Genomic DNA, 57,671 nt, shown 5'->3' on the forward strand with positions numbered 1-57,671 from the left:
ACCGGCGGGATCCTGAACTGGACACCGCACCATGCGTGGCTGTACGCCGACGCCGAGCCGGCATCCATCCTGCGATCGGCGCCACCGCCCGACGCGGTGGTCGTCTACCTCGACAACCTCTGACACAGCCGCGACCCTTGCGGTGCTCGCCAGCAGCGCACTACTCACGGCATTCGCTCATTGCCGCGATCAGGGCGCCGGCTCACCGGTCGCTGAACGACCGGATCTGCCGACGAGGGGATGCTTCGGGTTCATCCGGGCCATCGAGTACGAGACCATTGGGCGGTGCCTGGCAGCCACAACGGGGCTATCGATCGCTCGGGATCTTGTCGTACTAGTCTTCGCCGCATGGCCTTGCGACCGGACGAGTTCTATGACCACGCAGTCGCCGTCGCGGATGGCGAGCGCCGGCTCCCGTTGGCACGCATGACAGGATGGGAGATCAGTCCGTTCGAGCCGGACGGACTGCGCGTAGCGCCGTTGCGCCCGCCGGTACTCCCGGAGCCCGCGCGGCACGGCGAGGATCCGTCGGACTGCAACGCTTGCCGCGACCGGGACGAAGGGATCTGGTTCAACGATCACTGGCGGCTGGTCCGGATTCCGGGAGTGGGCGTCCCGTTGGTGCTCATGCTGTATCCGCGCGATCACTACGACATGGCGGATCTACCTGACGAACTGGCCGCCGAACTGGGGCTATTGAGCACTCGCATCGTCCGCCACATGCAGGCACTGCCGCACATCTCGCGGGCCCACGTCTACCGCATCGGAGATGGTGGCGCCCACCTGCACGTCTGGTTCTTCGCTCGGCCCGAAGGACAGGCCCAATTGTACGGGTCGTGGCTGGTCGTCTGGGACGACCTGCTACCGGAGTACCCAGCGGACGTCGCAGAAGCTGACGCTCAAATCGTGGCAGACGCGTTGGTCGCGTCCCACGGAGGCCACCGGTCGCCCACCAGCAAACCGGCCTCCTGACCGGCCTGATCCACGACCCGGATGTCACCGTCACGGCTGTTGCCACCGCCGCCGTGCGGATTTGTCAAGGTCAGGTATCCGGATCTCCCGTCGACCGGTCGCTACGGACCGTAACCGGGGTGCCCGGTGTCCCAAGGTGCTGTCGTGCCGATGAGCGGAAGTTGTCAGATGGGTTCTGAACCGCTTGCCGCGATCGATGCAGGCTCGCATCACGGCAGCTAGGGCAAGGCCCTTAGCATCGGCCCCATGATCGAGGACTTCGCGGATCGGCTCCTGCGCGACATGGCCCGCCTCGACCCCTGCGCAGCGGTCGTCGAGGCTGGCGAGCAGGATGTCGACGGGCTTACCGACTACGGCCCGGAGGGCCACCAGGCCCGCGCCGACCTCGCAGCCCGCGCCCTGCGCGAGCTCGAGATCTTGGGTGACGCACTGCCGGCCGCGACCCCGCTGCACGCCCACCTCGCCGAACGGCTGCATTCGCGTATCGCCTTTCACGACGCCGGGGAGGACCTGCGCGAACTGCACACGGCGGCCACCGGTCCGCTCCAGCTCATCCGCCAGGCCGTCGAGGCCGCGGTTCCCAGCCGCGGCGCCGAGGGCGCGGAATTCGAGGAGGGCTGGGCTCGTGTCGGCGCACGCCTGGCCGCGATCCCCGCGGCCCTGGACGGGTATGCCCGCAGCCTCTTACTCGCCGCGGAGCGCGGCAATTTGCCGGCGTGGCGTCAGGTGGAGCTCGTCACGCAGCGCTGCCGCAACTGGATCGACGACGATGTCGCCCTGGTGGATCGCTACGGCGAGGGGCGTCAGAGGGCGTCGTTGCAGGCCGCAGCGACGGGCTCGCGCGGGGCGTACCAGAAACTGGCCGAGATGCTGACCGCGGACCTGGCACCGCGGGCCGTTGAGGAGGAAGCGTTCGGCCAGCAGCGGTACGCACTCTGGGTGCGCACCTTCCTCGCGGCCCAGCCTGACCTGCGCGAGCTGTACGACTGGGGCTGGGACGAGTTCCGAGCGATAGAGGCAGAGCTGATCGCGGAAGCGAAGGCCCTGGGCGGGAGCGTGCCAGAGGTGCTTGCCTGGCTCGGCAGCCCCGACGCACCCGGCACGCTGCACAGCAGGGAGGCGTTCGCCGCGTGGCTGCAGGAGCTGTTGGAGGCCGCCACCGAGCGGCTGGACGGCGTGTACTTCGACATTCCCGCCCCGCTGCGGCGCATCGAGTCGCGGTTGACCACGTCGTCCGGCATTGCCTATATCGGGCCGTCGCCGGATCTGGCGCGGCCGGGTCGGGTCTGGTGGTCCCTCCCGGAGGACGGAGCGAGTTTCCCGACTTGGTACGCCTACAGCACCGCCTATCACGAGGGCGTCCCCGGCCACCACCTCCACCTCGGCTCCGAGGTCTGCCGGGGAGGCCTCGGGCAGCGGCTGAACCTGCTCGGCGGCCTCTCCGGCAGCCAGGAGGGCTGGGCACTGTACGCCGAGCGGTTCATAGACGAGCTCGGGCTCTATGAACAGCCGGGTGCTCGACTGGGACATCTATACATGCAGCTCCTGCGGGCGGCACGGGTTGTGCTCGACATCGGCCTGCACCTGCGACTGCCGATGCCCTCTGGCGACGGAGCAGTGTGGACGCCGGATGCTGCGCTGGAGCTGCTGCGGGACCGCTGTCACCAGGGGCCGTACGCCTCCGCCGAACTCGGGCGTTACCTGGGCCGGCCAGGGCAGGCGCTGGCCTACAAGGTGGGTGAGCGCGTGTGGCTGGCAGGCCGCTCGTCCTTCCCCGGCGACCGGCGTGCATTCCATCGTCACGCGCTGGAGCTGGGTTCGCTGGGCTTGGATCAGTTGACGGCCGCCCTCCAGGCTGACCGCGCACCACTCGTGCACCGCGGTGCAACAAGCCAGGGACCGCGTTTGTAGCTGCACGTCCTTGACGTCCGACCTGGCCTGGCTCAACCCGCCTCAACCGGCGACGTAGCTGCCCATTCCGACCCGACAGCCCGGGTGCCGCTCGTAGGATCGCAACCATGCTCGGGCAGCGGCCGTACCAGGCAGACAACCAACCCCGTACGCTGCGGTGACGCTGAGCCAAGCGGGCAGTCTGTGGGCGACTCTCGCGGTGACGCTGGTCCTGGGAGCCCTTCACCTGCTGGCGCCGTACATCCGGCGGACGCTGCCGGTGCCCACCCAGGCGGCGACCTCGCTCGGCGGCGGCATCGCCGCAGCGTACGTCTTCCTCTACCTCCTGCCACGCCTCGCCGAGGGCAACGAGGCGGTCGCCCACGTCCTGGAGGAAGAGGTCCGCGCCGGCCGGGTGCGCGGATTCATCCTGTTCCTCGTCGCGCTGATCGGTTTCTTCACGTTCTACGCCCTGGAACGCGCCACCCATCGGACGAAAGGGCACGAGCAGGAGCCCACCCGGCTGGTCTTCGCGTGTCAACTCGGCTTCTTCGCGCTCTACAGCGGCCTGATCACGTACACCTTGGCCACGAAGCTGGACGCGGGCCTCGCACCGGCGGCGCTGTTCGCCGTCGCCATGGGGCTGCACGTGCTGGCCACCGACGGCGTGCTGGCCGAGCACTTCCCGGTCAGCCTCACCACGCGGTGGCGCCTTGTTCTCGTCGCCGGCGCCGGTGCCGGCTGGTTGACCGCGGTCGTCGCCCAGCCCACCAGCGTGGTGATGAATCTGCTCACGGCGTTTCTCGGTGGCGGGATCCTGCTCAACGTCTTCGTCGACGAACTGGCACCCGAGCGGCACTCGAGCTTCGCCTGGTTCACCGTCGGGCTGGCCAGCTATTCAGCGCTCCTCGCGATCGCGACCCTCACCACGGAGCTGGGGGCCGCATGACGGCGAGGAGAACCCAGTTACCAGCACCGTTACGGGAAGTGGAGCCGGCCGCCGGCGTTCGAAGGAGGTGGCCGGCGGGCTCGTCTCGACCGCTGACGACTACCTCGCCTTCGCCTCGGCTCTGCTCGCCGGCGGCACCCACCACGGCGAGCGGGTGCTCTCGCGGCCATCGGTGGCGCTGATGACCAGCGACCACCTGACCCCGGCGCAGAAGGCAGTCTCCGGGTTCTGGCCGGAGTACGTCGACACCATGGGCTGGGGTTTCGGGATGTCGGTCCGCACCCGCCGCACGCACCTCGGCCCCTCGGTCGGGAGCTACGGATGGCCCGGCTTCTACGGCACCGCCTGGTACGACGATCCCGCCGAGGATATGACAACGATCTTCATCAGGCAGCGGCCGCACGCGGGCGACCAGAGGCTGCCGATGTCGCACGACTTCTGGACCGTTGTCTACCAGGCGATCGAGGATTGACCGCGGGGGCCGGAGACCGCCAAGTCAGGCGGCGGTGTCCGCACGCGCCGTCCGGAGACCGTGAAGGTCTTGCCGTCGCACTGTTGGCAGATCATCTCCTTGACCCGAGTCACCGGGTAGCCGCCGGGCTGGTACTCGCGGAAGTAGTCGACGAGGTCGGTGAAGTCGTCGCCGCGCCAGAATTTGCCGGTGGTGTCGATCGCCACCGGTGCAGCGTGCCGGATCTGGCTACTGGTGTCGAGACCGATTGTTGGCTATGCCGAGTTCGTGAGCTGTCGGTGAGCGTCTCTCCGATGTGGCGCTTCAGGCAGCGCATGATCTCGGTCTTGGTCTTACCCTCGCTAACCTGCGGGCGACGCAGTCCTGGTTGGTTGGTGGCAGCGCATGCGGACCAGGGTGATGCGCCACAGGGCGCTGTTGGCATCACGGTCGCCGTCGCGATGCAGCCGGCGGCGGTCGGTGCGTCCTGAGCTGGCGGGGATGGGGGCGACTCCGCAGAGTCGGGCAAAGGCGGCTTCAGACCGCAGCCGGTGAGGATTGTCGCCGGCGGTGACGAGCTGGCCGGCGGTGTCGACGCCGACGCCGGGCAGGGCGACCAGGTCCGGGGCTACGGCGGTGAACAGGCTGGTCAGGTGGCTGTCGAGGTCGTTGATCTCGGTCTGGAGCGCGAGCCAGCGGCGGCGAGGCTGCGCAGGGCGGTCTTGGTGGCGGTGGCAGAGCTGTGGTCTGTTCCAGCGGTGTGGCATGGTGCGCGGATGATCGACAGTCGTGGGGCGTTGGAGGCCGTGGTTCGGCATGCCGTACACCTGGAGGACGACTACGAGGAGGTGGCACCTGTCGTTACGGCGTTGGCGGCGTGCGGGGATACCAGTATGGTGCCGCAGCTGCAGGAGGCGCTGGACCGGTTCCTTGATGAGGAGAACTTCTACGGCCGCGACCTGGTCGCCGCCGTCCTGGCCGGTATTCACGGGGTGGCGGCACTGCCAGGGCTACTGCGCGCCTCGGCCCGTGACCTGGGCGACGACCAGGACAGCTTGCAGGCTGAGATTATCGAGCTGATGCACGCGGATCGGGCGGCCAGCCGGCGCGTGGTGCGTGAGTTCGCCGCCGGCGATACGCCCGAGCTTCGCCGCGTGGGGCTGTGGGCGCTTGGGTTCGTGGTCGAAGCGCAAGATGTGGAGCTGCTTGCTGCGGCCGCGTCCGACCCGGATCCGAGGGTCAGGTCCCTGGCGATCGGCTCAATCCCTGACCCTGTCGGCGACGATTGGGCATTCGCCGCGCTCACCGGCGCGTTGGGTGACCTGGATGAGCAGGTGCGGGTGTCGGCGGTGAGTAGGCTCGGGTATACCGGCCGGGCTGACGCGGTGGCGCCGCTGGTTGCTCTCGCCGCCGACCGATCCCCACGGGTACGGTCCATGGTCGCGTACGCACTCGGGCGACTCGGCAATGAAGAGGCGACGCCGGCTCTGCTGCAGCTGCTCGACGACCCGAACCGGCATGTCCGCGAGGACGCCGTGGAAGCCCTTGGCTCGGTGGGCGGGCCGGCCGCGGTCGACGCACTGCTGGCGTTGGCTGCCCGGCAGGACCCGCAGATGCGGGTCCAGGCCGCCAAAGCGCTCCCGAAGGCGGTCGACTCGGATTCCCGCGTGGCACCGCAGCTCGCGATGCTGGCGCGAGACGGCGAGGCCGCGGTACGAGCGGCTACCCTCAGCGGACTCGCCAGCACCAGCCCAGCCCACGGGAGCCAACTCCTGGTCGAGTTGACGGACGACCCGGACCCGATGGTCCGCCAGCGGGTCGCGGTCGTGGCACGACATCTCGCGCCCGAAGCTGCCCCGGGCATCCTCCGCCGGTATGCCAATGATTCCGACCAAGCTGTGCGTCGGCTCGCCGTCACCGAACTGAACCGGCTGGCCGAACCCCAGCGTGGTTGAGCGATCAGGCACCAGTCAGTGGCCCGACAGCGAAGTCCGCGTGGCAGGACAGCGGGCTGCTCTCGATGTATGCACAGCAGCTGCGACCCGGGCGATCCGCAGCACGCGAGCACGCTGCTCAGCGGCTGACCCGCCCCCGTCGTGCCCGCGGCCATGATCCCGTCACTCCGGGTGGTGGCCGCGGGCATGTCCCCACCACTCTTCGCGCTCAGCCATTCTTCAGTTGCCCGCGTGGTGTCCTTGGCTTCAGGCGCGGCGCTTGATGTGGGTCTGGGCGATGAGGCTGGTGAACGCGAGGAGGACGGTCAATGCCGTGTAGTAGACGACTGCTGGCACCTCGCCGAGAGGTCCGGCGATCTGGCCCTCGATGACGATGGGCACTCCGAAGGCGACGTAGGAGACGGCGTAGATTCCGCCGACGATGCCCGCGCGCTGATGCGCTGCCGCGAGCGGGAAGATGAGGCGCAGCGCTGCGGTGAAGGATGCACCGAAGCCGACACCGGCGATGGCCTGCCCGATAATCATGATTGTCAGGCTTCCGGCGAACACGCCACCGATGATGCCGATGGCCCCGACGATCGACGCGTAGATGCCGATGGTCATCGCGCGCCGGGGGTCGACGCGTGCGAACGACAGTCCGATGACGGCCGATACCGCCGGCGCGATGAACCCGGCCAGGCCGTTGAGCAGGCCGCTGTCCAGATGGAAGACGCTGCGAACCATGCTCGGGGCCAGTCCTCCGGAGAGGCCTGCGAGCATCCAGACTGCGGCGACCACGGGCGCCGCAGCGGCGAACTCCTTCCGGGCGGCGGGCGGGATCGCGACGCGCGGGACCATCGAGCGCAGCGCGCCGGGTGTGGGTGTGATGGTCTCCGGAGACAGGACGACGACGGCGGCCCCGAGAATCGTGAGGATGATCAGGACGGTGAAGATGATGGAATTCGCCGTGGGTGTGAGCTGGATCGCGAGGCCAGCCAGCAAGGAGCCGACGCCCAGGCCGCCTGTCAGGCCGACGCTGCCGAGGATCGTGCCCAGTCGCTTCTTGTTCTGCGGGGCGAGTTCGACGAGCGCCGCGGTGAAGGCAGCCGTCGCCGCGCCGCTGGCGACACCTTGCACGATGCGGCCGGCGATCACCCACCTGATATCGGCGGCGACGAGGAACAGGACGTTCGACGCGAGCTGGATGACCAGAGATCCGATCAGCACCGGGCGCCGGCCGACATGGTCAGACAGCGATCCCAGCGTGAGGACGGCGGCGAGGAAGCCGATCGCGTAGACAGCGAACGCCAGTGTGAGTAGCGACGGCGCAAACTCCCACTGCTGCTTGTAGAGCACCAGCAGCGGCGTCAGCGCGCCTGCCGCGAGATACAGACTTGTGAACGCGAGCGCCGCACCCGTCAACGCCAGTCCGGCGGGGAGAGTGCGCCGGCCGGAGGTCGCGGGTGCCTCGGTGATCACCTGAGATGAGGACAGGACGGCTCCTTGGAGAGACCACGCGCAAGGGTGCGGTGGTTGAAGAATCGGGTGGTGGCCGGCCGCCGGGCGCAGCTGGCAGCGCAGCTCGGCGGCCGGATGGCGGCTCTAGTCGGTGACGACGACGACGCCCGACGGCTCACCCAGCAGTTCCACTGTGAGCTCGGCAGCACGGTCGATCTGCACGCGCGGCTCCGCGGGGATCTGCTGTTCGTTGTAGGTGCCGGGCCCGTAGAACTGCCCGTAGCTCAGCACGACGCCGCCCTCGGCGAGAACGGAACGCTCCAGCTCGGCGACGGCCAGGGCATCGGGGCCGTCAGGCAACTGCCAGGCGACGGTCTGGGCCAGGATCTTCGGCGATCCGCTCTGCCGTGCCGCCTCGATCAGATTCTGGTTGCCCTCGGTCCGGATGCGAGCGTTCAGCTCCGCGTGATCACCGATCTTCTCCACCTCATCCGGCAGATCAGTCAGCTCGTTCAGGATGACGTCGGGGTTGAACTCGCGAACCGCCTGGATCAGTGCGTCCCGGTCGAAGACATCACACAGAATCGGCTCGGCACCGAGCTGGCCCAGCAACTCCGTCTTGCTGGGCGAGCGCGTCATGCCACCCACCACGTGCCCTGCCTGAACCAACCGGGGGATCAGCCGTTGCCCGATCACGCCGGACGCGCCGGCCAGAAATACCCTCATGATTTCTCCTGATTGATGGGATGTGCAGTAGTTGCTCGACGCCACAGATTTGCGGTCAGAGCCAGGTTTTTTGGAGTGCGCGGCAGGGGCTCAGGCGTTGTAGCCGCCGTGGGCGTCCAGCACCGCGCCCGTGACGTACGACGCGGCGGGGCTCGCGAGGAAGGCGATCGCCGCGGCGATCTCGCTGGGGTGGCCCATGCGCTGCAGGGACAGCGAGCTGAGCAGGGCCTTGAGGGTCTCGGGGTCCGGCGGTTCCATTCCGCTCTCCATCAGCCCGGCCTCCACGACGTTGGCCGTGATGCCCCGGGGCCCGAGGTCCCGCGCGACGCCCATGGTGTACCTCTCGATCCCCGACTTGGTCGCCGAGTAGTCGGCAAGGCCCGGGACGCCGACCCGGGAGCCCAGTCCGGAGCTCACCGTGATGATGCGGCCGTCCGCGCGCAGCACCCGCGAGGCGGCCCGGATGATGGCGATCACGCCGAGGTAGTTAGTGGCGTGCATGCGGTCCAGTGCGGCGGTGTCGACGTCCGGGTCGTCCACGGTCCGACCCTGCTCGGGCGAGATCGCGGCGTTGTTGACCAGGATGTCCAGACCGCCGAAATGCGCGACCACGTCGTCGATCAGCGCCGGCGCCAGGCTCGTGTCTGCCTGGTCGGACCTGAAGGCGACGGCCTTCGCGCCCTTGCCACGCACCTCCTCGACGACGGCCTGCGCCTGCTTCCCTGAGCTGACATAGGTGAACGCGACGTCGGCGCCCTGCTCGGCCAGCAGCCGTACGGTCGCGGCTCCCAGCCCACGGGAGCCGCCGGTGACCAGGGCGACCTTGCTCGTGAGCGGCTTGTTCATTCTTTCCACCTCGCTGATTGATCCGTCCAAGAGTCGTAACGCTAGTAGTTACGACAGGATGGTCGCAACATTTGTTGTTACAACGTGAGGGTCGTAACATGGAGCGTTACGGCCGAGGGGGAGGGTTCATGAGCGCCAACAGCAGATTGACCATCGCCGCTCACGCGCTGGCCTGGATCAGCCTCTACCAGCGCCAGGGCCATGCGGTCGCCACTTCCGAGCAGATCGCGACCAGCGCGAACACCAACCCCGTGGTGATCAGGCGGCTGCTCGGCGAGCTGCGCAGGGCGGGGCTCGTGGAGTCCCGGCGGGGCGTGGGCGCAGGCTGGTCGCTGGCGCGCGAGCTGGAGTCGATAACCCTGCTCGACGTGTACGAGGCAGTGGAACCCGGCCCGCTGTTCGCGATGCACCGCGCGACCCCGGACCAGGGGTGCGTGGTGGGTTACGGCATCCAGCCGGCGATGCAGGGCATCTACGAGGGCATCGAGGAGACCCTGAGGCGCGAGTTGGCCCGGGTCACGCTGGAGGACGTGCTCCGGGACATCCTCGCCGCACCTCGCTAGAGCCCTCTTCGAGCTTGAGGTGGGTGAGGCAGCGTTCGACGACGTTGCGGCGCCCACCCGCGCGGCATGCGGCCGCGGATCCGTGTTCGCCGACACTGCCGCATGGTACGAATGCCTCAATGCGGGCGCGAAGCCACAGGACGGGCGAGCCGATGACGACGAGCAGAGCAGCCCAACTGCTGCGGAAACCCGGGGATCCGCAACGGGCGACGTTCCTGGAACTGTTCTTCGACCTGGCGTTCGTCTACGTGCTCACCCAGCTCTCGCAGGTGCTCGGCCAGGAGGCCACGTGGCGCGGCGCCTTCCACACGCTCGTGTTGCTGCTGGCGGCCTGGTGGGTCTGGTGCAGCACGGCGACAATCCCCGACAGGTTCGACCCGCAGCGGCCGGCGATACAGCTGCTGGTCATCGCGACCCTGGTCGGCAGCCTGCTGATGGCTGTCGCGCTTCCGGCGGCGTTCGGCGCGCAGGGCCTGGTCTTCGCCGGCGCCTACGTCAGCATCCAGATCGGTCGTAGCCTCGTCCTTCTAATCGCCCTGTGGGGCCACGAACTGCAGCGCGGCGCGGCACGGGTGCTCATCTGGTTCTGCGTATCTGCCGTGCCGTGGATCGTGGGGGCGCTCGTGCAAGGCACCGTCCGTGAGGCACTCTGGGCACTGGCGGTCGCGCTGGACTACGCGGCCGGCAAACTCCGATACCGCACGCCGGGCCTGGGCCGTTCGCCGACCTCGGAGTTGCCGAGTGCGGCCGAGCACCTAGCCGAGCGCCACCGGCAGTTCTTCATCATCGCGCTCGGCGAGTTGATCCTGGTCTCCGCTTCCACCCTCGGGGGCAACGGTTTCGCACGCGAGCCGACGACGGCGTTCCTGGTGTCTCTCGCCACCACGGTGCTGCTCTGGCGCATCTACATCTACCGGGCCGGGGAGTTGTCGGCCGCAGCCATCTCGGCATCCCGAGACCCGGCCCGCCTTGGCCTGTCGGCGTTCTACGCCCACCTGGTCATGGTGGCCGGCGTCGTCGTCACCGCCGTCGGCGCCAAACTCGTCATCGCCCATCCATCCGGGCACACCCAACCGGCCTGGACAGCCGTCATCCTCGGCGGACCCGCGCTGTTCCTGGCCGGGCGAGCCCGCTTCGAGTACGCGGTCTTCACCCGGGTGTCCCGGGATCGACCGATCGGGCTGCTCGTGTTGGCCTGCCTGACGCCGGTGATGCTCCTGATGCCGCCACTCATGGCCGCCCTCTCCGCCACCGCGGTCCTGGCCGGGATCGCCTTCTCCGACGCGGCCCGCGCGAGAGGACGCCCACCCGAGCCGCCGTCACCACCCGGCTAGCGCCGGATGGATCAGACGTCCTGAAGGCAGGTCATGTAGGCGTAACCGAAGTCGATCAGGATCCACACCACTGGCCCTGACGCCACCGCCGGATTGGACGGTGACGTGGTGCCACAGCGAGCCGCCGTCGTCTTGGCATGGGGAAACGAACGCCTCGACCGGGTCGATCACCTGGCAGCGCGGACGGAATACGCCGCCGCTGTGAAGGCGCGCAGCGCGATCTCGGCGGACTGTTCCAGTTGGCCGCGATGGGCGCCCGCTGCGGCGTGGACAGCATGTCCCTCGGTGACGACGCTCAGGAAGCGGGCCAGCGCGGTCGGGTCGGCGTCCGGCGGCAAGTCTCGTTCGTCGACGGCGCGGGCGAAGCGAGCGGCGATGGCCTGCTCGCCGGCCTGCCGGCTGGCGGCGAGGAACTGCGAGATCGCCGCATTCGCGGTACTACAGGCAGTGCCGCCCTGGACAGAGAGGCATCCGGCCGGCCGGTCCGGGCGGGTCAGCGCCACCACGTTGTCCCGAAGCAACGCCGCCGCCACCTCGCGCGCCGTCGGCTGATCGAGCGCGCTGCGCGCGTAAGCCATCTCCACGTCCGCGTAGCGGGCCACGACCTTGCGGAACAGGCTCTCCTTGCTGCCGTAGGCGGCGTACAGGCTCGGCTTGTTGATGCCCATGGCCGCGGTGAGGTCGGCCAGCGAGGCTCCTTCGTAGCCGTGCCGCCAGAACACCTCCATCGCCCGATCCAGCGCCTGGTCGGTGTCGAATTCGCGCGGTCGTCCCATCTGGGTCATCCCGTTCACCCCCTCCTGACGCCAAGACTACCGCAGGTGAAACCGATCGGTACAAAAGTTTGGCGAATGCCGGCAGGGGCTGCTAGCTTGTTGTGTACCGCTCGGTACAGAACTGTGAAGGGGGCGAGATGGAGAACATGAAGCGGACGATCGGCGCGATCGGGATCTGGAGCATGGAGCTACGCGAAGCTGCCCGGCCCGAGGTCCGCGAGGCCGCTGCGGAGCTGGACCAGCTCGGCTTTCCCGCGCTCTGGGTCCCGGGGCTGGACGGCCAGGGGGCGGTCGACGACGTCGAGCACCTGCTGGCCGCCGCGCCCGGCGCCACCGTGGCGCTCGGCGTGCTGTCGATGTGGGGCCAGGACCCGGCCGCACTCGGAGACCGGTGGGCCGCGCTGGACGCGGCGTACGGGCCGCGGGCCGTGCTGGGCCTGGGGGTCAGCAACGCCCACTCCGCCGCCAATGCCGGGCAGGACTACGGCAAGCCGACGGTGTCGATGGCACGATTCCTCGACGGCCTCGACGCCGCACCCCGACCCATCCCTGCCGAGCGGCGTCTGTTGGGTGCGCTGGGCCCGAAAATGGTCGATCTGGCCGCCGCGCGGACCTCGGGATGGCACCCCTTTCTGGTGACTCCCGAGCACTCGGCCCGCCAGCGGGCGCGGGTGGGCGACGGACCGCTCATCACGCCGCACCTGGCGGTCGTCCTGGACCGCGACCCCGACCGGGCGCGGGCGGCCGCCCGCGCCGGCGTCGGAATGTTCATCGGTTTCCCCGCCTACCGGTCCAACCTGGCCCGCCTCGGCTTCGGCGAGGAGGACCTCGTCCCCGGCGGCAGCGACCGGCTCATCGACGCGCTGGTCGCCTGGGGCGACCTCGACGACGTCGCCGACCGCGTCCAGGCCCACCTGGATGCCGGGGCTGACCACATCACCCTCCACGTCCTGCGGCCCGACACCGACGGTGCCGGCCCGCCACGGGAGCAGTGGCGGGAACTCGCCGCGCTACTGCCCCGCTTCACCGCGAGGACCGCGCACCGACCAACCCTGGCCAGCCCGGGTGCCAACACCCGGATCGGCGATGCATGAAACCCATCCCACACCACCCAAGTTCCAAGGAGTACGACAGATGGCACAGCTCAACGGCAAGACCGCCCTGGTCACCGGTGGCACCACCGGCATCGGCCTGGCCGCGGCCCACCGCTTCGCCGCCGAGGGCGCGCACGTCTTCGTCACCGGACGCCGCCAGCAGCAGTTGGACGAGGCCGTCGCGGCCATCGGTCCGGCCGCCACGGGCATCCGCAGCGACGTGAGCAACCTCGACGATCTCGACCGCGTCATCGACGCGATCACCGCCCACGGCGCCGGCCTGGACGTGCTCTTCGCCAACGCCGGTGGGGGCGAGTTCGCGCCCCTGGGCAACATCACCGTCGAGCACTACACCGACATCTTCGACCGCAACGTCCGCGGCACCGTGTTCACCGTCCAGAAGGCCCTGCCAGTGCTCAACGACGGCGCGTCGGTCATCCTGTCCGGCTCGACCGCCGCTACCAGCGGCACCCCCGCCTTCGGCGTATACGCCGCGTCCAAGGCCGCCATCCGCTCCTTCGGCCGTACCTGGGCCGCCGAACTGACCGGCCGCCGGATCCGGGTCAACACCCTCATTCCGGGCCCGACCGAGACACCGGGCATCACCGGGCTGGCCAACAGCCCGGAGGAGGCCGCCGGCCTGATCCAGATGCTCGCCTCCACCGTGCCGATGGGCCGGATGGGCCAGCCGGAGGAGATCGCCAACGCCGCCCTGTTCCTCGCCTCCGACCAGAGCAGCTTCATCACCGGCGGCGAAATCTTCGTCGACGGCGGCGCGAACCAGGTCTGACCAGACCCGGCGTCAGGAGCCGCTACGGCGGCTCCTGACGCCGCCCCGCGAGTGCCGAGGAGCGTCAGCTTGCCGCCGACGGCGCGAGGCCGTCGCTTGAACAGTCCGCCGAGGGCGGCGGCTGACGGAAGGCCGCCGCCGGCCGGTGCAGGAACTGCCATCCCATCAAAAGAAGAGGACATCGACATGATGAACGCGCGTGAGCTGCTGCTGGCGTACACGGGGAACATTTCAAACCCGGACGCGGCGGCGGAGTTGTTCGCCGAGGACGGCGCGGTCGAACTGCCCTATCTGGAGTCGTTCGGGGGTAGCTGGCGCTTCGAGGGGCGCGAGGGCGTTCGGCAGTTGCTGGTCGGCCTGCTGCAGGCGGTGCCGACCTTCGGCTTCGACGAGGTGAAGATCTTCATGGAGACGCCGGACCAGGTCGTCGGCGAGTGGTCGGTGGAGCGGACCACCGCGACGGGACGCCCCTTCAGCCAGCTGTACATGGGACGCCTGGTCGCCGAGAACGGCAAGATCAAGCTGCTCCGTGAGTCGCTCGACCTGGTCCAGGCCGCCCGATCCATGTTCCCCAACGGCGTCGCCGACATCCCCGCCTGACGGCCGACCTCGACACCGAGCCGATTCCGGCGCAGCCCGCAGGAGTGCGTGGGCGCACGGCTTACTGCTTGGCGTCGACGAGGGCTGCGCGTCGCCTGAGCACCGCTCGACGTGACGGCCGGCTTCGCACCGCGAGCCCGGCCGGTTCTCGATTGACCAGTGACCGCGGATCCAGCAGGCGAGTTGCGCCGGTCTGGCCTGAATTACCGCGTGCGACTGCGCGGCTGACCGCGGCCCGCTGCCGGGCAGCCGTGTGCACGTCACCGGCCGCTGACGGGTCGAGCACCGTTTCGGTCCGCCGGGCCTCGGCGCTGATCGTGAATTCCAAGCGGCATGTCGTCGAGGTCGGTGACCACTCCGGCACATACACCGAGCCCGGTCCTTCCGGCACTGTTCGACAGTTCTAGCCAGCATCGCATGGGCGGTGGCCGCAGGATGCCGGTGCTGGCGGAGAGGCTGGCGCGCCGCCGGCCAGCGGTCACCGGAGGGCATGCCAGGAAACACGACGAATAACTCTCACCTCCTCTTCTGTGATTTGCGGTGTGCGAGGCGGGCGCAGGAGGAGCCGAATGCTCAATGTCCGACGGCAGCTCCTCACAGGCATGCCCTTCGATCGACATGATCGTCGGAGACGGTTGCCGTCTACCCCTGATGAGGGGCCCCCACCATGCCGAGTACGCCCGCCGCTGTCCGTTTCTCCCGACTCAGGCGTCGCGCTGCCGTGGTCGCGGTTGCCGCGCTCGAGGCGCACTGGCTCGCCGACCTGCTCAGCCGCCTGGGAGCCCGCTTCGAGGTCACCGCCGACGGGCTACTCACCCTGGCCGGCGACTGACCCGCGTAGCCCGCGCCACCCACCGATGCCGTGCGGCGTGTCCATGGGCGCACAACGTGTGCAGAAGCGCATCGGTCCGGCTGCTTGCGATCCAGAGCTGCGAGGTGGGCCCGGCACTGGTCAAGCTGGGCGGTATGTCGGGGAAGGTCCATATCATCGGGGTTGGCGCATGTTGGGCCGGGTGGAGTTGTCCAAGTCTGCGTGTCATGATCCGGCCGTCCTTGCCATCACGCCACCGCCCCGCCGAACATCTGGCAGACGCGACGCGGCCCTCGAAGACCCCGAACCGGTTCGCCAACGAGGCGGCCACCAGGGCGATACCCGACAGCGCCGAAACGACGCGGCTGTGCCGACCGAGCAACGCGCCCACCTGCCGGCCACGCCCTTACGCGGGTAGTGGCCAGCCGGGCGTGGCCAGTAGGGCGCCATCGTCGTCGACGAGCAGGGCCTCGTACCCGGGTAGCGTCGCGAGCCAGGTCACCGCCGCGGGCCCCTGCGCAGCCGCTGCGGTGGCGTACACGTCCACCCAGGTCAGAGACGGGCCGATGACGGTGACCGAGCGCAGGCCCCGGGCGGGGGCGCCGGTGTATGGATCTACGATGTGTGCTCCGCGGTGTGCGGTGCCCGAGGTGGCGAGGGCCTGGTCGACGATCTCGAGGGTGGTGAGGAGCTGATCTGGCTGTGCCGGATCCTCGACGCCCACGCGCCAGGATCCGCTTACCGTCATGTCCCCACCGGCGTTCAGGTAGAACTCGTACCCCTCCAGGTGCTCCGCGGCGCGTTCGACGGCCCAGCCCTTGACGAGGCCGGACGGGTCGAAGTGGGTGCCACCGCCGGGTTCGGGCAGGTACGCGTCGAAGTAGCCGTTCGTACGCTGGCGCGCCTGCTCGCACAGGTCGAGGACCGTGTCGACCAGCGGTTCGTGTATCGGCTCTCCCCGGTTCAGGGCGCTCAGCTGGCTGTCCGGGCGGTACAGACTGAAGACGGCGTCCATCGCGCGCAGTTCGGCGAAGGCCCCGGCGACGGCGTTCGCCGCCGCCGGGGAGTCGGCACCGGGACCGCGCACGTGCACGCTGACGGGCAGACCCATGATCTGCTCGACGAACGCCTGCCGGGTCACGGCTTGGCCTTGAAGTGCGCGCCGTCCAGCGCGGCCTGGAGCGACTTCGCGTAGCCGTCGCTGGTCAGCGTCGCACCGGACACCGCATCGATCTGCGCGCTCTGCGCGGCGAGCGCCTCTGTGCGCAGCTGCGGCACCGCGTGCTTGTTGATCTCGCGGGAGCGGCTGTTCGTGCTCGGCACCGTCACCGGCGTGATCTCGGTGATCCGGCCGCCGTTGATGCTGGCCCGCACCTGGACGTTCCCCCGCTTCGTCTGCACGACCGGGCCGTCGGCGACGGTGGTGGAACCGGACCGTGCGACGGTGCCCCGTGACGTCCCGGGCGTCGCCGCCGAGCCGAGGCCGGTCTCCGCGGCCGGCGCGTTTGCGCCACTAACAGTCTCGGCCAGAGGCGAGCTGTCGGATCCGGTCGACGTCTTGTAGCTGAAGAGAAGTACCACCACGGCGATCGTGGCGAGCAACCACAAAGTGATCTTACGCATGTCGTCCTCCTCAGGTCGGAGTGTGAGCCCATGAGGATGGGTGGCGATCTACCAGGTGAAGCGTTCAAGATGAATGCGCTTCTCGGGCACGCCTGCCTGTCGCGCCGCGCGTACCACCGTCTGCATCCACTCGTCCGGTCCGCACACGAACACGTCGTGCTGCGCGATGTCCGGAACAAGCTCACTCAAGGCTTTCGCATCATCGCCGAATCCGGCCGGCAACCATGAGTTCTTGCGCCCGCGGGACCCCAACAGGTACTCCACACGCAGGCCACGGACGGCCGAGAGGCGGTCCAGTTCCTGGCGGAACACCAGGTCTTCCGCCGAGCGCGCCCGGTATAGCAGCGTGGCTTCGCCCGGCGCGTACGGTAACTCTTCCAACAAGGTCCGCAGCGGGGTTATTCCAATCCCGGACGCGATCATGGTGACCCGCGCAGCCGTACGCCGGGCGGCGGTCAGCCGACCGTACGGCCCCTCAATCAACACATGAGTTCCCGGCCGTAACTCAGACACCTTCTCGCTGCCCTCGCCGCGGGATCGCACCGTGATCCGCAACGTGTCGTCATGCGGCACAGCGGACAACGAGTACGGGTGGCCGCGACTCCAACCCGGGCCGTTGAGGAAGCGCCACTGGAAGAACTGCCCCGCGTGTGCCGGCAACTGGTCCAGGTGGCGTCCCTGCATGTAGATCGAATGAACGCCCGGTGCCTCTGCGACGATTGCGGCCACTGTGAGACGGTGCCGCAGCGTCCGCCAGGCCGGTAGGCCGAGCCGGAAGGCGACAACCGCGCCGGCGCACGCGGCGTACGCGGTCCACCAGTACAGCGTCGCGGCCCGGGAGCTGGTGAAGTCGGCCCCGGTCCAGAGCTGATGTGGCAGCGCCAGGCCGACGCCGAGGTAGGCGTACAGGTGCAGCAGGTGCCACGCCTCGTAGCGCAGCCGCCGCCGCGCGGCCCGCAGGGAGGTGAGCACGACCATCGTCAGGGCCACCGCCCCGGCGACCGCCAGCAGCACTCCCGGGAACGTGGTGACGAGGCTCCACGCCTCCGCTGTCACGGAAACCCCACCCGTCTCGGCGTACCCGACCGTGATCAGCACGATGTGCGCGAGCAGGAGGTTGAAGGAGATGAACCCGACGACGCGGTGCCAACGGGCGAGTCTGTCCTGCCCGTAGGTGCGCTCGATCCACGGCACGCGCGCCATCAGCAGCACCTGGATGAGCAGCAGGTCCGCCGCGACGAGACCGGTCAACCGGCCCAGCGACGTCAGGCCCTCCGCCCAGCCACGAAGCTCCTGCACGCCGCCGCCCCGCACCCAGAGCGCGACGACGATCAGCAGGCTGACCGCGCCGACCGACGCGATCACATCGGCCCACCACGACCACGCGGCGGTTCGTACGGGCCTGACCGCCGCGTCGGCCGACTGCGCCCTCCCAGTCACAAGACCCCCTCCCGCACCGCCTATTCGCCCATTAGCGGTCGGTTTTCGCATCGCCATCTCCGGGACCCGCCGACCAGCGCGTGGTGCCATCGGAGATGATTGGGCCCGTTTGCGTCTATTCACTGGCGAGTCAGGACGAAGCCGTCCCCGTGTGCGTCGCCGTTCTGCGGCGGCGCAGGCCTACCGCATCCAGCCCGCGCCGTGCTCGACCAGCCGGGCTGCGACACAGACCAGCAGCACCGCCTCGACCGCCCACCAGTCCCGTACGGCGACGCCCAGGGGGGTCTCCGCCGTGGCGACCGCATGGCCACCGCACAAGGTTGCCAGTGATCACGCCGGCGAAGGAAGCACCGAGTCGGTTCAGGCAGAACACGTCGAGGCTCCCGGACGCGGCGGCCGGCCCCACCAGCAACCGGACCACCGCGCGCCTGGACAGGACAAAGTCGCCGCCCGGTCCTGTTACTCCCGGCCCCAGCCGTCGCTCGTACGAATGCCTCCTCGACCCAATCCGCTCACGACGGAGAACCGCTTCTTCCCGCATTCGCGCCGTTCATGTCAGCGGCGGAGCCAGCTCGCCCTGCTGAGCCGCACGCCGATGGCCCGTCGCTGCCGGCCCATGCCAAGCGGATGGCTCTGAGGCGACGACTACGCATTGACGTAGTCCCGATGGGGCCACGTCCGCCGCGCTGCGCTCCGGGTGGTCGGCCGCAGGCAGTCCGTGCAGGAGCAGTAGGCCTAGCCGTCCCCCGCATCGGCCACGCGCTCTGTTGGGCGCCGGTGTGCAGCATCCACTACGAGTCCGCCGTGTTCACCGGGCCACCATGACCATGATCACGGCGAAGCACGCAATCAGCGCGGTGATTCCACCGAACATCACGAGCGGCGACCAATCGCGGGCCTGCTTCCGTTGCTGGGCAGAGGACTGAGTTGGCAGGTTCCAACCGGGAGGTGCTGCCACACCATTGCGGCGGCCCGGGCAACGCGGCGGCGGGGTGCGGGGAGTCGAGTTAGCCATCATGGGATGCCCTCCGTGGACGTCATGGAGCACCAGCCGATCCCGGGCTTCGCCTATCCGACCGACTGGCTCGCGCTCTGGCCGCCGGCTTCGGCGCGTATCTGGTGCCAATCACTTGCCATCAACCCCACGGGTCGGCGCCTGGCGCACTCCGGAGGTGGACAAGATCTACGCCGCCACGCACGAGCTTGGATCGGAGTTTGCCACCGGGCTCATCCAGAACGGTTCGATGCAGGCCGCCTTGACGGAGGACAGCCGAACGAGCCAGACGTACGACGCGGGAGGCAACCGGGCGCTGATCGGCCGCTGGGACGATAACCACCGTGGAGCCGTCCGATGTCTCCGCCGATCAGGGTTTGACGGTGGCGCTCGACCTGGACCGGTGGCGAGCTTCTCGCAGCCGCGCGGATTGCTCGTCTTGTCCACCAAACCCGCACCGCCGCACGCGGCGTCGACCCGGCCGCGCAGTCCGAGCGGTCGGTGTAGAAGCGGGAGCACAGCCGGACCTTCGCGGCGGGCCGGAATCGGCCGGGATCAGAGCGAACGTCCTCGCCGGCACTCGCAGACCCGGGCGCCGGGCGGGGGCCTGGACGCGCTCAGCGGGCCTTCTTGGTCGCCCGCTTGCGGGGCGGCGTCAGCGAGTCGGCGATCGCGGCGATCGCGGACGGAACGAGGCGGTAGTACGCCCAGACGCCCCGCTTCTCGCGCTCGAGCAGACCCGCCTCGATAAGGATCCGAAGGTGATGACTGACGGTCGGCTGGGAAAGACCAAGCGGCGCGGTGAGGTCACTCACCGACGCCTCGCCCTCGGGAGCGGACTGGATCAGACTGAGCAGTCGCAGCCGGGCCGGGTCAGCGAATGCCTTAAGCACTCCTGCGAGCCGCTCGGCATCGGCACGCTTGATCGGCTCGCCAGAAAGCGGCGAGATGGCAGGGGTGGCAGTTTTCGCAATTCCCACGCCTTCATCGTCCCACCAACACCACGAACCGGCGGTGCAACCAGGATCCGGTTACCGCCAGTTCACGCTCGGGAGCCCTGTTAACCCGTTCCAGCGGTACCCGTGAGGCAGACGGGCAGGTGCCGCCAGGTCTGACCGGCCGTTGACACACCGGCGCGACCTCGGTTCGGCTTGCCGGAGTTGGGCGGCCTGCGGCCTAATGGCGGCATGCAGGCAGGCGACGACGCGGTGATGACGATCGGCGAGGTCGCCGACAAGTTCGGGCTGGCCACGCACGTGTTGCGGCACTGGGAGTCGGTCGGGTTGCTCGCGCCGGCGCGGGTGGTCGCCGGGCGCCGCCGCTACCGATCGACGGACCTCTATCGGGTTGCGACGATCCTGCGCGCGAAGGAGGCAGGACTGTCGCTGGAGCAGATCCGTGAACTCATGGCCGCCGCCGGGTCGGCACGGCGGGAGATCCTGCTGCGACACCGCGAGGACCTCGCCGCGCGTATCGACGCGCTGCGGGACTCCCTGCGGTTCATCGACGGGGGCCTGGAGTGCGAGCACGAGGACTTCACCGCGTGCCCGCACTACCAAGCGAGAGTGCGCGCGCGCATCGGGCGCCAGCCCGCGCCTCACGTGCCAGGATGACGCCCGACGCAAGCATCGCCGGACGGCGCAGCGGCGATGGTCAACCGATGATCAATCGCGGCTTGCCATCACCGCTCGTCCGCTGGCACGTCGAGGGAGGGTGACGTCGCCCTGGCCGCGGCCCTGGTTACGTCAGACCGCCAGCATCACGGTCGGCGGGCGGAGGCGACGAACAAAGGAAACGCCACGAAGAGACGTTCCTTGCTTGCCCGGGAACGCTGGTCCCGTACCCATTCGGCGCTCCGCTCACGGGTGATGCTGCCGGCGGTGACCGCCATTGCGGCGAATCCCTCGACGATCGGCAGGAAATTACGCTCGGTGAAGATGCCGGTGTATGCCTCGACGGTGACGTCCTGGAAACCGGCATCGAGGAGCAGATTCCGGTAGGCCCGCGCGGCCTGTGGGTTCGGGACCAAGTCAGCGGAAGCGCGCAGGATGGTTCTGGTGAGCTCGGGGTGAGACGAGTCGATCATCAGTGCGTCCCAGTCCTGTCCGACAAGCACGATCCGCCCACCCGGGGCCAAGACACGACGCGCCTCCGCCAGCGCCGCAGCAGGGTCCGGCACCTCGTGCAGGACCTTGTCGGCTCGGTAGCCCGTCACCGCCTGATCAGGAATCGGGAGGGATTGCGCGGTCCCGATCCGGAACTCGACACCCGGCCAGCGCTCGCGCGCCGTGTCGACCATCAGCTCATCCCGATCGACGCCGATCGCGGTGACGCCGCGCTCGTTGAGCTCGGCCACGGCGCGTCCCGCACCACAGCCCACGTCAACCATTGAGGCGCCGGGGGAGAGGTCCAGCAGGTCGTAGCTGCGCTGCCGTAGCCGCACCGCGCCGGGTTCGGTCTCCGCTGCGTCGAGTCGCGCGATGAGCCGTGCGGTGGCATCCGTGATGTCCAGGTTGGTCATGACGCGATCCTCTGACTTCAGGTTGGCCTGAAGTCAAGGCTGGCCACACCCGGTCCCACCGGCGGATGACGTCTCGTCGATATGCGCGCTGGAGCAGGGGGAGGGCCTCAGCGTGCGGGGGTGGACAGCCTGCTGATCTTCCGCCGGCCGCAAGCCCAGCCGACGCCGGAAGACCTCACGGACACCGGAGGTGGTCCGTCTCGATGACCACCCGTCGCCGCAGCCCGCTACCCCTCGTCCATCAACCACTCACCGGGCAACGCCCGCCGCACCCCGGCGATACCGTCCGCCGTCGCCGCGCGCACCCACAACCACGTCCCGCCGTCCGCACGCAGGACCGCCCCCAGCCCGTCGAACCACCTCATCGGCCTGCCAGCGGGTCCTGCCCAGAACGGGTAGTCAGGCATCGGCAGCCGGCGGAACTGCTGCTCCAGCAACGCGATGGCCTCATCGTCCAGCTCACGGTTGTCGGCGAACATTTCACCGCAGAAAATCCACTCCGACAGCACCATCTCCACGCACGCCACCGAGACCCGATCGAGGAACGGCTGCCAGTCCTGCTCGGCCTCGCTGGCGGACTCAACCCGGAACACTACCGGCGGGTCGGGCTCCGTCAGCGCCGACAGCGGAACGCCCCACTGCGCCACATTCTGGTTCTCCACCCGGAAGACCAGCACCTCACCTGTGTCGTCGACGCCGACCTGATTCGGAGCAAGCAGGCGATCCTGACTCCGGGTCAGGTCATAGCGCCTGCCGACCAGCGCGTATGCCTCACGCAGGGACGCCGGCAGGGCGAAACCCAGCCGGGCTTCCGCCGCCCGCAACTCGCCCTCATCGCGACCATCGCCGGCCACGATCGGACTCGCATACCGCGCTGCAAACAGTCGGATGAATCGCCACGCGCCAGGGGCGTCCCGAACGCCCTGAGCGAGTTCGTCGTGGAGATCAAAGCCGCCGCTCACGAGGCAGACCATAGCGGCCGCCGGAACGCCATCCCCGGAGCTCGGCACCGGGCTCCCCGACGGGACCTTGACCGGAACTCGGCCGCGCCTCGCCGCGCCAGCCGCGCGATCGATCAGGGTGGCGTCCGAGGCGGCGACTCGCCGCGGGTGGGCGCGCACCGGGCAGAAGTGCGCACATGAGCATGGCCGGCCGAGCAGCGCGGCTGGAACACCCGGGCAGTGGACGCTTCCTGGAGATCAGAACCGACCAGCCGTCACTGCAGATCTACGCCGGTAACCGCCTCGACGGCACGCTCATTGGACGTCACGGCAGGCTGCTCCGGCAGAGCGACGGAATAGCCCTGGAGACTCAACGGCACTCCGACGCCCCGAACCAGCCCGCGTTCCCCTCGCCGGTACTCAACCCCGGCGAGACGTACCGCTCGACCACCACTTGGCGGCTGGGCTCAGACGTGAAGCGGTAGCCCGCGCTGGTGCAGCCGGAACGAGTCGAGGTCGACGGGGTCGACCGCGAGCCGAAGCCCCGGAAGCTCCCGCGCGATCCGTTCGAACATGATCCGGCTCTCCATCCGGGCCAGGTGTGCCCCGAGGCAGAAGTGGATCCCGTAGCCGAAGGCGATGTGCCGGCGAACGTCGGACCGATGGATGTCGAAAGCGTGCGGCCGGTCGAACACCGCAGGGTCCCGGTTGGCTCCCCACAACGACAACCCCACCCGGTCGTACGCCGGGATCAGCCCGCCGCCTAGCTCGACGTCCTGGAACGTGAACCGGGGCGGCACGATCTCCACCGGTCCCCGGAACCGCAGTGTCTCCTCGACCACCGCAGCCGCCAGCGACGGATCCTCCCGCAACGCCTGCCACTGTTCGGGGTGCGTGAGCAGGAGGCGGATCCCGTTGACGATCAGGTCGACCGTCGTTTCCTGACCCGCGATGAGCAGCAGCTGCACCAGGGCCACCAACTCGTCGCGGTCGAGCTGGTCGCCCTGGTCCGCCCGTGTCACCAGGTCGGATATCAGGTCGTCTTCGGGCGCCACCCGGCGCCGGGCGGCCAGCTCGTCGAGGTACGCCCCGAATTCGAGAGTGGCCGACGGGCCGTCCGGGCTGGCCGACACGATCGCGGCGGACCAGGCCCGGAAGCGCGGCCGGTCCGGCTCCGGAATGCCGACCAGCTCCGCGATGACGTTGACCGGCACCGGGTCGGCGAGGTGCGTTATTCCGTCGATGCGCCCACGCCGGCGCGCGTCAGTGACCAACCGGTCGGCGAGGTCGCCGATCCACGGCTCGAGGCGCGCCACTGCTCGCGAGGTGAAGCCGCCGCTGACCAAACCCCGCAGTCGGGTGTGGTCGGGCGGATCGAGGTTGATGAGCTGGCGGGACTCGATTCTGGCCACGTCGGGCAGGTGGTGCGGAGCCGTCTCAGGCAGGCCAGGGCAGTGGCGGTGGATCTCGTGCCCGATTGCCGGATGGCGCAGTCCGGTCAGGACATCGCCATACCCGGCCACCACCCAGAACCGGTTACCCGCCGGATCGATCTGAAGGACGGGTTGCCCGCTGTCTCGTACCCGGTCGTAGAACGGGTGCGGATCGCGGCGCACCGCCGGATCCCACAACTCGGACATACCAAACGCGGCCACACCGCCTCCTTGCTCAGGAAATCCATGCGGTCATGCCCGCCGGACTGGTGCACCTCGGGCCTTCCGGCCCGGCCGAGCCCGCGTGGCGGCCATGGCAGGGCAGCCTCGAGCGCCGCTTCGCCTAGGAAGGTGAGCGTTAACATAGGCATGTTTCGGGGACGTGTCAATCCTCAGACCTACTCGCCCGTAGGGGATTGACGACGAGGTTTGTTAACGCTCACACTCCTGGCATCGGCCAATCCCGGAAGCCCGCCGCTAGTCGCTTGTCGACACTCCCGACGCCACTAGCGACCGTGGCGGCAGCCGACCGGCCGACCTGTACGTGGTGAGCCGCCCGCTCGTACCCCCACCCTCCAGACCGGACCAGCACGCCGCACGCAAACCCGCGTTGCACGCCTACTCATCCTGCCGATGCAGATGCCGCCATCAGCCGTCTGGACAGGCGATCTGGCCCAGACACCCACGTGGAAGGACTGATTCAAAAGTGGCCCAATCCGACAAGCTCTCCGTCAATCGGCGCCAGCTGCTGCAGGCGTCGGCGGCCGGTGCGGCTGCGGTCGCCTCCTCCGCCACCCTGCCGACGACGGCTGCGTACGCAGCGCCCGAAGCCGAAACAGCGACCGGACCGGCAGTGCTCAGCCTGACCTCACCCGACCCCGGTCCCGGCGGTACCGCCCCGGTCCGGCCGTTCCAGCTCGGCGACGTGCGGCTTGGCGACGGCCTGCTCCAGGAGAAGCGGGACCGGATGAAGAACTTCCTCCGGCAGTACGACCAGCGCCGCTTCCTCGTGCTGTTCAACAACGAGGCCGGCCGGTCGAACCCGTCCGGTGTCGCTGTTCCCGGCGGCTGGGAGGACGGTGGGCTGCTCAGCGGCCACTGGGCCGGCCACTTCATGACCGCACTGGCGCAGGCCTACGCCGACCAGCGCGAGCCGATCTTCAAGACCAAGCTCGACTGGATGGTTGACGAGCTTGCCGCCTGCCAGGACGCGATTACCGCCCGGATGGGCGACGGCTCGGGCGGGAACCCGCAGGAGCCGCCGCAGCCGCAGATCGGCCGGGTGTCGGGCAAGTTCGGCAACGGGCTCCGGCTGAACGGCTCCAGCGCGGCGCAGTACGTGACCCTGCCTCAGGAGGCGATCAGCCAGCTCAGCGACTTCACCTTCGCCACCTGGGTGAACCTCGCGTCCACCCAGAGCTGGAGCCGGCTGTTCGACTTCGGCCAGAACACCACGGTCAACATGTTCCTGGCCCCGCGCGCCGGCGTCACCGGCAACGTACCGCGGTTCGCCATCACGGTCAGCGGCTCGGGCGGGGAGCAGCAGATCAACGGCAACGCGGCGCTGCCGACGAACCAGTGGGTGCACCTGGCCGTCACGCTGTCGCACAACACCGGCACGCTGTACGTGAACGGCGAAGAGGCCGGCAAGAACTCGAACATGACCCTCAACCCATCCAATCTGGGAAATCCGGGCAACCGGTGGATCGGGCGGTCGCAGTACGGCGACCCGATGCTGGACGCGACCATCGACGAGTTCCACATCTTCGACCGGGCCCTGAGCCAGCAGGAGGTCCGGGCGCTGCTCGACTCGCCGGCCGGCAGCACGAGCGGCGGGACGATTGCGTGGTACCGGTTCGACGAGGACGGTGGCACCGTCCTCAAGGACGCGTCGCCCAACGGCCGCGACGCCGGCGTCGTGGTGAAGCAGGACAGCGGGAAGCTGTGGATCCCCACCCACCCCGGTTATCTGGGGGCTCTCCCGGAGGACACGGTGCTCCGCCTCGGCCCGCCCAGGTGGGCGGTCTACGGCGGCAACAAGGACACCAACACCTGGGCCCCCTGGTACACCCAGCACAAGATCATGCGCGGGCTGCTCGACGCCTACTACCACACCGGCAACCAGAAGGCGCTCGACGTGGTCGTCAAGATGGCCAACTGGGCCCATCTCGCGCTGACCGTCGGGGACAAGAACCACCCGAACTACACGGGTCCGATCACCCGGGACAACCTGAACTACATGTGGGATCTCTACATCGGCGGCGAGTCCGGCGGCGCGAACGAGGTGTTCCCGGAGATCTACCAGCTCACCGGCGACGCGAAGCACCTGGAGACCGCCAAGTGCTTCGACAACCGCGAGTCGCTGTTCCAGGCGTGCGTGGAGAACCGCGACATCCTGGTCACGACGCCGCAGACGCGTCCTGGCCGGCGCCGCCCGGATCGGCTGCACGTCAACCAGCACGTCCCGCAGTTCGTCGGATACATGCGGGTCTACGAGCACAGCGCGGACCCCGAGTACTTCCAGGCCGCCAAGAACTTTTTCAAGATGATCGTCCCGCACCGCATGTACGTGAGCGGCGGTACCGGCGGCAACTTCCCCGGCTCCAACAACAACATCGAGATGTTCCAGAACCGGGACAACATCGCGAACTCGATCGCCCAGGGCGGCGCGGAGACCTGCAGCGCGTACAACCTGGGCAAGCTGGCGCGTAACCTCTTCCTGCACGAGCACGACCCGGCGTACATGGACTACTACGAGCGGGGCCTGATCAACCAGATCGCCGGCTCGCGGGCCGACTCCGCCAGCGTCAGCAACCCGCAGGTCACCTACTTCCAGCCGTTGACCCCGGGTGCCAGCCGCAGCTACGGCAACACCGGTACCTGCTGTGGCGGGACCGGTCTGGAAAACCACACGAAGTACCAGGACACGATCTACTTCAAGTCCGCCGACGGCAGCGCCCTGTGGGTCAACCTGTTCGTGCCGTCGACGCTGACCTGGGCCGAGAAGGGCTTCACCGTCACCCAGGAGACGAGCTACCCCAGAAGCGACCGCACAAAGCTGGTCGTGAACGGCAGCGGCCCGCTCGACCTCAAGGTGCGCGTACCGGGATGGGTGGAGAAGGGCTTCTTCGTATCGGTCAACGGCGCTCCCGTCGAGGCCGACGCCAAGCCGGGCAGCTACCTGACGTTGAGCCGGACGTGGGCGCCCGGCGACACCGTCGAGATCCGGATGCCGTTCAGCATTCGGATCGAGCGGGCCCTGGACCGCCCTGACACGCAGGGGATCTTCTGGGGTCCCGTCGTGCTGCAGATCCTGGGCAACCCGGGGGGCGGCAGCTACCGCGAACTGTCCCTCTACCGTCACTTGAAGCGGGACGGCGACTACGCCCGCTCGGCGATCACGCACGCGAGCACCACCGCGGCTGGTGACATGCTGTTCACCACGCACGGTTTCACCCTGCGGCCCTACTACATCAGCGATTCGCAGGCCGTCTCGTCGTACTTCCGCCGAGTCGAGCCGACGATCGTGTTCGGGTCCATCGACACGGGCGTGCCGAACCGCAAGCGGAACGACGGGCTGCCGAACTACGACGTCCCCGTGGCGGGCATCACGTCGCCCGGTAACGACGGCCCGACCTTCCTCGACCTGGTGTGGGACCAAGCGCCCTTCGCCAGCCACGGCCAGTTCGTCTCGGCCGTCGCCGGCACCGCCGAGGCGTTCGTCGCGGCGGGGGTCTTCACCGACGCGGAGAAGGACCTCGTGGTCTCGACCGCGGCCCGGGCAAGCAAGGAACTCGCCCCGTAGGAGTGCCGCGGTCGTCAGGAATTCATCGGCGGCCTATGTACCTGGGCCTGACGGCGGCCTGACCGACGGAGTCGGTCAGGCCGCCGGGCAGGCTGTTGACGTGGCAGTCGTGGCGGGACTGTGCCTGGACGAGTTCACTGCTGCACCGCCCGAGCCTGTTGGTCTGCCGCTCCGCCCGCGACCTCCTGCCCGTGTCAAATCTGCACCCGTTAGGAGTGTGAGATGAGCAAGCAGTTCTCCCGAAGGACGGCCCTGCGTCTCGGTGCGATGGCCGCCTCGGCCCCAGCGGTGGCGTCGGTGCTTCCGGCCACGGCCGCTCAGGGGGCAGGCTCCACCCCAGACCCGGCCGCGACCGTCCCCCGACCCGGCTGGGTTGGCCCGAACTGGTCGGTCAAGCCGTTCGCCCTCAACCAGGTCGCGCTGCATGACGGCATCTTCCAGCAGAAGCGCGACCGAATGCTCAACTACGCCCGAAACTACCCTGGCACGGGAGGCGTCTTCGACGGGCCCGACCGGATGCTGAATCTGTTCCGCGCCAACGCGGGTCTCCCCGCTCCGGGCACCTACCCAGGCGGCTGGGACACACCGCGGCACCTGCTGCGCGGCCACTTCAGCGGTCACTACCTGACGCTGCTCGCCCAGGCCTACGCCGCCACCGGCGAGGAAATCTTCATCGACAAGCTCGACTACCTCGTGGAGGAACTCGGGAAGTGCCAGCGGGAACTGGACAAGCGGGAACTCGGCCGGGTTCCGGGCAGGTCCGGCAAGGCGGTCCGGCTCGGTGACCCACATCCGAACCAGTACGTTCTGCTGCCGCCGGGGACTCTCGAGGGCGTCAGCGAGTTGACCATCGCCGTATGGGTGAACCTGGCAGTGGCGCAGAACGGGGCCAGGATCTGCCACCTTGGCGCTGGTTCCAACTCCTACCTGTCCCTGACAGCGAACGACAGCGGCCCGCGGTTCGCCATCACCAACGCCGGCAGCGCCAACGAGCAGCAGATCACCAGCGGCACGGCACTGCCTGTCGGCGAGTGGACGCATCTGGCGGTATCGCTTTCCACAGCGGGTGTCGGTCGGCTCTACATCAACGGGGTCGAGGCCGCCACCAAGGTTCTCGCCCTGACCCCCGCCACACTGGGCCGGACGGTCAACAACTGGATCGGACGATCCCAGAACAACAACGATCCCTTCCTGAACGCCACCGTGGACGACTTCCAGATCTACCGCCGGGCGCTCGACCCGGCGGAGGTCCAGGCACTCGGCTCGGACGGCACGCCGTCGCCGGCCCCGTCCGACCTGGTGACGTGGTACCGCTTCGAGGACGAGGGCGATACGGCCGTCGACCACTCCGACAACCGTCGCGACGCGCGCATCATCGGCACGGGCTATCCCGGCTTCCTGGCGGCGTTCCCGGAGGGCCAGTTCGTCCGGCTCGAAGCGCCCACCTTCCAACCGAACAGCGGCCCGAACGCGGTCTGGGCCCCGTGGTACACCTGCCACAAGATCATGAGAGGCCTCCTGAACGCCTACGACCTGACCGGCAACGAGGAGGCGCTCGAGATCGCGTTCAGGATGGGTGACTGGGCCCACGAGCGACTGAGTCGCATCAGCCGGGACGACCTGAACCGCATGTGGGACACCTACAGTGCGGGCGAGGCCGGGTCGATGAATGAGGTGATGGCGGAGCTCTCGGCGCTCGCGCCCGACCAGGATCAGAAGGCCCGCTACCTCGCCACGGCAAAGGCGTTCACCTTCACCACGCTGTTCGACGCCTCGATCGCGAAACGGGACGAATTGAACGGACGCCACGCCAACCAGTACATGGCTCCGAACATCGGATACCTGCGGATCTTCGAGCAGACCGAGGACGCGGATTACCACGCGGCGGCCAAGAACTTCTGGTCCATGGTCGTTCCGCACCGCATCTTCAGCAACGGTGGCGCGGGCCGAAGCGAGCACTTCCGCCAGAGCGGTTCGATCACCTCCGGATTCACCTCCTCGTCCGATCCGCGGCACGCCGAGACGTGCTGCGCATACAACATGCTCCGGCTGACGAGGAATCTGTTCTTCCACGACCAGAATCCGGCGTACATGGACTACTACGAGAAGGCCCTCCACAACCAGATTCTGAGCTCACGGCGGGACATCGACAGCGTCACCAGCACCGAGGTGACCTATCACCAGAACATGTGGCCGGGCAGGTCGCGGAGGATCGGCAGCGTCATCGAATACAGCAGGTACGGCGGAAACGGCAGCTGCTGCAACGGGACCGGCCTGGAGAGCCACACCAAGTACCAGGAGTCGATCTACTTCCAGTCGGCCGACGAGTCCACGCTCTACGTCAACCTCTTCATCGCGTCCACGCTCACCTGGCCGGGCCGAGGATTCGTCATCACCCAGGAAACCGCCTATCCGACCCAGGGTGCCACCCGGCTGAGGTTCGACCAGGGCGACGGTCGACTGAAGATCAAACTGCGGGTGCCGTCCTGGGCCCGGCAGGGCTACACGGTGACGGTCAACGGGGGCCGCCAGGCCTTCGACGCTGCTCCTGGCACGTACGTCACCCTGGACCGGCAATGGACGGCAGGGGACACCATCGATGTCTCGATGCCCCTGAGCTTCCGAGCCGAGATGGCGCTCGACGACAAGGCTGTCCAGTCCATCCTCTACGGGCCGACCCTCATGGTCGTCCGCGATGGCACCCCGAGCTACCGGGAATTCAGCTTCTACAAGGACCTCAAGCTGGACGGGGACCTCGCCGCCGCCATTGCGCCGACCAACGTGCCGATGCAGTTCACGACGCACGGTTACACCCTGGCCCCGTACTACATTTCCGACCCGGTCCCCGGTGAATTCAACACCTACCACCCGTACGTGAAGCGAGTGGAGCCGGAGGTCGTGTTCGGGTCGATCAACACCGGCGTGCCGAACGACAGCGTTCGCGACGCAGACGGTCAGACCTTCCTGGATCGGATCTGGGAGGCGGCGCCGTTCGCCAACCACGGTCAGTTCGTCCGCCGGGTGCAGGAGGTCTCGAGCGAGTGGCTCGCGGCCGGCCGCCACACCCAGCAGCAACGGCAGGCGATCCTTGTCGGCGCTGCCCGGGCACAGCAGGAACTGGAAGGCTGACCGGCTACCTGGATTCTTCCGGAAGCTGCTCGCGCTTTGACGGGCTCACCAGCCGTGCTCGTCCCACTCCAGCCGCGCACCGTCCGCCTGGTCCACCGCAGAGGCGAACGGACGGTCGTCGCTGTGAAGGCCATTCCGGCCGCCATCGGATACGGCCCGATACCGTACAGAACCAGCGGAGGAGCTGCCGGAAGCAGCCCCTCCGCTGGTGTCAGCTCGCCGTCATCGGAGTTCGAACAGTGCGGTGAAGCTGGTCCCGTCGTCGGCGGTGGCGATGACCGCGTAGCACGCGCCGGGTGTGGCGGGCGTCTTCCAGTCGTAGACGAACTGCCCGGCGGTGGTGTCGTAGCGCAGCACGGTGGAGCCGGAGGCGACGACCTCGATGTCGTCCGTGGCGGCCGAGGTGGAACAGGCAACCTCCTTCGCCCTCATGGTCACGGCGCTGGTGTCGCTGATTTCGTTGGCCGCGAACAGCTCGAACTTCATGGGTACGGTGCTGCCGGCCTTGACCGTGTTGAGCACGCCGTCCATGTCGACCGGCTGGTAGAACCCCTTTGCGGTCCACGGCAGCACCGTGTACGTCTGGGTGGCCGTGCCCGTGTTGCCCGCGGCGTCCGTCGCCGTCGCCGTGACGGTGTGCGTCCCGACGGTGGTGCCGTAGCCGGTGATGACGCAGCCCGCCGCACCCGAGGTGGTGTCGCTCGCCGTGCAGGTGGGGGCGGGCGGGACCGCGCCGAAGTACACGACACCGATGGTGGAGTCGAACGTCGCCGTCGGGGCGACGGTGTCTACGTTGACCGTTACCGACTTCGGCTCCTCGACGTTGCCGCGGCGGTCGGTCGAGCGGAACTCCACCTGGTGGGTGCCCTGCTGGCCGACCCGGACCGGCGTACCCGGGTAGGTCGTCCACTCACCGCCGTCCAGGCGGTACTGGGTGCCGGCCACGCCGAACGTGTCCTTCGCGGCGAGCGTGAAGGACGGAACCGTCCTGTACCACCCCTGGCCGCCGTCAGGCTCCGCCGGCGACCAGGCCACCGTCGTCGTCGGGGGAACCGTGTCCCCCGGATCGTCGGCGAAGACCCGCCAGTCGGTGATCGCGACCGCGGACCAGGTGCTGCCGTTGCCGTTGGCCCGGATCGTGGCCCGCACCCGCGGCGTGGTGACGGCGTCGAAGGTGACCGTGTTGAACGCTGTGGTGCTCGTGCCGTACCTGGATGCGCCGGTCACGTCGCGCCAGGCGGAGGTGGCCCCGTCCCAGTACTGCAGCACCCACCCGTCGGGCTCGGCTACGCCCTCGCCGCTGCCGCGGTTGGAGTCCCGCCAGAACTTCAGCTCCGTTCCGGTGATCCGCACGGGGCGAGACCAGTCGTACTGGACCCACTGGGTCGCCGGACGATCGCCGGACCAGGTACCCCAGATCTGCGCCTGGCTCGGGTTCGTCGGGTCGGCGCCGTCGTTGAGCGCGGTGACGCTGTTCCAACCGGCGGTGTAGGAGGCGGACGGCGTCGCGACCGGCGCGATGTTGCCGCTGAGCGGCCCGGACAGGTCCGCCGGGATGGTGACCGTCCTGGCGGTCTCCAGGTTTCCCGCCACGTCGGTCGCGCGGAACGACGCGGTGTGCTTGTTCCAGTCCGGTGCCTCGATCGGGCCGGTGTAGGTGGTCCACTCCCCGGTGTCGATGGAGTACTCGACGCGGGCGACGCCGGAGGTCGCGTCGCTCACGGTCACCGTGACCGTGCGGGTGGCGCTGTCCACGGTGCCGGTGCTGACCGGCGCGGTGGCGTCGATCCGTACGGCGAGGCTCTTGGCTGCCGAGACGTTGCCCGCGCGGTCGGTGGCCGTTGCCGTGACCGTGTGCTGTCCGTCTCCGGAGACGGTGACGTCGGCGTACCGCACGTCGGTGGCGACGACCGGCTCGCCGGCGTCCACCCGCGACTCGATGCTCATTCGCCCGCCACGGTCGTCGACGCCGGCGACCCGCACCCGCACCGCGGAGCGGAACCAGCCGGCGGCGCCGGCGCTGCCGGTGGGCGCGAGCGTCAGGGTCGGCGCTGTCTCGTCGCCCTCGATGTCGCCGGGTGAGATGACGGTGACCTGCGCCGAGACGCGTTCGGCGGCATAGCCGAGCACCGTGCCGTGGATGGTGAACGTACCGGGGCTGGCGACCTGCTCCGGCGTCACCGGGTCCCAGAAGACCGGCACCTGCAGCGTTTCGCTCCCGAACGCGACCGGGAGAGTGCCGGGCAGGTCAACCTCGCCCACCTCGACCGTCATCGGCGGCGGCGTGACGGACTGCGGCTGGACCGCGAGGATCTTCCACTCCTCGACCGCGACCGCCGAGTAGGTGCTGCCGTTCGTCGACCCGTCGAAGACCGCACGCACCTGCGTGGTGGTCAACGGGTCGAACGTGGTGTTCTGGAAGCCCTGCGTGCTGGTCGGGTAGCCGCTCGGGTTCGGTACGTCGGCCCACTGCCCGGTGGTGAGGTTCCAGTATTGGATGCGCCAGCGGGCGGGCGCAGCGACCCCGACGCCGGTGCCCTGGGGCTGGTCGTTCCAGAAGTCGATCTGGGAACCGGAGATCCTCATCGGCTGGTCCCACGTGTACTGCACCCACTGCTGCGGCGGGTTGTTGCCGGTCCACGTTCCCCACATGTCCGGCGGCAGCGGGTTCGACCGGACGATCTCGTCGTTGAGCGCCTTCACCCAGTACTGGGTCGGGACGGGCTCGTTGGAGACGGTCACCTTCGCCTCCTGAGCGATGTTCGCCCGGGGCGAGAGGTCCCGTCCCTTGACCGGGGTCGGCGTGACGAGCTTCATCCGCGGCGGGGTCAGCGTGTCGTCCCACTCGACCCGGTCGATGGCGACCGACCGACGGAAGTGGCCACCGCCCACGGCGTCGGCGGTGTGGTACGTCAGGTACCACTGGCCGTTGAACTCCAGAATGCCTGGGTGGCTCGTCGTCGAGGAGACCGGCCGGAGGATGGTCCCCCGATAGGTCCACGGCCCCATGGGCGACTGCGCCGTCGCGTAGGCGATGCAGGCGTGGTAGTTCGCCGGGGTGCACGCCGAGGTCGGGCCGGCGTTGTTCCCGGCGTACGCCAGGTAGTAGGTGCCGTTCCGCTTGAAGATCCAGGGGGCCTCGAAGAAGCCGGTCAGGCCGGTGACAGCGCGCTGGGTGCCGACCGGCGTCTTCATGTCCTGCCCGAACTCGAGCATCCGCAACTGGCCGAACGTGCCCCAGTAGACGTACACCCGCTGGTTGGGAGCCACACCGTCGATGAGGATCGTCGGGTCGATGTTCTGGATGTTGTTCGTCGTGGGCACCCGCTGGGAGATCAGTGGTCCACCCACGTAGTCGCTCCACGGTCCGGTCGGAGTGTCGGCGACGGCCAACCCGATGGCCAACTTGTCGGCCGCCGGGCTGTTGCGCTCAAAGACGGGGACGTACCAGTAATAGCGCCCGTCCACGCCCTGGATCATCTGGCCCGCGTAGGCGCGTCCCGTGCTCGCCCAGGAAAAGAGCGTTTCCGGGCGCGCCAGCGACGGAAAATGGGTCCACTGCCCGGACGCGACGTCGGTGGTCCGGAACGCCCCCCACTCGTTCATGATGAAGTCATTGGTGGACGGTCCGGCCTGGTCGTGGCCCGTGTAGATGTAGAGCTGGTCCTTGCCGCTGTCGTTGCCCGGGGAGCCGGCCGGCACGACCACGGGCGCCGGGTCGGCGGAGTAGTAGCTGCCGTCGCCGAGGATCGGATTGCGGGTGTTGGTGAAGGTGTACGAGTCGGCGGCGTAGGCCGGTGTGGCGACGCCGACCATGCCGCCGGCGACGAGCCCGGTTACCGCCGCCGCGGCGATCGCGCCGCGGAGCCGGCGCAACGGTCCGCGGGTTCGTGACGCGACGCCGCACCTGATGCTGTTCACGGTTCCGATCTCCTCGTCATGATGCCTCCGAGTCCTGGTATTGGGTGGTATCCGCCTGGCTCGGCCGTGTGGCCACTGGCAACCACACGCGCATAGTCGAAGGGCCCCGTTCCGCCCAGTCGTGATATGGGATCAGCGGCACATCGAACGACGCCGAGGGCGCCGGCTCCAGCGAGCGCTCGGCGTAGGGCCAGGTGAGGCCCCGCCCAGGTTCCGCTGCCGCCGTCACGAGACGCACCACTGGCCGGCCATCGTGGTCTCCGAGGGGGGCCGTGGCGTCGACCCGGATGTCCGCGACGTCAGTGACGGTTCCGTTGCTGACGAGGTCCAGGTCGATGGACTCGAGGCAGTAGACCTCGGGCCCCCGTTCGACGGCGACACAGCCGCGCACCCCGTCGATGCGGGGATCGGGGTGGGTCAGGCGCGGCCGCATCGGCAGGACCAGCTCGACCACGTCCCCGGCGTGGAACGAGCGACACACGCTGACCCACCCTGGGTCGGCGTCCGTGGCGCTGACCTCACCGGATGCCGTGGTCGTCACCAGCTGGGCCCCGTCGGCCCACTGCGGTATCCGGATCGAGAGGGTCCACGGGCCGGCGGCGTCCCGTGCGGCGGTGAGGCGAACGGATCCCGAGCGCGGGTAGTCGGTCTGCACGTCGAGGGCGACGAGCTCCCCGTTGTCCAGCCGGGTCCGGATGCTGCAGCTGGCGAACTGGTGGATCTGGACCCCGTGCGCGTCCGCGGTGGCGACCAGCGCGTCGAGACTGGCGAAGGTGCGCGCCACGTTCGGCGGGCAGCAGGAGACCGAGAACCAGGGGGCCCGGAGGGATGATTCGGCGCGCATGGAGACGGTGTCCGGGTCCGGGACGGCCGCAGGACTGCGCTGGTGCAGGGTGTTGGCGTAGTAGAACGCGGTCCCGGACGCCGAGGGGGACGTGGCGACCACGTTGTAGAGCGTCCGCTCGATGAGGTCGCCGTAGCGGGTTTCGCCGCAGGCCAACAGCAGCCGCCAGCTGAACATGATCGATGCGATGCTGGCGCAGGTCTCGGAGTAGGCCCGGTCCGGTGGGAGCACCCAGTCCTCGCCGAAGGCTTCGTCCTGGTGGTGGGAGCCCTGGCCGCCGGTGATGTACGTGCGCCGGGCCACCGCGTTCTCCCACTGGGTGACCAGGGCGCAGAGGAGCTCGTCGTCGCCGGTGTCGACCGCGACGTCGACCGCGCCGGCCGCCAGGTAGTTGGCCCGGACGGCGTGACCCCGCAACACCGCGGCCCGCCGCACCGGAATGTCGTCCTGGAAGTACTGCTGGCCCCACTCGATGGGGCGCAGCGTGCCGGTGCCGCGGCGGGTGACGAACAGCTCGGCCTGCCGCAGGTACCGCCGCTCGCCGGTGACGCGCGCCAGTTCCGCAAGGCCGGCCTCGATCTCGGCGTGCCCGCACACGCTCTGGATGCCGTCGTCGCCGAAGACCTCACAGAGCAGGTCGGCGGCGCGGCAGGCGATGGCCAACAGGCCGTCGTCGGCGTCCGGCCGCGTGCGGGCTCGCGCCACCGCGGCCTGGAACAGGTGGCCGAGGCAGTACAGCTCGTGGCCCCACTCGAGGTCGGACCACCGTGGTGCCTGCCCGGGCCGCCCGAAGTTGGTGTTGAGGTACCCGTCGGGCTCCTGGGCCCGGGCGACCCGGTCGACCAGGTCCCGGAAGGCGGCCTCCAGGTCGTTGTCGCCGGTGCGGCCGATCTCCCAGGCCAGCGCCTCAAGATATTTGTAGATCTCCGAGTCGGAGAACTCGCGCCCGCGCCGCCCCTCGGGCAGGGAGCCAGCGGCGGCGAGCTCGAAGTTTCTGATCCAGCCTTCACGCTCGAGCCAGTGACCGATGTGCGCCAGTGTCCGCTCGCCGTTGACCGACTGGCGCCGGGCCCAGAAACCTCCGGTGATGCGGACCTCGTCCAAGCCGAGCGGACGCAGTCGCCCGGTCCTGGGGGCGGCGGGGACGAACCCGGTCCGACGGTGGGCGGCCCTGGGATCTGTGATCGTCATCGTGGGGTTCATCCTTTGAAGGCGCCGGACATGAAGCCGCGGACGTAGTGGCGTTGCAGGAGGAGGAACAGGACGATGCAGGGCAGGGCCAGCACCACGACTCCGGCCTCCGTGGCTCCGTAGTCGATGACTCCCTGCACCTGGACGCGCAGGTTGGAGACGGCCAGCGGGAGGGTGAACCTGCTCGAGTCATTGATCAGGATCAGCGGTGCCATGAAGTCGTTCCAGGCCGTCAGGAAGGCGAAGAGGCCGACGGTGATCAGACCGGGCTTGACCGCCGGCAGTAGCACCCGCCACAGCGCGGCCCAGGAGGAGCAGCCGTCGACGAGGGCTGCCTCGTCCAGCTCGCGGGGGATGGCCTCGAACGAGATCCGCATCATGAAGGTGGAGAACGGCAGCTGGAACATCGTCAGGACCAGGGCCACGCCGATCAGCGAATCCTGCAGATTCAGCTGGTTCAGCAGGACGTAGAGCGGGATCAGCATGGTCGCGTAGGGGACCATGAGGATCGCCAGCGTGGTCAGGAACAGGACGTTCTTGCCGGGAAAGTTGAACCGTGCGAACGCGTATCCGCCCAGCAGGGAGATCGCCAGGGTGAGGAAGACCGTGGTCAGGGACACGAAGGCCGAGTTGGCGAGGTACTGCCAGATGCCGGCCTGATAGTGGGCCAGCGTGCGGTAGTTGCCGAAGCCCCACCCGGCGGTCTGGTTGGTGCCGGCGTGCGGCGAGACGGACGCGACCGCTGTCCAGGCCAGCGGGAACAGGAAGATGACGGCCAGGCTCCCGGTGAAGATCCAGTAGGGCGTACGCAGGACCAGGCCACCGATGCTTGTCGTGGGGGGACGGCGCACGGGACGAGGGCGTGCCGGTATCGCCTTCCCGGTGGCGGCGCCGTCGCCTACCGAGGAACGGTCGGATCGGCCGGTTCCCGGGCCTTCCGCGGTGTGAGCGCCGGCGGGCGTTGGTGCGTGCGTGCTCATGTCCCTCTCACTTCTCGTCCGGGTTGTGGAAGGCCCGTAGCTGCACGGCATTGATGACGACCAGGGCGATGAGGGCGATGACCGACAGCGCGGCGGCCACTCCCAGGTCGTTCTGTCCCTGGAAGGCCATCGTGTAGATGAGCTGGACGACGGTGATGGTGCTGTTGTCCGGGCCGCCCTTGGTGAGGATGTAGAACTGCTCGAAGGCCAGCAGGGAGCCGGTGACGCACATGATGGTGGTCAGCGCCAGCGTCGGCCTCAGCAGCGGAAGGGTGATCCGACGAAAGGTCTGCCACCGGGACGCGCCGTCGATCCGCGCCGCCTCATAGAGCTCAGCGGGGATGCCTTGCAGGCCCACCAGCATCAGGAGCATGTAGAAGCCGGCGAAACGCCAGACGATGAGAAACACCGTGGAGAACAAGGCGGCGTTGGGGCTGCCGAGAAACGTCCAGCCGAGCTTCTCCATGAGGTCCGCGGCCGGCCCGGCGATCGGCGAGTAAAGCACGTAGAACAGCAGGGACGCGGAGGCGAGGCCGAGGGCGCTGGGGATGAGGAACGACGCCCGCAGCAGGCCCTTCCAACGGCTGGACTCCTGCACCAGCAGGGCCAGGCCCAGGCCGAGCGCGATGAGCAGGACGGTGGCCAGGACGGTGTACTCCAGGGTGAAGACCACCGAGTCGGCGAAGAAGCGGTTGTCGAGAACCTTGGTGTAGTTGTCCGGGGCGTTGACGCCCTGGTCGCCGGTGAGCAGCGGCCAGCGCGAGAGCGACATCCTGACCACCAGCAGCAGCGGCAGGATGAACAGGACCGCTACGAACACCGCCGTCGGCGAGACGTAGAGCCATCCCTTGACCGCCTCACCGCGTCGTGTGGGTGATGCTGGGCTCGAGCGTCGACGGGAGCGTCCGGCTCGGCCGGACATCAAGGACATACTCACGACGCGGCCCTCCATTAGACGTGCGCAGTGCGGGGGAGTGGACCACCCCGCTGCCGGACCCGGCCGCTCGACGGACCGGGTCCGGCACCAGGGTGGGTGGACTACTGGGACAGCACCGAGGTGACCTGCTCGTTGTTCGACTGCAGCTTGCTGCCCTCGCCGAGGACGGCGTCGCGGACCAGGCTGAGCCACGGGCTGTTCGGGGCGTTGTACGCCTGCTGGAAGTTCATCGCGATGGGCGTCTGACCCTTGCCGGCCACCTCGTTGATGGTCACCAGCCGCGGGTCCTTGGCGGCGTACTTGTTGCTGGACAGGTCCCCGCGGGAGACCACGTCGTTGTCCTTTGCCAGGACCTCGACCTGTGCCTCCTCCGACATCATCCAGTTGAGGAAGTTCCAGGCCTGGGCGGCCTTCTTGGAGTCCTTGGAGATGCCGATGCCGTCACCGCCGACGAACGTGGACGCCCCGCCGGCGGGTCCCGGGATGCCCGCCACGCCGACGTCGAACTTGGTCGACGACAGCAGCGTGGCCGGGTAGAACATCAGGCCCACCTTGCCCTCGGTGAACCCCGCGGTCCAGGTGGCGCCGGTCTCGTCCTTCGACGAGGGCAGAACAGCGCCGGACTTCCAGAGGTCGCGCCAGGTGTCGAAGACCTTCTTGCTCTCGTCGCTGGTGTAGTTGGCCTGCGTCCCGTCGCCGTTCATCACCTGGCCGCCCGCGGCCCAGATGGTCGGGAACCAGGTGAAGACGAGGCATCCCCCGCAGTTGAGCCCGGTCGCGGTGCCGTACACGTCCTTCTTGCCCAGGGCCTGGATCTTCTTGGCGTCGGCGGCGTACTCCTCGAGGGTGGCGGGCGCCTTCTCCGGGTCGAGGCCCGCTTCCTTGAACAGCCCCTTGTTCCAGAAGAGCATCGACAGGTCCAGGACGAACGGCAGGATGTGCTCCTTGCCGTCGACGGTGCCCGCACCGAGGTGACCCTTGTTGATCGAGTCCTTGAAGCTCAGCCCGCCGATGTTGGCGCTGATGTCCTGGAACAGACCCTGCTTCACCCAGTTCGGCACGTAGACGATGTCGGCGGCGAACAGGTCCGGCAGCCCCTTCGACCCTGCTGCGGCGCCCACCTTGGCGACGTAGTCGTCGTTGGGGACGACGGTGAGAGTGACCTGGTTCTTGTGGCTCTTGTTGTAGGCCTCGACCAGAAGCTTGGCCTGCTTCTCCAGGGGGGCTCGCGTCCACAGCGTGAGCTGGCTGCCGTCGTCGGTTCCGTCCGCGCCGACGCTGACCGCTGCACCCGGCGCCGCGTCGCCCCCGCCGCCACACGCGGCCAGCGCGAGGACCGCCGCACTCAGGCCGACTGCCATGACGGTACGTAGACCGCCTCGCCGGTGGAATATCTTCATCGCTACTCCTCTGCCCATCGTTGAGCGGGAGCCGCTGCACGGCCCCGGTGGTGGTGTGGTGAGAGCCTTGCCGTGTTGTTTTGTCGGTGACAGGTCGACGCCGTGCGGGTCGCGGCCCAGGAGTGCGTCCAGGTCCCCGTCGATGTCGGAGGATCGCGTGACAGGCGGTGATTGGCGCTGGCGTTCTGAAAAGACCGAAACCCTTTTCTGTTCGTGTAAAGTAGTGGCCGCCGTCACCCTCGTCAAGCACGTGGTGCGGCGTGACGCGGGGATCGGCCCCACGGCGGACCATGGGGCCGGAACGATGGAGGAGGGCGCATGGCTGGCAAGGACCATGTCCGTGGCGGCAAGGCGGTGACCCTGACGGAGGTGGCACGGCTGGCCGGTGTTTCCGTGGCCACCGCGTCGAAAGCTCTCAATGGCCGCAGCCAGGTCGCCGCACGCACCCGGGCGCGCGTGCTCCAAGCGGCCGAGCAGCTGTCCTTCGTCCCCAACACGCTTGCGCAGGGCTTGCTGGTGGGGCGCACCGGAACGGTCGGTCTGCTCACCAGCGACCTCCAGGGCCGGTTCGTCATCCCCATCCTCATGGGCGCCGAGGACGCCTTCGGCGCGGGCCGCGTGAACGTCTTCCTGTGTGACGCGCGCGGGGACACGATCCGCGAGCAGCACCAGCTCAAGGCGCTGTTGAGCCGGCGGGTCGACGGTCTGATCGTGGTGGGGAGCCGGACCGACTCGCGTCCCTCGGTCGGCCACGACCTCCCGGTCCCCGTCGTGTACGTCTACGCCCCGTCCGACGACCCGGAGGACCTGTCGCTCGTCCCCGACAACGTGGCGGCGGGGAGGCTCGCCGTCGAGCACCTGATCAGCTGCGGGCGGAGCCGCATCGCGCACGTGACGGGTGACCCCTCCTACGCGGCCGCGCAGGACCGGGTCACCGGCGCCCTGGCGGCGCTCGACGCCGCCGGGCTGGAACTGGTCGGCGAGGTGATGTACTCGGAGTGGTCGGAGCGCTGGGGTCGTGACGCGACCGCGGTGCTGCTCGAGCGGTACCCGGACATCGACGCCGTCCTGTGCGGCTCGGACCAGATCGCCAGGGGAGCGTTGGACACTGCGCGTGACCAGGGGCGGAAGGTTCCGGGCGACATCGCCGTCATCGGGTTCGACAACTGGGACGAGATGGTCACCAACTCCCGGCCGGAGCTGACGAGCATCGACCCCAATCTGCAGTTGCTCGGCCGGTCCGCGGCTCAGCGGGTGTTCGCCGCCCTGGACGGCGAGGAGCTGGGCAAGGGCGTGCACACCCAGGCGCCGCGCCTGGTCATCCGTGGCTCCACGGTGGCCCGCCAGTGAGCTGAGCCTTCCCCCGTTCGGCTGGGTCGCTCGACCGGCTCGGGTGCCCTTGGTGCGTTCCCACCGGCTCGCCTCAAACCCTTTCGGGCGTCGTTCGTCAGCGGTCCGGACAACGGCCATGAACTGACCTGGCCCGACATCTTGCCGAAAAGGTTTTCGTAGGTCAGGGTGGGCGCTAGTGACCGGGGTCACGCTAACCAGCCGGAGGTGGCGCATGTCAGCTTTCGACCCCACCGGTCGGCTGGCCGGTGACATCTCCCGCGGGACCGCACCGCCACCAAGGAGATTGAGCATGATCAGTAGACGCAGAAGGAGAGTGCCCGTCTGGTCGGCCGTGGCCGCGCTAGTGGTGGGAGGGGTGGTCGGCCTGCCGTCCGCGGCGCACGCCGACACCCCGATCCTGCCGGGCAATGAGGGCGACATCGGGCTCTACACCAACGGACAGAGCCACGCCATGGAGATCGGGGACCCGGTCTACACCAATGTCGGCGAGGTTGCTGCGCAGCTCGCGCCCGGCGTGCCGTTCACCGCGAAGAGCATGCACCAGTCGATATTCGACAAGGATCTCGCGGCCGGCGGCACCGACTATTACCTCGACCGCGTGCTGGGCGTACGGGGCACCCTCGGGTCGGCGGTGCTGATGACCAGGGGCCGCTCGCTGTACATGCGCGGCGCGAGCAACAACAACTTCACCACCATGGGCTTCGCCGGCAGCACCTACGTCGGCGGCCCCAACAACCTCGGCAACCTGTACACGGTCACCGTGCCCGGGCAGACCGTCACCGAGGTCAGCGCGAACCGGTTCAACGCGCCGAGCCACGCCAAGGGCCGCTACACGATCGGCGCCACGGGAGTCACCGCCGATCTGACGAAGTTCATCACCTACGACAACGTCGCAGTCACGGCCATCGACTTCACCAACCCTGGTGGCTCGGCGGCGACGTTCACCGTCCGGGCCGCCTCGCCACTGGCCACCCAGGCCGGAGACAGCGCAGCCGAACTGATCGGCACCCGCACCATCACCAGTGGCGCCAACAACGGCCTCATCGACACGCCGTGGAACACCGTCACGATCGACCTCACCGGCGCCGGCTTCACCCGTAGCGGCGCCAACCTCGACCGCCAGATCACCGTGCCCGCCGGCGGCTCGATGTCGCTGTCGGTCGTCGGCGCCGTCTCCTCGGCCACGCTGCCCAAGACGGTCGAGAGCTACCAGGAGTACGCCGCGATGCCGCCGGCCCAGGCCGTGCGCACCGGCATCACCGAGTTCAACCGCCGCTGGGCCGAGGACATCCCCTACATCGACGTCCCCGACCCCGCCCTCGAGAAGGCCATCGTCTACCGCTGGTGGGGCGAGCGATACAACACCCTCGACGCCAACGCGCCCGGCTACGCCTACCAGTACCCCACCACCGTCGAGGGGTCGAACCTCTACCAGAACGCCATCGCGCTGACCCAGCCGATGCACCTGCAGGACACCAAGTGGCTGCGTACGCCATACCTGCCGTACGGCCAGCTCCTCAACATCGGCGAGCTGTCCGGATCTTCGGCGTTCCTCGACAGCCCCGGTCACACCAGCTGGAACAACCACTACTCGCAGTACATGGGCACCGCCGGGCTCGAGGCCTACAACGTGCACGGCGGGGGCAAGGAGATCGCCAGCAAGTTCGCCCACTACTTCGAGGGCGACGGGGTCGGCCAGCTCGAGCACTACGACGGCAACAAGAACAAGCTCATCGCCTACGACACCAACTTCATGCCCGGCAACGACGCCGACGCCATCTCGTTCGGGTTCCCGAAGGCCAATGCCGGCGCCCCCGGCGCACGCACGATCGAACGCCCCGAGTCGGCGTACGTGTGGGGCGCGCTCGACGCTGCCCGGCAGCTCTACCAGATCGCCGGCGCGGAGCAGGCCAAGGTCGACGAGATGGCCACCGCAGCCAACGGCACCCGGGACGCGGTCCTCAGCCAGCTGTGGAGTCCCGACATGCGGATGTTCCTGGCCCGCACGTCCTACGGCGCGACCAGCGCGGCCAGCTCCAACGGCAAGGCCAACCCGCTGCCCGCGTCGGCCCGTGCCCTGATCCCCGCCAAGGAGTCGAACCTCTACGACGTCTACGCCGAGGACCTCATCCCGTTCGACCAGTGGCAGAACTACGTCGACGGGTTCCGGTTCCTGACCTACGGCGACAACTTCCCGATCTTCCCGTTCTACACCGCCAACCAGTACGACCGCGCCGCCTACGGGATCGGCGGCTCCAACAACTTCTCCAACATCAACTTCACCGTGCAGTACCGCGCCGTTCGCTCGGCGCTGCGCCACTACGACCCGGAGCAGAAGTACATCACCCCGGCGTACGCCAAGCGGCTGCTGGACTGGATGGCCTGGAGCATCTACCCGAACGCGGATCTGCGCGCCCCGAACCAGGCCGAGTACTACTCCAACTGGAACCCGACCGCCAAGACCTACAACCGCAACAACCCGAACCACGTGATGCTCGGGAACATGAACTACATCTTCGTCGAGGACATGGCGGGCCTCCAGCCCCGCTCCGACGACAAGATCGAACTGTCACCGATCAAGTTCGGCTACGACCACTTCATGGCCAACAACCTGCGCTACCACGGGCACGACGTCACGATCGTCTGGGACCCCGACGGCAGCAGGTACGGTCTGGGCGCCGGCTACAGCCTGTTCCTGGACGGCGAGAAGAAGGTCAGCACCGACAAGCTCGGCAAGCTCACCTACGACCCGAACACCAACAAGGTCCAGGCCGAGGACGGCCTGACCGTCACCTTCACCGCGACGGCCGGGACCAACTTCCCGAGCGCGGTGGACACCGCCATCAAGGACGACCGCGTCGTCGAGTACCTCAAGACGACCGGCATCGACCTCACCGAGGACGCGCCGAACCTCGCGACGGGCGCCACCCTGCACTCGTCGTACACCCAGCAGGGCGCACGGCCGACGCCGTGGCGCCAGTTCCACACGCCCGGCTGGAGCACCACCACGATGAACTACACCCCCGGCGCCATCGCGGAGACCGAGCGGCCGGTGTCGCTGGCCGCCGTGACCGACGGTGTCACCGCCAACGAGCCGTACTGGGGCAACTACGGAACCACCGACAAGAACGGGTACGTCGAGCTCGATCTGGGATCGGCCAAGGCGTTCGACAACGTGAAGGTGACCTTCGTCAGCGACCGTCAGGCCGGGGGCTACCACGAGCCCTCGCGCTGGTGGGTCCAGGTACCCGACGGCAGCGGGGGATGGAAGGAGGTGCCGAACCAGTACAAGAACCCGACGGTTCCGGCAGCCAAGTTCAACGAGGCGCTCTTCAAGACCGTGACGTCGAACAAGGTGCGCATCGCGTTCACGAACAGCCCGACCTTCTACACCGCGATCGCCGAGATCCAGGCGTTCAACTCCGGCCGTGAGGTGCCCCCCGTCTCTAACCAGGCACCCGTGGTCACCGCCACGCGCGACGGCTCCTCGGACGGCAACCTGTCCACCCGTCTGGTCGGCACGGCCTCCGACGACGGAATCCCCTACGACAGCGAGCTCAGCTTCGGCTGGGAGACCGTCTCGGCGCCCCAGGGTGCGGGCGTGATCTTCGCCGACCCGAAGGCGCTGGCGACCCGGGTGACCGGCACGGTCGCCGGTGACTACGTGTTCCGATTCGTCGCCAACGACGGAGACAAGCGGTCGGAGGCAACCGTCGCGGTGACCCTCACCAAGCGGGCGGTCGCCGCGGAATTCGGCTCCTCGGCAACGGTCACCACCAGCGGTACCGCGTCGTGGGAGAACCACCAGCGAGTCAACGAAGCCAGCAACCCGAGCAGCTCGAACCCGGGCGCCGGCAACGGCTGGGGCAACTGGGGCCAGACGCAGAACGGCACCAGCGTCGCGCGGGAGGCGTGGATCCAGTACAGCTGGACCTCGCCGGTGCGGCTGTCGTCCACCGACATCTACTGGTACGACGACAACGGCGGCACCCGCCGACCGACCGCCACGACCTACGCCGTCGAGACCTCCTCGGACGGCACCACCTGGACCCCCGTTACCCTCACCAAGGGCTCGACGTACGCCAACGGGGTGGCCATCAACGCCTACAACCACTTCGACTTCGAACCGATCACGACGAGCCGGTTGCGCATCCGCATCTGGGGCGTCATGGGTAGCGGCGCGGGCACCGGCGTGCTGCGCTGGCGCGCCAACGGCGAGACGGTCGACTCGGTGCGTTCGCCGGTGCTGATGCGGACCGGCGTGGGCCAGGTGCCCACCCTGCCGAGTGAGCTCGACGCGGTCTACGCCAGCGGCGCCCGCGGGAAGGTCGGGTTCAAGTGGCAGGAGATCACGCCCGAGATGGTCGCGGAGCCCAACGTCGATCCGTTCGTGGTCTACGGCACGAACGACGCCTACGGCCTGATCGCCGAGGCCCGCATCTACGTGCGGCCCGAGATGTCCCAGGGCGGCATCTCGATCCAGGGTGCCGAAACATTCGAACAGACCATCGAGGTGGGCGAGCTGCCCTACCTTCCCGACAAGGTGGCGGTCTCGTACAACGACGGCTCCCGGGACAACCAGGCGATCGGCGTCGACTGGAACTTCGACGAGAACATCGTCAAGACCCCCGGCCGCCACACCGTCGTCGGTGACCTGATCCTGCCCGACTACGTCAGCGAGGCCGGCACCACGCGGACCACGTTGACCCTCACCGTGGGCAAGGACACGGTGGCCCCGACGACGACCCTGACCTGGTCACCGGCGGAGCCGAACGGCGACAACGGGTGGTACACGACGGCCCCGTCCTTCACCCTCCAGGCGCAGGACGCGTTCGCCGTGGCCAGCACCCAGTACCGGCTCGACGGCGGTCAGTGGACGGCCTACCCGGGTACGCCCGTCACGATCGACCGGGACGGCACCACCCGGGTGGAGTTCCGCTCGACCGACACCAGCGGCAACGTCGAGGAGCCCAAGGAGTCCACGGCCAAGGTCGACACCATCGCGCCGACGGCGAAGTTCTCCTCGGCGATCGGCGAGGTGTACTTCGGCTCGGTTCCGCCCGCCCCCACGTGCACGGCGAGCGACGCCCTCTCCGGTCCGGCGGGTTGCGTCGTCAGCGGCTACAGCAACGACGTCGGCACGCACATCCTCCTTGCCACGGCGACCGACGCCGCGGGCAACGTGGGCACCGCCGTCCAGTCGTACACCGTGCTGCCGTGGACGCTGAAGGGCTTCTACAGCCCGGTCGACATGGACGGGGTGTACAACACGGTCAAGGGCGGCAGCACCGTGCCCATGAAGTTCGAGGCCTTCTCGGGCACCACCGAGCTGACCGACCCCGCGCTCGTCACGATGAACGCCAAGCAGGTCACGTGCAGTACCGGCGCACAGGCCGACGAAATCGAGGTGCTCGCCACTGGTGCTACCTCGTTGAGATATGACTCGACCGTCGGCCAATTCGTCTACACCTGGAAGGCCCCCGTCACACCCGGCGCCTGCTACACACTCAGCGCCACGACACGTGACGGGTCAAGCCTGAACGCATTGTTCAAGCTCCGGTAACCGGCAACGAATGCAACGGAGGGGCTGCTACCCGCAGCCCCTCCGCTGCCTGGCTCGGCGCGCCCGCGATGAGGGCCGAGGGGACGCTATCCCGCCGACGAGGCCATCGCCGGTGACGGGTCGAAGTTGATCGGGTTGTAGTAGTCGTTTCCCTCCTCGGGGTAAAAAGAACCGCACCTGCGGGCCGAACGCCGGGGATGCGGTGTTGCCGATCCGGCCGGGCCGATCGACGAGGCCGGTCGGGTAGACGGCGATGACCAGTGCCCGGCCGGCCGGCGTGCCGTAGGCCAGGGCGGTGACCAGATCACCAGCCATCACCTGCTGCGCGTCGTCGGACCACGAAACCGAAGTCGTCGGTCATTGCTCCTCGTTCACCGTCGACGGACGGGCCTGCGCTCGGTGGTGGGTGGTCGGTCAGGCGGCGCCGAGTGCCGCGAAGGACGCCTCGGCCGGCTTGCGCAGCATCGGTACGAGGTCCTGGACTGGCCGGGGCAGCCCGGCCAGGAGCAGCTCGACCTCGGCCGGCGTGGCGACGCGGTCGAAGAATCAGCTGCGCTACCCGGCCGTGGGAAGCTGGACCTGACCTACGAGGGCAGGAGTTCCCGTCCGAGTCGGGCCTGATGTTGCTCGTCTACGCGGGAGAGCGTTGCACGTCTGTGCAGGTACATGACGGACGCGATCCCGGCCACCCTGCAGCCGGCCAACGAAACCCGCCCTCCGGCTCGGACCGAATGGCACAGTGGGACAAGTGACCAGGAGCCGGTCGGCGCTGCAGGCGGGCGCGCGATTCCTCGGAGGCATTCAGCGATCCACCGGGGGCGCCGGGGTGACCCGGTTGGAGTTGTTCCTCGATCTGGTGTTCGTGTACGCGTTCCTGAGCGTGACGGACCTCATGGCGGAGAACTTCCGAATCGAGGGCCTGTTCCAGGGCGTGCTGGTGGTTTTGTTGCTCTGGCGATGCTGGAGCGCGTACACCTTGCTCGGCAACGTCGTCAGGTTGGACCGGGGGTCCATGCGGCCGCTCATCTTCGGGGTGGCCGCGACCATTCTGCTGATCGGGATCGCCGCACCGGTGATCTTCAAGGATCGGCCAGGTGGCTTGTTCGGGCCGTTGATCTTCGTCGTCGCGTTCCCGCTGGCCCAGTTCAGCGCGCTAATGATATTGACCTACACCATTTCGGGCGGGACCCGAGGACCCCTTCTACGCGCATGGTTGCCGTTCTCCGGCGGCGCGGTCCTGCTGCTGTGCGGTGCGCTGCTCCCTCGCCACCTGCCTCCAGACGTCGACGGTGGGTCCGTTCGACTGGCCCTCTTCTTCGCCGCCGCCGTCGTCGATTTCATCGGCGTGGGCGCGATCGGCGCGGGCACCTGGCGGATCGTGTCCGTGCCGCACTGGGTCGAGCGGCACCGGCTGGTCATGCTTATCGCGCTTGGCGAGACGATTATCTCGATCGGCACTGCCCGTGGCCTCATCGGCGACCCACCGATCACCTGGTCAGTCATCGGAGGCTCCGCCCTGAGCCTCGTCGTCGTGGCGGTGCTCTGGTGGCGTTACTTCGACATCGCCGGATTCGCCGCCGAGCAGGCGCTGGAGCACCAGCCGCCAGCCAGCAGGTCACGACTGGGCCGGGACGCGTACAGCGTCCTGCACGTTGTCATGATCGTCGGCCTCGTCCTGATCGCGCTGGGGCTCAAACGCGCGTTGAGTTCCGTCGAGCCCGCCACCGCGTACCGGTGGGACCGGCTGAGCACGCTCGTCCTCTACGGAGGTGCCCTGGTTTACCTGCTCGGTCTGGTGGCCCTCGAGCGCCGTACCATTCGCTTGCTCGGTCGAAGCCCGCTGCTGGGGATCGTCCTGGTGACCGCCTTGGCTCCGGTCGCGGTCCGCCTGCCGCCGGTGGGCGCGGTGGGGCTGCTCGCCGCGATCCTCACGAGCATGGTCCTGGCCGATCTCACCGTCTTCCGCCGGCGGCATCACCTGCTGCATGCGAAGGCGGCGAAGGCGTCGGTCCGGGCCACCACCACCGGAGTCACACCAAAGGAACTCTTCCTCGATCTGGTGGTCGTCTACACGTTCATCCAGGTCACCGTGTTGATGACCCGCCACACCACCGGGATCGGGGTCGCGCGGGCCTTGGCGGTGCTCACCCTGCTCTGGGTCGCCTGGTCCCTCAATACCCAGGTGGGGAACGTCCTTCGCCGCGAGTCCATCCCCGTGCGGTTGAGTGTCCTGGTGGTCGTCGCGCTGACCCTGATGATCGGTATCGCCATCCCACAGGCCTTCGACGTGGTACCCGACGGGCTGCCCGGCCCGATGATCGTCGTGCTTTGCTACATCGTGCTGCGCGTGCTGCACCTGACCACGCTCCGGCTGGTCGTCCGCGTGGACCGGGCATCACATGCCCAGATGCTGCGCGCGGGTGCTCCGACGGTGGCCGCGCTCGTCCTGCTGGTGCTCGCCGCGCTGGCATCCTCGCGGTCGCATGCCCCCGAGGGGCTGAGCCAGCTCGTGGCGAGTCTCTGGCTGACAGCCATCGTCGCCGACCTCGCCGGGGGTTACCTGGTCGTCCAGCGGTTCTGGCGGGTGATTTCGGCCAAGCATTGGACCGACCGGTACGCCCTGATCATCCTCATCGCACTGGGGGAGTCGGTCATCTCGGCAGGGGTGGCCGTCGCTGGCCGCCCGATTTCCTGGTCGGTGATCGCCGCCATCGCCACCAGCATGGTCCTACTGGCCGCACTCTGGTGGGCGTACTTCGACACGGACGCGATCGTCGGAGAGCGCGCCATGCAGGACCGGACCGGCAACCAGCGAGCGGAGCTGGCCCGCGACGCATACACCTACCTGCACCTGCCCATGATCGTCGGGTTGATGCTGGTTGCCTTCGGCCTGCGAAAGACCCTCGAGGTGGTCAGCGACCCGTCAGGACCGGCACGCGCCCCGCTGTGGCACGCCGCCCTCTTCGCGGGAGTGCTCGCCTATCTCCTCGCCAACCAGGCATTCTGGTGGCGCATCCGGCGCGAGCTCCGCTGGATCCGGGTCACCGGTATCCTGCTCGTGGCGATCCTTGCGCCGGTAACCAGCCTACTGCCGCCGCTCTGGGCGCTGATCATCCTGACGGCCACCAGCGCCGCTGTCATGATGACCGACTCCCACCACGCCGCCCGGCTACGGCAACGGCTGCACGAGCCGCCACCGTCGACCATCCTGACCGACGCACGGCCCGCCAGCCCCAACAGGTAACCCACACCAATGACACCGGTGGGCAGTCGCAATGTGGGAGCGTCTCGCCGAGCGCCTGGACCGAGTCTGGCCGGACATCGGTCCTGCGGGAAGTCTCTTACAGGTCCTAACAAGATGATCTCTGGGTCTTCCGTCCTTTGTAGAAGGTGATCTATGATGCGGGGCCGTGAGGCGTGGTGAGCAGCCGCCGTGGATCGTGCCGGACGGGCTGTGGCAGCGCATCGAGCCGTTGCTGCCGAAGCCTGAGTGCAACCCGCGGCGCGACCCGGTTGGCGTGGTTGCTGTCGCGCTCGCGCAGCATGACCGGCGCAGGTAGTCCTGCTCCAGCTTACCTACCGCCCTATGTGTCATTGAGGGCCTTGAGCTGAGCGAACGTCCCGCACATGTTCATGACGTTGGTGCGGGCTACGGGGTTGATGCCCGCCGCCCTGCGGCTGCCCTTCACACCACTGGTGCCGACCCAACCCACTGCACTCGGTCATCGCCTAGCGGATGCTTCAGGCGCGGATCGCGGTAGATCCGGTAAGCCGGTTGTGTTGATCGGCTCAACGTCAGCGTTTCGATGCGTGGGTGGGGGCTCGGTCGTTGGAGCAGATGAAGTCGCTGTCCCCAGACAACATCGGTGCTCGCCGCAGATTGCGCGATGTTGTTGATACGCCAATCGCCAGCGCGCCGTGCGGGGCATCCGCGCTGTTTGGGAAGCCTGTACGGTCGGTGAAGGCGTCGCGGAAGGCCGGGTAGTACTCGTGCAGCAGCGATTCGCAGCGCGGCGGGCTGCGTCAATCCAGTGAGCTACGGTGATCGCAGGGGCGCGAGCTGCACGGTCCAAGTCCGGGCTGTCCCGACGACCGCAATTGCCCGGCAGAGGAGGTCGCAGCCCAGCTGCGGACTTCCTTCTGCGAAGCCGCGGTTGATGAAGCTGATCGCTCTCGGATGGTCACCTGCTTCAAGAGCATTCTCCAGCCCGGTGGCCAAGACTGCGGCGAGCGCGGCGTGAAAGCTGTCTGCCCCTCTTTCGCGGAGGGTCTTGGCGGGCTCGCGCAATGGTGACGGAGAGACCGCGGGCGGGGCTAACACGAAAGTCATGTCCTTCTCCTGTGCGTCGGTGTTGCTCGGTCAGGCCAGCCGGATTGGCGCCCACCTGCCGCAGCCGTGTCGCAACGGCCTCGTCGTACCGCGCTGGGCGGGACTGGCTGATTGTTGCTGGCAAGGTAGCGGCTGATGATCCGGGCATGATCCCTGACGGGACGCCAACGCGTCGTTGTGCCTGAGGCAGACGTTTCCCGAAGGGCCGCCTGAAGGGATGACCCGCCACTGGACGCCAGCCATGCCTCCGACCATGATGGTCTGCCTCACGGCGTCGCTGGTCGTCGCCTGTAACGGACGCGGCGTTGCCCGTCAGCACACTGAAGTGTCGGTGGCAATCGGATGGTCTGCCAACGCTCGGCCCTCAAACCTCAAAGTTGTCCTGTGGACACTGCTGAGACCTGGCAGCGCGCCCGGTAGGCGCTGGCCCGACAACGATCTTGACGGACTGATCCACCACCCACTCTACGCGCACTACACGCACTGGTGCCGCTGCCAGCTCAGGGAGCTTCCAGCGATGAATGTGGCTGCCTCTCGGCGAGGATCGATACGACCTCGTCTCGTGTCCATTGTCATGTCCGCCCAGGTGTGGTCCATCGTCCGAGCCTCGCCTGTGTCGGCGACCTGCGAACTACAGCAGCGGTTGCACGTCGGTAGATCCGGCTGCGCGAGTCGACCGAGGAGCCCGCGACAGCGCCACTGCACCTGGCATCTCCACTCGACTAGCTTCTACGACATGGCAACTACCGTGCTACGCGTCCGGCTTATCGGCGGCGACCGCATGGACCTCACGTACGACAAACCGGACGTCTCCGACGAGGACGAGCTTGTGGAACACGTGGTCTCGACCCTGGCGCAGGATTCGGGAGTGCTACGCACTAAACACGGTAATCGGCTCGTCGTACTCTACGGCCGAGGCGTCGCAGCGATCGAAGTTGCGCCTCGCGGTGCAGTGCTGTGACGGAGGCCGCGCGCATGGGGCTGCCGGCGAGCGCCGAATTCTGTGTTATGGTTGCCTGGTTGCAGTTTTGATTTCCGTAGACGTTTCGGCGCCTGATGGGTTAACCAAAACCCATCCAGGTGCTTTTTTTCGTTTCGTGTCGTTTCCGGCGCGGGTGATCAACGCGGTGGCGCGCGAGTCCGCACAGAGCGGTCTCCAACAGCCTGCGAAGGAGCAGACATGGCTACAGGTACCGTGAAGTGGTTCAACGGCGACAAGGGCTTCGGCTTCATCAGCCAGGACGGCGGCGGCGCCGACGTTTTCGCCCATTTCTCGGCGATCTCCGCGAGCGGCTTCCGCAGCCTGGCGGAGAACCAGCGGGTGGAGTTCGACATCACCCAGGGCCCGAAGGGCCCGCAGGCGTCGGATATCCGCTCGCTCTGATCCACGCTTCGCCGCGGCGGCCTGACTGGTTCAGCGGGCCGTCGTTCGGCGTCGTCTATATCATTTGTTCAGGTTCGTTTTTGCGATGCCCGTGGCCCGGCTACCGGCAACTGCGCCGCTTCGCCCGCCGATTTGCTCGTGCGGTGTGGGCAGACCAGAGCACAGCGGCGCTGCGGGCGTTGACCGAGCATCGTGAGGACCTGGTGCGCACCCGCACCCAGACCGTCAACCGGCTGCACGTCCTGCTCGCTCAGCTGCTGCCCGCCGGCGCCGCAGCCAACCTCACGGCCGACGGCGCAGCGGCCCTGCTGCGAACCGTGCGTCCCCGCGAGCTGCTGGCCCGCACGCACCGCCAGATCGCGGTCGACCTCGTCGCCGAGATTCGACGCCTCGACCGGCGCATCAGCGTCGCCGCCGATGCGATCACCGCTGCCGTCGCCGCGTCCGGCAGCACCCTGACCCGCCTCTACGGCGTCGGCGACATCGTCGCCGCCATCGCCCTCGCCCGCACCGGGTCGGTCAGCCGGTTCGCCTTCTCAGCCCACTTCGCGTCCTTCGCCGGCGTCGCCCCGATCGAAGTCTCTACCGGCGACGTGGTGCGCCACCGGCTCTCCCGGGCCGGAGATCGCCAACTCAACCGTGCCCTGCACGTCATCGCCATCACCCAAATCCGCGGCGACACTGCGGGAGGGGCCTACTACCAGGGCAAACGACAAACCGGCAAGAGCCACCGCGAAGCGCTGCGCTGCTTGAAACGCCGGCTCGCCGACGTGGTTTACCGGCCCCTGCTCCGCGACACGGACACCTCACGCGGGACTACCCCTTGTTAGAGAGAGGCGCCGAAGAGGTCAGCTTCTTCCGGTTGGTTTTAACTGGTTGCGAGCGTGCCGCCATAGCTGCTCGAACTCGCCGGCGGACAACGTCTCCAGCAGAGGCTGGATGTCGGCGTCAGGCGGCGGGAACGGCGCTTCAGGTACGACGCCATATCGCCCTCTCGTAGTTCGCTACAGCGCCCTCGCCGCCTAAGTCGCGTGCCGCCAGCACTTCCGCAAGAGACGCCGATGCCACTACCGCTCCATCGCCGCGCAGCTCAACGTGGCGCAGGGACCACCGATCGGTGTCGAGTTCGTCGTAGCTCCAACGATCCTCTTCCGGCCGAGACCAGCGGACGTAGCTCAGCATGTCGTCATTGTGGTGCCCGCCTGGCCGGAATGTCGCCGTGGACTGTGGGACATCCCCGGCCCTCACCACGACGACCGAGGGGCGTGCCGGCGGCGACCGGGCCGACGCCGAGAGCGGGGTCCTGCGCCGGGCCGCTGCGTCCGTGTCAGGGGGCGGCGGGAGGCCGGAGCGGGGCCGGTGGGCACGAAGACGTACGCGGGCACGGAGCTTCGCCGTCGGGCCACGATGGCGCCGGAAAACGGACGTGGCGCCCGCCGGAGATCCGGCGGGCGCCAGGGTCACGTGTGTCGGGCGGGTCAGCGGCGGCTCTCGCCGCTGGTGATCTCCTCCCGCTCCGGTCTGGGTTCGACCGGCGGGTGACCCGGCGAGACCGGTGGCTCGGCCGGCTTTTCGATCGGGTAGAAGAAGCCCCGGATGGCCGGGCCGAGCGCGCCGAGCCGGTTCATCTTCTTGGGGACGGCCCAGCAGGCGTAGTCCAGGGCCGGGGCGTGGCCGTCGTGCCCGTCGACCGGGGTGAGCGGCTGGTGGACCTCGACGAACCGGCCGTCGGGCAGCCGCCTGATGATGCCGGTCTCCACGCCGTGGGTCAGCACCTCCCGGTCGTGCTGCTGCAGGCCCAGGCAGAGCCGGTAGGTGACGTAGTAGGCCAGCGGCGGGAGGATCAGCAGGCCGATCCGGCCGGCCCAGGTCATCGCGTTCAAGCTGATGTGGAACTTGTCGGCGATGACGTCGTTGCCGCCGGAGATGGTCAGCACGAGGAAGAACGCCACGGCCATCGCGCCGGCGGCGGTCCGGGCAGGAACGTCCCGGGGCCGTTGGAGCAGGTTGTGGTGCCGGTAGTCCTTGAGGTGCCGCGCCTCCAGGAACGGGTAGAACAGCGAGATCGCGATCAGGATGCCCGGCAGGACGACCGTCGGCCAGAAGATCGGCGGGATGACGTACCCGTCGCCGATCGGGATGGAGATCTCCCATGCCGGCATGAGTCGGGTCGAGCCGTCGAGGAACATGACGTACCAGTCGGGCTGGCTGGCGAACGAGACCACCCACGCCTCGTACGGGCCGAAGTACCAGATCGGGTTGATCTGGAACAGGCCGCCCATCAGCGCGATCACGCCGAAGACAACCATGAAGAAGCCGCCCTGCTTGAGCGCGTAGCGCGGGAAGAACCGCTCGCCGACCACGTTCTCGTTGGTCCGGCCGGGGCCGGGCCACTGGGTGTGCTTCTGCTTGAACAGCAGGCCCAGGTGGACGCTGATCAGCGCCACCAGCAGCGCCGGGATGAGCAGCACGTGGACGATGAAGAGGCGGCTGACGATGATGGTGCCCGGGAACTCGCCACCGAAGATCGACGAGCTGACCCAGGAGCCGATCACCGGGATCGACAGGATGATGCCGGAGGCGATCCGCAGACCGGTGCCGGAGAGGCCGTCGTCCGGCAGCGAGTAGCCGGTGAAGCCGGCCAGGAAGCCGACCCAGAACAACAGCGAGCCGACGATCCAGTTCGCCTCCCGCGGCTTGCGGAACGCGCCGGTGAAGAAGACCCGCAGCATGTGCACCACGATCGAGGCCATGAACAGCAGCGCCGCCCAGTGGTGCATCTGCCGCATGATCAGCCCGCCCCGAACCTCGAACGACAGGTCCAGGCTGGAGGCGTACGCGGCCGACATCGGGGTGCCCCGCAGCGGGGCGTAGCTGCCGTCGTAGACCACCTCGCTCATCGACGGCTCGAAGAAGAAGGTCAGGAAGACACCGGTCAGCAGCAGGACGATGAACGAGAAGAGCGCGATCTCGCCGAGCAGGAAGGACCAGTGGTCCGGGAAGACCTTGTTCAGCAGCTGGCGCAGCGGGGTGGCCACCTGGAAGCGGTCGTCCACCGCTCCGGCGGTTTTGGCCGGCAACGCGGCCGCATGAAACTTTCGGCGCTTCATGGCCGCTCCCAGAAGTCGGGACCGATGGTTTCGGTGTAGTCGGACCTCGCCACGAAGAAGCCCTCCTCGTCCACCTCGATCGGCAGCTGCGGCAGCGGCCGGTTCGCCGGGCCGAAGATCGGCTTGGCGTTGTCGGTGATGAGCAACTGCGACCGATTCCGTGGAAGAACCAGTCAGCAGCATCCCTCAGCGCGAAGACGACCACGCCCGACCGCCACAGCCGACCATCCATTGACCCGGCGGCCCAACTGCTTCACCTCGGCGTTGCCTACCTGCACGTGGCCCCAGACTGCCGCATTACGGTCAGGTACGCGGGCGAAACGCCCGTATAGGGGCAAGCGACGTCTTCCGGTTCTGAGGTCTCCAAGATCCGGACTATGCACGGAATGATCAAGCGGCGGACACTGCCTCGATCTAGGCCCGCCCCAGGTCAGGTCGGGTGCGTCGGCTCTAGCGCTACTGCCTTCCTAAACCGTGTGTCGCAGGTTCGAACCCCGGTCCGGGGCGTCAGGTCGCACCCGTATCGCGAGGATGGCGTCCGCCCGCGTCGGGTCAACCGCGAGGTCGTACGCGTCGATCTGCGAACGGCTGTCCCAGGTGACCCGATCGCGGCTGGCCATCAGCGTGTCCGACGCGGAGTCCAGGCCGTACGTGATTCCGCCGCTGGTGCGGAGGAGGTGGAAGTCCGCGTGCCCGGCAAGTGAGAGGGAGTGCCAGGCGGCGCCGCCGTCGCGGCTCTCGACGAGGCCGAGATGAGCGGGCCCGGGCTGTCCCGGCGCGGGATGGCCAGAGGCGAGGAAGGAATCCGGCCCGACGACGGCGAAGCCCATCGTGTCCAGGCGCCCTGGCCGCCCTGGTCGCCGTTCCCTTCCTTCTCTACGCGGGCGTCCGCTGGGCCGGCATCGCCTGGTTCCGGCGGGAGCTTCCCGCGCTACGGCTGTCGCCACGCGTCTACTGGGCCTACGGCATTGCCTTCCTGCTCTACAGCACGGTCCTTCGCAATCTGCCGTGGCCGCCGTTCACGTGGTTCGACATCCCGAACGTGACCCACTGATGAGGCACATGTGATCCACACTGCTCTTCTCGGCTTTAGCGCTGACTAATCTAGGTACGGGATGAAAAGTCCGGCGGTGAACGAACCGAACCTGCGGAGGCGGCAGACGCTTCTGCGGTTGACGCTGCTGGTCGCCTTGGCGTTCGGCGTGTTCGGCATGCACACCTTCGGCCATCCGCCCGACCTCGAGCACCCCGCCGTCGGCCATGGCACGACCGCCGGACACATGATCGAACCTGTGCCGGCGCCCGCGCAGGGCCACGACGGCTCGCACGGCCATGGCGACGATCTTCACGCTTTCACCGTGTGCCTGGCTGTGCTGGGCGCCGTGCTGGTCCTCATCTCTGTGGTGTTGCTCCGGCGGCGCCGGCGGGACCTCGCCATGCCGGCCGGTGCCTGGCCATGGGTGACGGGCAAGTGTCGAGCTCCACCACGACGCCCCATCGGGCTACATCTCACCGTCCTGTCGGTCCTGCGGACATAGGAAGCGCGCGATCCGGGCTGTCCGGATCCAACGGCCGTTT

At 68.4% G+C, this 57,671-nt stretch carries 45 protein-coding genes and 2 pseudogenes (1 of these 47 only partly in view); 23 read left to right on the plus strand and 24 right to left on the minus strand.

The annotated features are described in order from the left end of the window. From AB0F68_RS07980 to AB0F68_RS08000, 5 genes are all read left to right on the plus strand, one after another. Nucleotides 1-123, plus strand: the final stretch of a protein-coding gene (locus AB0F68_RS07980; protein WP_357333731.1) for a hypothetical protein. 336 nt of this gene lie to the left of the window's left edge; 123 of the gene's 459 nt are visible here — the last part of the coding sequence; the start codon falls outside the window, past its left edge; its stop codon occupies nucleotides 121-123. 225 nt (nucleotides 124-348) lie between these two features. After that, entirely contained in the window at nucleotides 349-972 is a 624-nt protein-coding gene (locus AB0F68_RS07985; protein WP_357333733.1) for a hypothetical protein, read from the plus strand. A 246-nt stretch (nucleotides 973-1,218) separates the two neighbouring features. Then, nucleotides 1,219-2,883: a DUF885 domain-containing protein gene (locus AB0F68_RS07990; RefSeq protein ID WP_357333735.1), complete on the plus strand. Its 1,665-nt coding sequence runs from the start codon at nucleotides 1,219-1,221 to the stop codon at nucleotides 2,881-2,883. A 199-nt stretch (nucleotides 2,884-3,082) separates the two neighbouring features. Continuing rightward, the gene (locus tag AB0F68_RS07995) at nucleotides 3,083-3,811 is read left to right on the plus strand and encodes a hypothetical protein (protein WP_357333737.1); all 729 of its coding nucleotides are present in this window, start codon (nucleotides 3,083-3,085) and stop codon (nucleotides 3,809-3,811) included. Next, nucleotides 3,759-4,283: a serine hydrolase gene (locus tag AB0F68_RS08000; RefSeq protein ID WP_357333863.1), complete on the plus strand. Its 525-nt coding sequence runs from the start codon at nucleotides 3,759-3,761 to the stop codon at nucleotides 4,281-4,283. Before AB0F68_RS07995 ends, AB0F68_RS08000 begins: the two co-directional genes overlap by 53 nt. Here the strand turns inward: AB0F68_RS08000 and AB0F68_RS08005 are convergent. Both AB0F68_RS08005 and AB0F68_RS08010 read right to left on the minus strand, forming a co-directional pair. Next, on the minus strand, nucleotides 4,262-4,489 hold the full coding sequence (locus tag AB0F68_RS08005; RefSeq protein WP_357333739.1) for a hypothetical protein: 228 nt from the start codon (nucleotides 4,487-4,489) through the stop codon (nucleotides 4,262-4,264). The genes AB0F68_RS08000 and AB0F68_RS08005 overlap by 22 nt on opposite strands. A gap of 135 nt (nucleotides 4,490-4,624) precedes the next feature. Next, entirely contained in the window at nucleotides 4,625-4,915 is a 291-nt protein-coding gene (locus AB0F68_RS08010; protein ID WP_357333865.1) for an IS110 family transposase, read from the minus strand. On the opposite strand from AB0F68_RS08010, the gene AB0F68_RS08015 reads away from it, so the two are divergent. Continuing rightward, a complete protein-coding gene (locus AB0F68_RS08015) occupies nucleotides 4,814-6,217 on the plus strand; it encodes a HEAT repeat domain-containing protein (RefSeq protein ID WP_357333741.1) in 1,404 nt (467 codons plus the stop codon). The genes AB0F68_RS08010 and AB0F68_RS08015 overlap by 102 nt on opposite strands. A 246-nt stretch (nucleotides 6,218-6,463) precedes the next feature. Here the strand turns inward: AB0F68_RS08015 and AB0F68_RS08020 are convergent, their stop codons facing one another. From AB0F68_RS08020 to AB0F68_RS08030, 3 genes are all read right to left on the minus strand, one after another. Continuing rightward, nucleotides 6,464-7,675 (minus strand): MFS transporter, encoded by a 1,212-nt coding sequence (locus AB0F68_RS08020; RefSeq protein ID WP_357333743.1) that lies wholly within the window; start codon nucleotides 7,673-7,675, stop codon nucleotides 6,464-6,466. A 123-nt stretch (nucleotides 7,676-7,798) separates the two neighbouring features. Further along, on the minus strand, nucleotides 7,799-8,380 hold the full coding sequence (locus AB0F68_RS08025; protein WP_357333745.1) for an NAD(P)-dependent oxidoreductase: 582 nt from the start codon (nucleotides 8,378-8,380) through the stop codon (nucleotides 7,799-7,801). A 90-nt stretch (nucleotides 8,381-8,470) separates the two neighbouring features. Then, the gene (locus tag AB0F68_RS08030) at nucleotides 8,471-9,226 is read right to left on the minus strand and encodes an SDR family oxidoreductase (protein ID WP_357333747.1); all 756 of its coding nucleotides are present in this window, start codon (nucleotides 9,224-9,226) and stop codon (nucleotides 8,471-8,473) included. A gap of 128 nt (nucleotides 9,227-9,354) precedes the next feature. Between AB0F68_RS08030 and AB0F68_RS08035 the strand changes: the two genes are divergently transcribed. Together AB0F68_RS08035 and AB0F68_RS08040 are read left to right on the plus strand one after the other, a co-directional pair. After that, nucleotides 9,355-9,789 (plus strand): Rrf2 family transcriptional regulator, encoded by a 435-nt coding sequence (locus AB0F68_RS08035; protein WP_357333749.1) that lies wholly within the window; start codon nucleotides 9,355-9,357, stop codon nucleotides 9,787-9,789. A 152-nt stretch (nucleotides 9,790-9,941) separates the two neighbouring features. Then, nucleotides 9,942-11,123, plus strand: a complete 1,182-nt coding sequence (locus tag AB0F68_RS08040; protein ID WP_357333751.1) for a low temperature requirement protein A — start codon at nucleotides 9,942-9,944, stop codon at nucleotides 11,121-11,123. Between the two features lie 167 nt (nucleotides 11,124-11,290). Here AB0F68_RS08040 and AB0F68_RS08045 read toward each other — a convergent pair whose 3' ends face one another. Then, nucleotides 11,291-11,908: a TetR/AcrR family transcriptional regulator gene (locus tag AB0F68_RS08045; RefSeq protein ID WP_357333753.1), complete on the minus strand. Its 618-nt coding sequence runs from the start codon at nucleotides 11,906-11,908 to the stop codon at nucleotides 11,291-11,293. A 128-nt stretch (nucleotides 11,909-12,036) separates the two neighbouring features. On the opposite strand from AB0F68_RS08045, the gene AB0F68_RS08050 reads away from it, so the two are divergent. From AB0F68_RS08050 to AB0F68_RS08060, 3 genes are all read left to right on the plus strand, one after another. Continuing rightward, nucleotides 12,037-12,993, plus strand: coding sequence for a TIGR03620 family F420-dependent LLM class oxidoreductase (locus AB0F68_RS08050; protein WP_357333755.1), 957 nt, complete (start codon nucleotides 12,037-12,039; stop codon nucleotides 12,991-12,993). 40 nt (nucleotides 12,994-13,033) lie between these two features. Continuing rightward, nucleotides 13,034-13,783, plus strand: a complete 750-nt coding sequence (locus AB0F68_RS08055; protein ID WP_357333757.1) for an SDR family oxidoreductase — start codon at nucleotides 13,034-13,036, stop codon at nucleotides 13,781-13,783. Nucleotides 13,784-13,969: 186 nt separating this feature from the next. Continuing rightward, entirely contained in the window at nucleotides 13,970-14,383 is a 414-nt protein-coding gene (locus tag AB0F68_RS08060; protein WP_357333759.1) for a nuclear transport factor 2 family protein, read from the plus strand. Nucleotides 14,384-15,600: 1,217 nt separating this feature from the next. Here the strand turns inward: AB0F68_RS08060 and AB0F68_RS08065 are convergent. The 6 genes and pseudogenes from AB0F68_RS08065 to AB0F68_RS08090 form a co-directional block, all read right to left on the minus strand. Beyond that, nucleotides 15,601-16,335, minus strand: coding sequence for an FAD:protein FMN transferase (locus AB0F68_RS08065; RefSeq protein WP_357333761.1), 735 nt, complete (start codon nucleotides 16,333-16,335; stop codon nucleotides 15,601-15,603). Next, a complete protein-coding gene (locus AB0F68_RS08070; RefSeq protein WP_357333763.1) occupies nucleotides 16,332-16,817 on the minus strand; it encodes an FMN-binding protein in 486 nt (161 codons plus the stop codon). Before AB0F68_RS08070 ends, AB0F68_RS08065 begins: the two co-directional genes overlap by 4 nt. Before the next feature lie 48 nt (nucleotides 16,818-16,865). Continuing rightward, nucleotides 16,866-18,182 (minus strand): ferredoxin reductase family protein, encoded by a 1,317-nt coding sequence (locus AB0F68_RS08075; protein WP_357333765.1) that lies wholly within the window; start codon nucleotides 18,180-18,182, stop codon nucleotides 16,866-16,868. A 255-nt stretch (nucleotides 18,183-18,437) separates the two neighbouring features. Continuing rightward, nucleotides 18,438-18,575 carry a hypothetical protein gene (locus AB0F68_RS08080; protein ID WP_357333877.1) on the minus strand — a complete coding sequence of 46 codons (138 nt, stop codon included), beginning with the start codon at nucleotides 18,573-18,575 and terminating at the stop codon, nucleotides 18,438-18,440. Continuing rightward, nucleotides 18,568-18,732, minus strand: a pseudogene (locus AB0F68_RS08085) (DUF1275 domain-containing protein); the annotation flags it as partial. The gene AB0F68_RS08080 and the pseudogene AB0F68_RS08085, both read right to left, overlap by 8 nt. A 1,136-nt stretch (nucleotides 18,733-19,868) precedes the next feature. Continuing rightward, nucleotides 19,869-20,231 (minus strand): metalloregulator ArsR/SmtB family transcription factor, encoded by a 363-nt coding sequence (locus tag AB0F68_RS08090; RefSeq protein WP_357333767.1) that lies wholly within the window; start codon nucleotides 20,229-20,231, stop codon nucleotides 19,869-19,871. Between the two features lie 207 nt (nucleotides 20,232-20,438). On the opposite strand from AB0F68_RS08090, the gene AB0F68_RS08095 reads away from it, so the two are divergent. Further along, a complete protein-coding gene (locus tag AB0F68_RS08095) occupies nucleotides 20,439-20,864 on the plus strand; it encodes a MerR family transcriptional regulator (RefSeq protein ID WP_357333768.1) in 426 nt (141 codons plus the stop codon). 146 nt (nucleotides 20,865-21,010) lie between these two features. On the opposite strand, the gene AB0F68_RS08100 is transcribed toward AB0F68_RS08095, so the two are convergent. Beyond that, nucleotides 21,011-21,772 carry a methyltransferase domain-containing protein gene (locus tag AB0F68_RS08100; RefSeq protein ID WP_357333770.1) on the minus strand — a complete coding sequence of 254 codons (762 nt, stop codon included), beginning with the start codon at nucleotides 21,770-21,772 and terminating at the stop codon, nucleotides 21,011-21,013. A 227-nt stretch (nucleotides 21,773-21,999) separates the two neighbouring features. Further along, the gene (locus tag AB0F68_RS08105) at nucleotides 22,000-22,734 is read right to left on the minus strand and encodes a hypothetical protein (protein ID WP_357333772.1); all 735 of its coding nucleotides are present in this window, start codon (nucleotides 22,732-22,734) and stop codon (nucleotides 22,000-22,002) included. Nucleotides 22,735-22,916: 182 nt separating this feature from the next. Between AB0F68_RS08105 and AB0F68_RS08110 the strand changes: the two genes are divergently transcribed. Beyond that, nucleotides 22,917-23,198: a hypothetical protein gene (locus tag AB0F68_RS08110; RefSeq protein ID WP_357333867.1), complete on the plus strand. Its 282-nt coding sequence runs from the start codon at nucleotides 22,917-22,919 to the stop codon at nucleotides 23,196-23,198. Here AB0F68_RS08110 and AB0F68_RS08115 read toward each other — a convergent pair. Next, nucleotides 23,181-24,368, minus strand: coding sequence for a cytochrome P450 (locus tag AB0F68_RS08115; protein ID WP_357333774.1), 1,188 nt, complete (start codon nucleotides 24,366-24,368; stop codon nucleotides 23,181-23,183). The genes AB0F68_RS08110 and AB0F68_RS08115 overlap by 18 nt on opposite strands. 631 nt (nucleotides 24,369-24,999) lie before the next feature. Here AB0F68_RS08115 and AB0F68_RS08120 point away from each other — a divergent pair. Together AB0F68_RS08120 and AB0F68_RS08125 are read left to right on the plus strand one after the other, a co-directional pair. Further along, nucleotides 25,000-27,951 carry a beta-L-arabinofuranosidase domain-containing protein gene (locus AB0F68_RS08120; protein ID WP_357333778.1) on the plus strand — a complete coding sequence of 984 codons (2,952 nt, stop codon included), beginning with the start codon at nucleotides 25,000-25,002 and terminating at the stop codon, nucleotides 27,949-27,951. 222 nt (nucleotides 27,952-28,173) lie between these two features. After that, nucleotides 28,174-31,080 carry a beta-L-arabinofuranosidase domain-containing protein gene (locus tag AB0F68_RS08125; RefSeq protein ID WP_357333780.1) on the plus strand — a complete coding sequence of 969 codons (2,907 nt, stop codon included), beginning with the start codon at nucleotides 28,174-28,176 and terminating at the stop codon, nucleotides 31,078-31,080. A gap of 222 nt (nucleotides 31,081-31,302) precedes the next feature. Here AB0F68_RS08125 and AB0F68_RS08130 read toward each other — a convergent pair whose 3' ends face one another. From AB0F68_RS08130 to AB0F68_RS08150, 5 genes are all read right to left on the minus strand, one after another. Then, complete coding sequence (locus AB0F68_RS08130; protein WP_357333782.1) at nucleotides 31,303-35,001, minus strand: PxKF domain-containing protein; 3,699 nt, start codon at nucleotides 34,999-35,001, stop codon at nucleotides 31,303-31,305. Between the two features lie 16 nt (nucleotides 35,002-35,017). Next, nucleotides 35,018-37,036: a beta-L-arabinofuranosidase domain-containing protein gene (locus AB0F68_RS08135; protein ID WP_357333784.1), complete on the minus strand. Its 2,019-nt coding sequence runs from the start codon at nucleotides 37,034-37,036 to the stop codon at nucleotides 35,018-35,020. Nucleotides 37,037-37,044: 8 nt separating this feature from the next. Continuing rightward, a complete protein-coding gene (locus AB0F68_RS08140; protein ID WP_357333786.1) occupies nucleotides 37,045-37,887 on the minus strand; it encodes a carbohydrate ABC transporter permease in 843 nt (280 codons plus the stop codon). A 136-nt stretch (nucleotides 37,888-38,023) separates the two neighbouring features. After that, a complete protein-coding gene (locus AB0F68_RS08145; protein WP_357333788.1) occupies nucleotides 38,024-38,836 on the minus strand; it encodes a sugar ABC transporter permease in 813 nt (270 codons plus the stop codon). A 218-nt stretch (nucleotides 38,837-39,054) separates the two neighbouring features. Next, nucleotides 39,055-40,314, minus strand: a complete 1,260-nt coding sequence (locus tag AB0F68_RS08150; RefSeq protein WP_357333790.1) for a sugar ABC transporter substrate-binding protein — start codon at nucleotides 40,312-40,314, stop codon at nucleotides 39,055-39,057. Between the two features lie 357 nt (nucleotides 40,315-40,671). On the opposite strand from AB0F68_RS08150, the gene AB0F68_RS08155 reads away from it, so the two are divergent. From AB0F68_RS08155 to AB0F68_RS08185, 7 genes are all read left to right on the plus strand, one after another. Beyond that, nucleotides 40,672-41,703, plus strand: coding sequence for a LacI family DNA-binding transcriptional regulator (locus AB0F68_RS08155; RefSeq protein ID WP_357333792.1), 1,032 nt, complete (start codon nucleotides 40,672-40,674; stop codon nucleotides 41,701-41,703). 292 nt (nucleotides 41,704-41,995) lie between these two features. Further along, nucleotides 41,996-47,269 (plus strand): PxKF domain-containing protein, encoded by a 5,274-nt coding sequence (locus tag AB0F68_RS08160; protein WP_357333794.1) that lies wholly within the window; start codon nucleotides 41,996-41,998, stop codon nucleotides 47,267-47,269. Nucleotides 47,270-48,017: 748 nt separating this feature from the next. Beyond that, nucleotides 48,018-50,513: a low temperature requirement protein A gene (locus AB0F68_RS08165; RefSeq protein WP_357333796.1), complete on the plus strand. Its 2,496-nt coding sequence runs from the start codon at nucleotides 48,018-48,020 to the stop codon at nucleotides 50,511-50,513. Between the two features lie 166 nt (nucleotides 50,514-50,679). Then, nucleotides 50,680-50,829, plus strand: coding sequence for a hypothetical protein (locus AB0F68_RS08170; protein WP_357333798.1), 150 nt, complete (start codon nucleotides 50,680-50,682; stop codon nucleotides 50,827-50,829). Between the two features lie 1,506 nt (nucleotides 50,830-52,335). Next, entirely contained in the window at nucleotides 52,336-52,560 is a 225-nt protein-coding gene (locus tag AB0F68_RS08175) for a hypothetical protein (RefSeq protein WP_357333800.1), read from the plus strand. Between the two features lie 219 nt (nucleotides 52,561-52,779). Continuing rightward, nucleotides 52,780-52,983 carry a cold-shock protein gene (locus tag AB0F68_RS08180; RefSeq protein WP_357333802.1) on the plus strand — a complete coding sequence of 68 codons (204 nt, stop codon included), beginning with the start codon at nucleotides 52,780-52,782 and terminating at the stop codon, nucleotides 52,981-52,983. A gap of 143 nt (nucleotides 52,984-53,126) precedes the next feature. Continuing rightward, nucleotides 53,127-53,813 carry a transposase gene (locus tag AB0F68_RS08185; protein WP_357333805.1) on the plus strand — a complete coding sequence of 229 codons (687 nt, stop codon included), beginning with the start codon at nucleotides 53,127-53,129 and terminating at the stop codon, nucleotides 53,811-53,813. A 139-nt stretch (nucleotides 53,814-53,952) separates the two neighbouring features. On the opposite strand, the gene AB0F68_RS08190 is transcribed toward AB0F68_RS08185, so the two are convergent. From AB0F68_RS08190 to AB0F68_RS08205, 4 genes and pseudogenes are all read right to left on the minus strand, one after another. Further along, entirely contained in the window at nucleotides 53,953-54,165 is a 213-nt protein-coding gene (locus tag AB0F68_RS08190; protein ID WP_357333807.1) for a hypothetical protein, read from the minus strand. Nucleotides 54,166-54,461: 296 nt separating this feature from the next. After that, nucleotides 54,462-56,093, minus strand: a complete 1,632-nt coding sequence (locus AB0F68_RS08195; protein WP_357333809.1) for a cytochrome b N-terminal domain-containing protein — start codon at nucleotides 56,091-56,093, stop codon at nucleotides 54,462-54,464. Beyond that, nucleotides 56,090-56,266, minus strand: a pseudogene (locus AB0F68_RS08200) ((2Fe-2S)-binding protein); the annotation flags it as partial. The gene AB0F68_RS08195 and the pseudogene AB0F68_RS08200, both read right to left, overlap by 4 nt. Before the next feature lie 294 nt (nucleotides 56,267-56,560). Further along, nucleotides 56,561-56,923, minus strand: coding sequence for a hypothetical protein (locus AB0F68_RS08205; RefSeq protein ID WP_357333811.1), 363 nt, complete (start codon nucleotides 56,921-56,923; stop codon nucleotides 56,561-56,563). Between the two features lie 300 nt (nucleotides 56,924-57,223). On the opposite strand from AB0F68_RS08205, the gene AB0F68_RS08210 reads away from it, so the two are divergent. Further along, the gene (locus tag AB0F68_RS08210; protein ID WP_357333813.1) at nucleotides 57,224-57,631 is read left to right on the plus strand and encodes a DUF6153 family protein; all 408 of its coding nucleotides are present in this window, start codon (nucleotides 57,224-57,226) and stop codon (nucleotides 57,629-57,631) included. The last annotated feature ends 40 nt before the right edge of the window (nucleotides 57,632-57,671 follow it).

The sequence above is a fragment of the Micromonospora sp. NPDC023966 genome (assembly GCF_040639095.1).
Lineage (GTDB): Bacteria > Actinomycetota > Actinomycetes > Mycobacteriales > Micromonosporaceae > Micromonospora.

Excerpts from the sequence above, each read along its gene's own strand:
- AB0F68_RS08100 (WP_357333770.1), bottom strand. The coding sequence starts at position 21,772 with ATGACCAACCTGGACATCACGGATGCCACCGCACGGCTCATCGCGCGA.
- AB0F68_RS08195 (WP_357333809.1), bottom strand. The coding sequence starts at position 56,093 with ATGAAGCGCCGAAAGTTTCATGCGGCCGCGTTGCCGGCCAAAACCGCC.
- AB0F68_RS08095 (WP_357333768.1), top strand. The coding sequence starts at position 20,439 with ATGCAGGCAGGCGACGACGCGGTGATGACGATCGGCGAGGTCGCCGAC.
- AB0F68_RS07990 (WP_357333735.1), top strand. The coding sequence starts at position 1,219 with ATGATCGAGGACTTCGCGGATCGGCTCCTGCGCGACATGGCCCGCCTC.
- AB0F68_RS08190 (WP_357333807.1), bottom strand. The coding sequence starts at position 54,165 with ATGCTGAGCTACGTCCGCTGGTCTCGGCCGGAAGAGGATCGTTGGAGC.
- AB0F68_RS08070 (WP_357333763.1), bottom strand. The coding sequence starts at position 16,817 with ATGCGTAAGATCACTTTGTGGTTGCTCGCCACGATCGCCGTGGTGGTA.
- AB0F68_RS08205 (WP_357333811.1), bottom strand. The coding sequence starts at position 56,923 with ATGGGCTTCGCCGTCGTCGGGCCGGATTCCTTCCTCGCCTCTGGCCAT.
- AB0F68_RS08040 (WP_357333751.1), top strand. The coding sequence starts at position 9,942 with ATGACGACGAGCAGAGCAGCCCAACTGCTGCGGAAACCCGGGGATCCG.
- AB0F68_RS08035 (WP_357333749.1), top strand. The coding sequence starts at position 9,355 with ATGAGCGCCAACAGCAGATTGACCATCGCCGCTCACGCGCTGGCCTGG.
- AB0F68_RS08030 (WP_357333747.1), bottom strand. The coding sequence starts at position 9,226 with ATGAACAAGCCGCTCACGAGCAAGGTCGCCCTGGTCACCGGCGGCTCC.
- AB0F68_RS08025 (WP_357333745.1), bottom strand. The coding sequence starts at position 8,380 with ATGAGGGTATTTCTGGCCGGCGCGTCCGGCGTGATCGGGCAACGGCTG.
- AB0F68_RS08155 (WP_357333792.1), top strand. The coding sequence starts at position 40,672 with ATGGCTGGCAAGGACCATGTCCGTGGCGGCAAGGCGGTGACCCTGACG.
- AB0F68_RS08050 (WP_357333755.1), top strand. The coding sequence starts at position 12,037 with ATGGAGAACATGAAGCGGACGATCGGCGCGATCGGGATCTGGAGCATG.
- AB0F68_RS08060 (WP_357333759.1), top strand. The coding sequence starts at position 13,970 with ATGATGAACGCGCGTGAGCTGCTGCTGGCGTACACGGGGAACATTTCA.
- AB0F68_RS08045 (WP_357333753.1), bottom strand. The coding sequence starts at position 11,908 with ATGACCCAGATGGGACGACCGCGCGAATTCGACACCGACCAGGCGCTG.
- AB0F68_RS08150 (WP_357333790.1), bottom strand. The coding sequence starts at position 40,314 with ATGGCAGTCGGCCTGAGTGCGGCGGTCCTCGCGCTGGCCGCGTGTGGC.
- AB0F68_RS08135 (WP_357333784.1), bottom strand. The coding sequence starts at position 37,036 with ATGACGATCACAGATCCCAGGGCCGCCCACCGTCGGACCGGGTTCGTC.
- AB0F68_RS07985 (WP_357333733.1), top strand. The coding sequence starts at position 349 with ATGGCCTTGCGACCGGACGAGTTCTATGACCACGCAGTCGCCGTCGCG.
- AB0F68_RS08110 (WP_357333867.1), top strand. The coding sequence starts at position 22,917 with ATGGCCGGCCGAGCAGCGCGGCTGGAACACCCGGGCAGTGGACGCTTC.
- AB0F68_RS08055 (WP_357333757.1), top strand. The coding sequence starts at position 13,034 with ATGGCACAGCTCAACGGCAAGACCGCCCTGGTCACCGGTGGCACCACC.
- AB0F68_RS08160 (WP_357333794.1), top strand. The coding sequence starts at position 41,996 with ATGATCAGTAGACGCAGAAGGAGAGTGCCCGTCTGGTCGGCCGTGGCC.
- AB0F68_RS08175 (WP_357333800.1), top strand. The coding sequence starts at position 52,336 with ATGGCAACTACCGTGCTACGCGTCCGGCTTATCGGCGGCGACCGCATG.
- AB0F68_RS08125 (WP_357333780.1), top strand. The coding sequence starts at position 28,174 with ATGAGCAAGCAGTTCTCCCGAAGGACGGCCCTGCGTCTCGGTGCGATG.
- AB0F68_RS08180 (WP_357333802.1), top strand. The coding sequence starts at position 52,780 with ATGGCTACAGGTACCGTGAAGTGGTTCAACGGCGACAAGGGCTTCGGC.